General features: G+C 30.6%; 54 protein-coding genes and 1 riboswitch (2 of these 55 only partly in view). Of the genes, 48 read left to right on the top strand and 6 right to left on the bottom strand.

What is annotated here, in order from left to right; translation table 11 throughout:
* From ACFWUA_RS01150 to ACFWUA_RS01065, 18 genes are all read left to right on the top strand, one after another.
* Positions 1-290, top strand: partial view of a helicase-related protein gene (locus ACFWUA_RS01150; RefSeq protein ID WP_416198347.1) — the end only. It extends 1885 nt beyond the left edge of the window; 290 of the gene's 2175 nt are visible here — the last part of the coding sequence; its start codon lies beyond the left edge, outside the window; it ends in the stop codon at positions 288-290.
* Between the two features lie 8 nt (positions 291-298).
* Positions 299-955 carry a DUF4391 domain-containing protein gene (locus ACFWUA_RS01145; protein WP_416198346.1) on the top strand — a complete coding sequence of 219 codons (657 nt, stop codon included), beginning with the start codon at positions 299-301 and terminating at the stop codon, positions 953-955.
* Positions 956-1002: 47 nt separating this feature from the next.
* A complete protein-coding gene (locus ACFWUA_RS01140) occupies positions 1003-1224 on the top strand; it encodes an AbrB/MazE/SpoVT family DNA-binding domain-containing protein (protein ID WP_416198345.1) in 222 nt (73 codons plus the stop codon).
* A 141-nt stretch (positions 1225-1365) separates the two neighbouring features.
* On the top strand, positions 1366-3279 hold the full coding sequence (locus ACFWUA_RS01135; RefSeq protein WP_416198344.1) for a site-specific DNA-methyltransferase: 1914 nt from the start codon (positions 1366-1368) through the stop codon (positions 3277-3279).
* A gap of 11 nt (positions 3280-3290) precedes the next feature.
* Positions 3291-3551: a hypothetical protein gene (locus ACFWUA_RS01130; RefSeq protein WP_416198343.1), complete on the top strand. Its 261-nt coding sequence runs from the start codon at positions 3291-3293 to the stop codon at positions 3549-3551.
* The gene (locus ACFWUA_RS01125; RefSeq protein ID WP_416198342.1) at positions 3536-3667 is read left to right on the top strand and encodes a hypothetical protein; all 132 of its coding nucleotides are present in this window, start codon (positions 3536-3538) and stop codon (positions 3665-3667) included. Before ACFWUA_RS01130 ends, ACFWUA_RS01125 begins: the two co-directional genes overlap by 16 nt.
* 65 nt (positions 3668-3732) lie before the next feature.
* Positions 3733-6333, top strand: a complete 2601-nt coding sequence (locus tag ACFWUA_RS01120; RefSeq protein WP_416198341.1) for a restriction endonuclease subunit R — start codon at positions 3733-3735, stop codon at positions 6331-6333.
* 99 nt (positions 6334-6432) lie between these two features.
* Positions 6433-7785, top strand: coding sequence for a serpin family protein (locus ACFWUA_RS01115; protein ID WP_416198340.1), 1353 nt, complete (start codon positions 6433-6435; stop codon positions 7783-7785).
* Between the two features lie 225 nt (positions 7786-8010).
* Positions 8011-10059 (top strand): DUF262 domain-containing protein, encoded by a 2049-nt coding sequence (locus ACFWUA_RS01110; protein ID WP_416198339.1) that lies wholly within the window; start codon positions 8011-8013, stop codon positions 10057-10059.
* Between the two features lie 435 nt (positions 10060-10494).
* A complete protein-coding gene (locus tag ACFWUA_RS01105; RefSeq protein WP_416198338.1) occupies positions 10495-13686 on the top strand; it encodes a helicase-related protein in 3192 nt (1063 codons plus the stop codon).
* A gap of 3 nt (positions 13687-13689) precedes the next feature.
* Positions 13690-17283, top strand: coding sequence for an Eco57I restriction-modification methylase domain-containing protein (locus ACFWUA_RS01100; RefSeq protein ID WP_416198337.1), 3594 nt, complete (start codon positions 13690-13692; stop codon positions 17281-17283).
* An 83-nt stretch (positions 17284-17366) separates the two neighbouring features.
* Positions 17367-17582 (top strand): YdbC family protein, encoded by a 216-nt coding sequence (locus tag ACFWUA_RS01095; RefSeq protein ID WP_416198336.1) that lies wholly within the window; start codon positions 17367-17369, stop codon positions 17580-17582.
* Between the two features lie 45 nt (positions 17583-17627).
* A complete protein-coding gene (locus ACFWUA_RS01090; protein WP_416198335.1) occupies positions 17628-18401 on the top strand; it encodes a nitroreductase family protein in 774 nt (257 codons plus the stop codon).
* A 29-nt stretch (positions 18402-18430) separates the two neighbouring features.
* Positions 18431-19006: an HD domain-containing protein gene (locus ACFWUA_RS01085; RefSeq protein WP_416198334.1), complete on the top strand. Its 576-nt coding sequence runs from the start codon at positions 18431-18433 to the stop codon at positions 19004-19006.
* Between the two features lie 221 nt (positions 19007-19227).
* Complete coding sequence (locus ACFWUA_RS01080; RefSeq protein ID WP_416198333.1) at positions 19228-20652, top strand: sigma-54 interaction domain-containing protein; 1425 nt, start codon at positions 19228-19230, stop codon at positions 20650-20652.
* A 254-nt stretch (positions 20653-20906) separates the two neighbouring features.
* The gene (locus ACFWUA_RS01075) at positions 20907-21623 is read left to right on the top strand and encodes an isochorismatase family protein (protein WP_416198332.1); all 717 of its coding nucleotides are present in this window, start codon (positions 20907-20909) and stop codon (positions 21621-21623) included.
* A 118-nt stretch (positions 21624-21741) separates the two neighbouring features.
* Positions 21742-22434, top strand: a complete 693-nt coding sequence (locus ACFWUA_RS01070; RefSeq protein WP_416198331.1) for a DUF5058 family protein — start codon at positions 21742-21744, stop codon at positions 22432-22434.
* 20 nt (positions 22435-22454) lie between these two features.
* On the top strand, positions 22455-23138 hold the full coding sequence (locus ACFWUA_RS01065; protein ID WP_416198330.1) for a hypothetical protein: 684 nt from the start codon (positions 22455-22457) through the stop codon (positions 23136-23138).
* An 8-nt stretch (positions 23139-23146) separates the two neighbouring features.
* Here ACFWUA_RS01065 and ACFWUA_RS01060 read toward each other — a convergent pair whose 3' ends face one another.
* On the bottom strand, positions 23147-24016 hold the full coding sequence (locus ACFWUA_RS01060) for a DUF4349 domain-containing protein (protein WP_416198329.1): 870 nt from the start codon (positions 24014-24016) through the stop codon (positions 23147-23149).
* 199 nt (positions 24017-24215) lie between these two features.
* Here ACFWUA_RS01060 and ACFWUA_RS01055 point away from each other — a divergent pair, with 199 nt between their 5' ends.
* From ACFWUA_RS01055 to ACFWUA_RS01025, 7 genes are all read left to right on the top strand, one after another.
* Complete coding sequence (locus tag ACFWUA_RS01055; protein WP_416198328.1) at positions 24216-24722, top strand: nitroreductase family protein; 507 nt, start codon at positions 24216-24218, stop codon at positions 24720-24722.
* A 124-nt stretch (positions 24723-24846) separates the two neighbouring features.
* Positions 24847-25359, top strand: a complete 513-nt coding sequence (locus ACFWUA_RS01050) for a GNAT family N-acetyltransferase (protein ID WP_416198327.1) — start codon at positions 24847-24849, stop codon at positions 25357-25359.
* 26 nt (positions 25360-25385) lie between these two features.
* Positions 25386-25889, top strand: a complete 504-nt coding sequence (locus tag ACFWUA_RS01045; RefSeq protein ID WP_416198326.1) for a GNAT family N-acetyltransferase — start codon at positions 25386-25388, stop codon at positions 25887-25889.
* 46 nt (positions 25890-25935) lie between these two features.
* A complete protein-coding gene (locus tag ACFWUA_RS01040) occupies positions 25936-27069 on the top strand; it encodes an aldo/keto reductase (RefSeq protein WP_416198325.1) in 1134 nt (377 codons plus the stop codon).
* 92 nt (positions 27070-27161) lie between these two features.
* A complete protein-coding gene (locus tag ACFWUA_RS01035; protein ID WP_416198324.1) occupies positions 27162-28331 on the top strand; it encodes an iron-containing alcohol dehydrogenase in 1170 nt (389 codons plus the stop codon).
* 147 nt (positions 28332-28478) lie between these two features.
* On the top strand, positions 28479-29492 hold the full coding sequence (locus ACFWUA_RS01030) for a polysaccharide deacetylase family protein (protein ID WP_416198323.1): 1014 nt from the start codon (positions 28479-28481) through the stop codon (positions 29490-29492).
* Positions 29493-29557: 65 nt separating this feature from the next.
* Positions 29558-29878: a putative heavy metal-binding protein gene (locus ACFWUA_RS01025; protein WP_416198322.1), complete on the top strand. Its 321-nt coding sequence runs from the start codon at positions 29558-29560 to the stop codon at positions 29876-29878.
* Between the two features lie 33 nt (positions 29879-29911).
* Here ACFWUA_RS01025 and ACFWUA_RS01020 read toward each other — a convergent pair whose 3' ends face one another.
* The gene (locus tag ACFWUA_RS01020; protein ID WP_416198321.1) at positions 29912-31195 is read right to left on the bottom strand and encodes a DUF4179 domain-containing protein; all 1284 of its coding nucleotides are present in this window, start codon (positions 31193-31195) and stop codon (positions 29912-29914) included.
* Positions 31188-31709 (bottom strand): RNA polymerase sigma factor, encoded by a 522-nt coding sequence (locus ACFWUA_RS01015; protein ID WP_416198320.1) that lies wholly within the window; start codon positions 31707-31709, stop codon positions 31188-31190. Before ACFWUA_RS01015 ends, ACFWUA_RS01020 begins: the two co-directional genes overlap by 8 nt.
* 147 nt (positions 31710-31856) lie before the next feature.
* Positions 31857-31965, top strand: a riboswitch (TPP riboswitch).
* 67 nt (positions 31966-32032) lie between these two features.
* On the opposite strand from ACFWUA_RS01015, the gene thiE reads away from it, so the two are divergent.
* From thiE to msrA, 9 genes are all read left to right on the top strand, one after another.
* Complete coding sequence (thiE, locus tag ACFWUA_RS01010) at positions 32033-33055, top strand: thiamine phosphate synthase (protein WP_416198319.1); 1023 nt, start codon at positions 32033-32035, stop codon at positions 33053-33055.
* Positions 33056-34369, top strand: coding sequence for a phosphomethylpyrimidine synthase ThiC (thiC, locus tag ACFWUA_RS01005; RefSeq protein WP_416198318.1), 1314 nt, complete (start codon positions 33056-33058; stop codon positions 34367-34369).
* A gap of 19 nt (positions 34370-34388) precedes the next feature.
* On the top strand, positions 34389-34898 hold the full coding sequence (gene thiW / locus ACFWUA_RS01000; protein ID WP_416198317.1) for an energy coupling factor transporter S component ThiW: 510 nt from the start codon (positions 34389-34391) through the stop codon (positions 34896-34898).
* A gap of 1 nt (position 34899) precedes the next feature.
* Positions 34900-35688, top strand: coding sequence for a hydroxyethylthiazole kinase (thiM, locus tag ACFWUA_RS00995; RefSeq protein WP_416198316.1), 789 nt, complete (start codon positions 34900-34902; stop codon positions 35686-35688).
* A 90-nt stretch (positions 35689-35778) separates the two neighbouring features.
* The gene (locus tag ACFWUA_RS00990) at positions 35779-36156 is read left to right on the top strand and encodes a CidA/LrgA family protein (RefSeq protein WP_416198315.1); all 378 of its coding nucleotides are present in this window, start codon (positions 35779-35781) and stop codon (positions 36154-36156) included.
* Complete coding sequence (locus ACFWUA_RS00985; RefSeq protein ID WP_416198314.1) at positions 36149-36841, top strand: LrgB family protein; 693 nt, start codon at positions 36149-36151, stop codon at positions 36839-36841. Before ACFWUA_RS00990 ends, ACFWUA_RS00985 begins: the two co-directional genes overlap by 8 nt.
* A 119-nt stretch (positions 36842-36960) precedes the next feature.
* Positions 36961-38325, top strand: coding sequence for an MATE family efflux transporter (locus tag ACFWUA_RS00980; protein ID WP_416198313.1), 1365 nt, complete (start codon positions 36961-36963; stop codon positions 38323-38325).
* A gap of 176 nt (positions 38326-38501) precedes the next feature.
* On the top strand, positions 38502-39335 hold the full coding sequence (locus ACFWUA_RS00975) for a DegV family protein (protein ID WP_416198312.1): 834 nt from the start codon (positions 38502-38504) through the stop codon (positions 39333-39335).
* Positions 39336-39353: 18 nt separating this feature from the next.
* A complete protein-coding gene (gene msrA / locus ACFWUA_RS00970; protein ID WP_416198311.1) occupies positions 39354-39830 on the top strand; it encodes a peptide-methionine (S)-S-oxide reductase MsrA in 477 nt (158 codons plus the stop codon).
* A gap of 31 nt (positions 39831-39861) precedes the next feature.
* Here msrA and ACFWUA_RS00965 read toward each other — a convergent pair whose 3' ends face one another.
* Positions 39862-40539, bottom strand: coding sequence for a fructose-6-phosphate aldolase (locus ACFWUA_RS00965; RefSeq protein WP_416198310.1), 678 nt, complete (start codon positions 40537-40539; stop codon positions 39862-39864).
* A 187-nt stretch (positions 40540-40726) separates the two neighbouring features.
* Between ACFWUA_RS00965 and ACFWUA_RS00960 the strand changes: the two genes are divergently transcribed.
* The 4 genes from ACFWUA_RS00960 to ACFWUA_RS00945 all read left to right on the top strand — a co-directional run bounded on the left by ACFWUA_RS00960 (position 40727) and on the right by ACFWUA_RS00945 (position 45422).
* Entirely contained in the window at positions 40727-43048 is a 2322-nt protein-coding gene (locus tag ACFWUA_RS00960) for an anaerobic ribonucleoside triphosphate reductase (RefSeq protein ID WP_416198309.1), read from the top strand.
* Positions 43049-43059: 11 nt separating this feature from the next.
* Complete coding sequence (gene nrdG, locus ACFWUA_RS00955) at positions 43060-43566, top strand: anaerobic ribonucleoside-triphosphate reductase activating protein (protein ID WP_416198308.1); 507 nt, start codon at positions 43060-43062, stop codon at positions 43564-43566.
* 131 nt (positions 43567-43697) lie between these two features.
* Positions 43698-44909: a glycosyltransferase family 4 protein gene (locus ACFWUA_RS00950; protein ID WP_416198307.1), complete on the top strand. Its 1212-nt coding sequence runs from the start codon at positions 43698-43700 to the stop codon at positions 44907-44909.
* 12 nt (positions 44910-44921) lie between these two features.
* Positions 44922-45422 (top strand): GAF domain-containing protein, encoded by a 501-nt coding sequence (locus tag ACFWUA_RS00945; protein ID WP_416198306.1) that lies wholly within the window; start codon positions 44922-44924, stop codon positions 45420-45422.
* Positions 45423-45584: 162 nt separating this feature from the next.
* Here the strand turns inward: ACFWUA_RS00945 and ACFWUA_RS00940 are convergent, their stop codons facing one another.
* Positions 45585-46937, bottom strand: a complete 1353-nt coding sequence (locus ACFWUA_RS00940; RefSeq protein WP_416198305.1) for a transglutaminase-like domain-containing protein — start codon at positions 46935-46937, stop codon at positions 45585-45587.
* Positions 46938-47093: 156 nt separating this feature from the next.
* Between ACFWUA_RS00940 and ACFWUA_RS00935 the strand changes: the two genes are divergently transcribed.
* From ACFWUA_RS00935 to ACFWUA_RS00900, 8 genes are all read left to right on the top strand, one after another.
* Positions 47094-48455: a DNA methyltransferase gene (locus ACFWUA_RS00935; RefSeq protein ID WP_416198304.1), complete on the top strand. Its 1362-nt coding sequence runs from the start codon at positions 47094-47096 to the stop codon at positions 48453-48455.
* A gap of 30 nt (positions 48456-48485) precedes the next feature.
* Entirely contained in the window at positions 48486-49940 is a 1455-nt protein-coding gene (locus ACFWUA_RS00930; protein WP_416198303.1) for an aminoacyl-histidine dipeptidase, read from the top strand.
* Positions 49941-50026: 86 nt separating this feature from the next.
* Positions 50027-50392: a DUF1292 domain-containing protein gene (locus ACFWUA_RS00925; RefSeq protein ID WP_416198302.1), complete on the top strand. Its 366-nt coding sequence runs from the start codon at positions 50027-50029 to the stop codon at positions 50390-50392.
* A gap of 129 nt (positions 50393-50521) precedes the next feature.
* On the top strand, positions 50522-51823 hold the full coding sequence (locus tag ACFWUA_RS00920; protein ID WP_416198301.1) for a M18 family aminopeptidase: 1302 nt from the start codon (positions 50522-50524) through the stop codon (positions 51821-51823).
* Between the two features lie 65 nt (positions 51824-51888).
* Complete coding sequence (locus tag ACFWUA_RS00915; protein ID WP_416198300.1) at positions 51889-52725, top strand: Cof-type HAD-IIB family hydrolase; 837 nt, start codon at positions 51889-51891, stop codon at positions 52723-52725.
* A 16-nt stretch (positions 52726-52741) separates the two neighbouring features.
* Positions 52742-54817: a M1 family metallopeptidase gene (locus ACFWUA_RS00910; protein ID WP_416198299.1), complete on the top strand. Its 2076-nt coding sequence runs from the start codon at positions 52742-52744 to the stop codon at positions 54815-54817.
* A 26-nt stretch (positions 54818-54843) separates the two neighbouring features.
* Positions 54844-55812: a TIGR01212 family radical SAM protein gene (locus ACFWUA_RS00905; RefSeq protein WP_416198298.1), complete on the top strand. Its 969-nt coding sequence runs from the start codon at positions 54844-54846 to the stop codon at positions 55810-55812.
* Between the two features lie 78 nt (positions 55813-55890).
* On the top strand, positions 55891-56316 hold the full coding sequence (locus ACFWUA_RS00900; protein WP_416198297.1) for a hypothetical protein: 426 nt from the start codon (positions 55891-55893) through the stop codon (positions 56314-56316).
* Positions 56317-56337: 21 nt separating this feature from the next.
* Here the strand turns inward: ACFWUA_RS00900 and ACFWUA_RS00895 are convergent, their stop codons facing one another.
* Positions 56338-56514, bottom strand: a complete 177-nt coding sequence (locus ACFWUA_RS00895) for a DUF1540 domain-containing protein (protein WP_072743948.1) — start codon at positions 56512-56514, stop codon at positions 56338-56340.
* Between the two features lie 134 nt (positions 56515-56648).
* On the opposite strand from ACFWUA_RS00895, the gene ACFWUA_RS00890 reads away from it, so the two are divergent.
* Both ACFWUA_RS00890 and ACFWUA_RS00885 read left to right on the top strand, forming a co-directional pair.
* Entirely contained in the window at positions 56649-57371 is a 723-nt protein-coding gene (locus tag ACFWUA_RS00890; protein WP_072743949.1) for a pseudouridine synthase, read from the top strand.
* 91 nt (positions 57372-57462) lie between these two features.
* Positions 57463-57671: the start of a DUF6648 family protein gene (locus ACFWUA_RS00885; RefSeq protein ID WP_072743950.1), read on the top strand. The gene runs 343 nt beyond the window's last position; 209 of the gene's 552 nt are visible here — the first part of the coding sequence; it begins with the start codon at positions 57463-57465; its stop codon lies off the right edge, out of view.

Below are 57671 nucleotides of genomic sequence, written 5' to 3'. Positions count from 1 at the left end.
TAGTAAATCATCTAAAAGTTAAGAAGGTATTAGATGCATTAAGAATTGGATGCAAAGGAAAGAACGAGCCTATTAAAGAAGCTTATGAAGAATTTAATAAGGAAACTAGGGACGGAAAGAAGATGGACAAGTATTCTAAATTGCTTGAAGATGCCATAATGTCCATAATTAATGTAAATAAAGAATCTGATATAGATAGCCTCTTTAGTTCAGGAGGTACTACTGCATTGTTAGAATCTGTAAAAGGATTAGATGATTTTGAATTAATATCTTTTGTGGTTATAAGGTAGGTGAAATTATGCTTAATATACCAGATAGGGCCTTACTAAATAGGCGGATACCTAAAGTGAAGTTTTATGAACAAATAGAAGTAGATAAAAAACTAGAAAGAAAATTTATAGATGAAATAGATACTGTAAATTGGAAGTACAAATTATCTGAAGAAACTATAAATTTGGAGTCTACAAAGAAAGTAGAGGAAATCCAAGTATTTGAGATAGTTTTAAAAGAAAAATATATTTCTGAACAAATACTTGAAAATATAGATAGAGTAATACCTTACCCAATACTTTATATTTTAAAATATGAGGATAATATAAAATTAGCCATAGCCTATAAAGAAAGAAATAAGATAGATGAAAATAAAATGGTAGTTCAATCCTATTATCAATCAGAATGGATGAAGGAACAAGAACTAGATATAGATATACTTAAAGGGTTAAGTTTAGAAGATGTATATGACAATATTATAAGACAATTAATCTCCATAGAAAACACATCAGAAGATGATATAGAAAAACTAATAGAATTAGATGAAAAGCGAAAAAGGCTAGAGAGAGAAATTGTAAAACTAGAAAGCAAAATCAAGAGAGAAAAGCAATTTAATAAAAAAGTAGATATGAATATAAAACTTCAAAAAAAGAAAAAAGAATTGGAAGAAATTTCAATGAATTAATGTATTTTATAATTGGAACAGTATATACTGGAATTAGAGGTGATATTATGTATACAACAATACAAAAATGGGGAAATAGCCAAGGAATTAGGCTTCCTAAGGCAATACTTGAAATGGTTAATCTAAATGAAAATGATACGGTGAAATTAAAAGTTGAAGATGGAAAAGCAAAAAATCATATAAGCTTAAAAGAAAGAATAGCAGAATATGGGGGAGACTATCAACCCCAGGAATGGGATACAGGTTATTCTGTTGGGAAAGAGGTGTAATAGGTGGGCTATATACCAGAACAAGGAGATATTATAGCAAGAGAAAGTTCATTTCTAGAAAAATCCCCTCAAGATATATTAGATGAGGTTATTGATATTTTTATTGGATTTATTGAATAAATGCTTTAAGGAGGAAAGATAATGGACAAGCTAAAAATGAAATCCAAAGATTTGACAAAGGAAAACATAGAAAAAATAGAAGAACTTTTTCCCAATGTAATCACAGAAACAAAAGATGAAAATGGGAATATAACTAAAGCTATAGATTTTGAACTATTACAACAAGAATTATCAAATGAAATAGTGGAAGGAAGCAAAGAAAGGTATCAACTAACTTGGCCTGGGAAAAAAGAAGCTATAGTTACAGCTAATACTCCTATAGATAAAACTTTAAGACCAGTAAAAGAAGATAGTCTAAACTGGGAGGATACAGAGAACCTATATATAGAAGGAGATAATCTAGAAGTATTAAAACTACTTCAAGAATCCTATTTAGGCAAAATAAAATGCATATATATAGATCCACCATACAATACTGGAAATGATTTTATTTATAGAGACAATTTTGCTCAAGATAGAGATGAATATGCAGAAGAATCAGGACAAGTAGATGAAGAAGGCAATAGACTATTCCAAAACACTGAATACAATGGAAGATATCACAGTGACTGGCTAAGTATGATGTATCCAAGATTAAAGTTGGCAAGAAATTTACTTAGTGAAGATGGAGTAATATTTATATCCATAGATGACCATGAAGTACATAATTTGAGGAAGATTTGTGATGAGATATTTGGGGAGAGAAATTTTGTAACTATTATGACATGGGTAAAGAAAAAGAAAGGTAGCCACCTATCAAAGACGATAAGAAGTATGACAGAATACATTCTAGTTTATGGTAAAAATTATGATGATGTAGAATTATTTGGGGAGGAGGCATATTCAGATAAGTGGCAACCACTTGCTAAACGAACAAATGCTCATAAGAATTTATCTATTGATGAAAATGTTATTTTAACAACTTTAGCTGATGGAATTTATCAAAAAGGATTTTACGGGAAGGGAAGTTCAGCAATAGAGTTTTTGAATGATTTTGCGGTAAAAGATGGGATTATTACTAATGATATTATTGTTAAAGGACCTTTTGTATGGACACAAGAAAAACTAAATTATGAATTAAAAATTGGCACAAAGATATCATTATCATCTAAGTTTGGTTTTAATGTATTTAGATCAAATCAAGAAGAAAAAATTAAAAGGCCAACAACAATTTTAGATCATAAGTTAAAAATTGGGACTAATGAAGACGCATATAGTGAATTGAAAGATATTTTTAAGCAAGAAAAAATTTTGGATTATCCAAAGCCGATATCATTAATAAAATATATCATTTACACTTTGGGATTTTTTGACAAGGATATGTTAACTCTCGACTTTTTTTCAGGTTCTGCTACCACCGCTCACGCAGTCATGGACCTAAATGCCGAAGATGGAGGAAATAGAAAATATATCATGGTTCAACTCCCAGAACCATGTGACGAAAAATCAGAAGCCTATAAATCAGGATATAAAAACATATGTGAAATAGGAAAAGAACGTATCCGCAGAGCAGGAAAGAAGATTAAAGAAGAAACTGGTGCAGATATAGATTATGGATTTAGAGTTTATAAAGTAGATTCTACAAATATGAAAGATGTATATTATAGGCCAGATGAATTAGATCAAGACTTAATAGAACAATTAGAATCAAATATAAAAGAGGATAGAACTGGATTGGATTTACTTACTCAGGTAATGTTAGAAACTGGTTTAGAATTATCTTTACCTATGGAAACTAGGGAAATTAGAGGGAAAGAAGTTTATTTTGTAGCAGGAAATTCTCTAGTAGCTTGTTTTGATGAGGATGTAGACGAAGGATTAATTAAAGAAATAGCAAAGAACGAACCTTTAAAAGTAGTGTTTAGAGATAACTCTTTTAAATCTTGCCCTGAGAAGATAAATTTAGAAGAAATATTTAAAGGGATTTCTCCTAATACAGATATTAGGGTTTTGTAAGAGGTGATTAGATGAAAATTAAATTTAAAGAACAGAAATTTCAATTAGAAGCAGTCCAAGCTGTAGTAGATTGCTTTAAGGGACAGATAAATGAAACTTCTAAATTTACGTTAGATAGAGGTAGGACTAAGGCTGATTTAAAAGGGCAAACATTTTTTCTTTATGAAGAAGGTTTTAAAAACAAATCAATATCATTTGACCAAAAAAGTGATATTGAAAATATAACTATACTTGTAAAAGCATCAAAAAAGTTCAATTGCGAAATGGTTTAAAACCATCAGATAAATTAGAAGGAAAATATAACTTAACCATTGAAATGGAGACGGGAACAGGAAAGACATATACATATATAAGAACTATGCCTATGGCTGGAGCAAATATATCATAGTAGTTCCTTCTATTGCTATTAGAGAAGGTGTATACAAATCTTTCCAGATGACAGAAGAACATTTTATGGATTTGTATGGTACTAAAATCAGATATTTTATATACAATTCTACTCAACTTCATAAAATAGATCAATTTGCTTCAAACTCAGGTATCAATGTAATGATTATAAATTCTCAAGCTTTTAATGCAAGAGGAAAAGATGCCAGAAGAATATATATGGAATTAGATGATTTTGCATCAAGACGCCCTATAGATGTAATAGCTCAGACTAGTCCTATACTCATAATAGACGAACCTCAATCCGTAGAAGGTAAAAAGACTAAAGAAGCATTGAAAGCATTTAATCCATTATTTACTCTAAGGTATTCTGCTACTCACAAAGAAGACTACAATAAAATTTATAGGTTAGATGCACTAGATGCTTACAATAAAAAGCTAGTAAAGAAGATCAAAGTAAAAGGAATTTCAGTAAAAGGTACTACTGGCACCAATGAGTATATTTATTTTGAAGGAATAAATTTAAGCAATAAAAATAAACCTACGGCAAGAATAGAATTTGAAATAAAAGAGAAATCAGGAATAAAAAGAACGATTAGAAATGTAGATGAAGGATATGACTTATATACGTATTCTAATTTTATGGAACAATATAAAGGGTATAAAGTAGCTGAAATAAATGGTTACAAAAATACCATATCTTTTATTAATGGAGTTACTCTATATGTAGGAGATGTTCAAGGTGATGTGAGCGAGATAAATTTTAGAAGAATACAAATTCGTGAAGCAATCAAATCCCATTTTGAAAGAGAAAGGGAATTATATGATAAAGGCATAAAGGTATTGTCTCTATTTTTCATAGATGAAGTAGCAAAATATAGACAATATGATGAGGAAGGCAATCAAGTCAATGGAATATATGGAGAGATATTTGAAGAAGAATATATGAACATTTTAAATGAATATATAACTTTATTTGATGATTCTTATGTAAGGTATTTAAAAAGCATAGATGTAAAAGAAACTCATAATGGATATTTTTCTATAGATAAAGAAGGTAGATTAGTTGATCCAAAGACTAAGGGCAAAGAAAAAATATCTGATGATGAGTCTGCCTATGATTTAATAATGAAAGACAAAGAGAGATTGTTGAGTTTTGAAGAGCCTACTAGATTTATATTTTCCCACTCTGCCTTAAGGGAAGGTTGGGACAATCCCAATGTATTTCAAATATGTACATTAAAACATAGTGACTCTACTATGAGAAAAAGGCAAGAAGTGGGAAGAGGTTTAAGGCTTTGCGTAAATCAAAATGGAGAAAGAATAGATGGAGAAACTCCAGGGGTAGATGTTCATGATATAAATGTATTAACAGTCATAGCCAGTGAGTCCTATGAAACTTTTGCAAAAGAACTACAATCACAAATTGCTGAAACATTATCAGATAGACCACAAAAGGCTAATGTAGAATTTTTCTTAAACAATGTAGTTAAAAATGCTAGGGGAGAAGAATTATATATAGATGAAACCTTAGCCAATACTCTACATCGTTCTTTTATTAGAAATAGATATGTAGATGATGATGACAACTTGTCAGAAAAATATTATAAGGATTTAGAAGAAGGAAAATTAAAGGTGCCAGAAGAATTTCAAAATTTCAAAGAAGGGGTAATTCAATTAGTAGGGAAAATTTATGTAGAAGGTACTACTCCATTAGTAGAAAACGCAAGGGATGAAAATATAAAAAATTTAGAGGTAAATGAAAATTTTGAGAAAAAAGAATTTAAAGAATTATGGGAAAAGATAAATGTGAAAACAGCTTATTATGTAGATTTCGATACAGATGAATTGATTAGAAATTGTATTGTTGCATTAGACAAGGATTTAAAAGTATCAGATTTGACTTACCATGTAAAAACAGGAGAGATGGAATCTATATCCTCTAAAGAAGAATTAGAAAAGGGAGAGGCCTTTAAAGTAAAGGAAACAGAAACGAATAAGGATTATTCTAAGATTACTGCTACTTTAAGGTATGATTTAGTTGGAAAATTAGTAGATGAAACCAAATTGACTAGAAAGGCCATAGTATATATCTTAAAGGGAATAAAACCAAATACATTTTATTTGTTTAGAAAGAATCCAGAAGAATTTATTTTAAAAGTAGCAAAGATTATAAATGAGCAAAAAGCTAGTATGATTATAGAACATATTACCTATAATCTAATAGATGAAAGATTTGATGCTAATATATTCACAGACAATACATTAAAGGGAACTTTAGGCAAAGATACTATAGAGGTTAAAAAACATATTTATGATTATGTAAGATATGACTCCTATACAGAAAGAAAATTTGCTGAAGCATTGGATACTAGTAAAGAAGTAGTTGTATATGCTAAATTACCAAGGGGATTTTTCATACCAACTCCTGTGGGTAACTACAATCCAGACTGGGCCATAGTATTTGATGAAGGAAAAGTAAGACATATATATTTCATAGCAGAAACTAAAGGAAAATTAGAATCTCTTGAATTTGACGTTAGAGGTGTAGAAAGGGCAAAAATTCATTGTGCAAAAGAACATTTCAAAAAAATAAGCAATGGCACTGTGAAATACGAAGCTGTGGATAGTTATGAGATGTTGATGAAAGAAGTAATGGGGAGATAGGTGGCAAGGGGGTGGCAAGGGGACGTTTTGTTTGCCACCTATAAATAATATATATAATATAAGTATAAAATATTTTTGAATAAGTGGGGGAGGGAAGATATGATTAAGTCTCATGTAAATAAAAAAAGGCCCAAAAGTGTTTTTAAATTTGTTGCAATAATGGCAGCTATAATAATGGTTATATCTAGTTTCTTTATTAAGAGCAATAGGGTGAATACCTATGCCATAGCAGAACCAGCATATCCAACAAAAATTAAATTTGATGATTTAGATGAAAAGATAAATAGAAGAGAAGATATAGATGAAAAATTTTTAAAAAACCTTAAGGATTTTTCAATTAAATCCTCTTCATTAGTACTAAGGGAAACAGATAAAGATATAAACAGTCTTTATTCTCCAATAAGTTTATATATGGCTTTATCTATGGTTTCTGAAACAGCTAATGAAGATACTCAAAAAGAGATTTTAGAAGCATTGAATATGGATAATATTGAAATGGTAAGAAGCGAAACGGGGAAATTGTTTAGAAGACTTTATTATCATAATGAAATAGGGAAACTAAGCATTGGAAATTCGTTATGGCTAAATAATGGTGTTGAGTTTAATGGTGATTTGCTGGATTTATTGGCAAAAGAATATTATGCTAGTTCTTTTAGTCTTGATTTTAATGATAAAGAAAGCCCTAAAAGAATTAGTAAATGGGTTTCAGAACAAACAGGTGGAAAACTTGGAAAGGACCTTGATAAATTTTCCTTTAATTCAGATGATGTAATGATATTGATAAATAATATATATTTTTATGATGAATGGGTAGATAGTTTTAACGTGGAAAATACAAATGAAGATGAATTTTATCTTGCAGATGGAAGCACAGTTAAATCTGATTTTATGAATATGACTTATGGTAGCCATAGCTTTGTAGGTGCTGACGGATATACTGTTTCTCATCTTGCTTTAAAGAATGGTGGGAGAATGATATTTGTTTTACCTGATGAAGGAGTATCTCCATATGACATAATGTCAGACCCAGAATTGTTGGATGAAGCTCTGAATTCATTATCAACGGATAAGGAACAGATGGGAAAAGTTATATTTAAAATTCCTAAATTTAATTTTTCTTCAAATCTTGAGCTAAAAGATATTTGTAAAATGTTAGGAATGGAAAATGCTTTTGAAATAACAGCAGATTTCACTAATCTTTCTAATACTAAACCTTTATTTATTTCAGGTATTAAACAAAATTCAGCCATATCAATTGATGAGAAAGGTGTAGAGGCTACAGCTTTTACCCAAATAGATTATTGTGGGGCAGCACAGCCAGTTGGAAAGGCTGAAATGATACTAAACAGACCTTTTATATTTGCAATAACAGGAATAGATGGATCGCCTCTATTTATTGGAATCATTAATAATCCCAAAATAGGTGGCATGGGTACGATAGTTGAGCAATGATAGTGGCAAGGGGACGTTTTGTTTGCCACCTTTTTATTATTTATTTATGATATACCAATTTTGGTATTAGTATATATATTTTAGTTTACATATATTGAATTGATATGTAGAAGGAAAAAGCAAGTTTTTGTAGAAGTATATAATATTATACAATAATGGCGGCATAGGGATGTTTTGATTGTCACTTATATGATAGTTATTATTTTAAAAAAGAGGGGGATTAGGATGCAAGCAGGTCCAATGAAATTATTAGCGTTACTAAAAGAAAATAAAAGTACATTTAATATTCCAGTATATCAAAGAAATTATGAATGGAGTAAGGAGCAGGTAGAACAATTTTTTAGAGATATTGAAGGGATAATAAGAGATGATTTTAATAATGGACACTTTTTAGGAACTATTGTTTTTGTTTCTAATGAGAGGCAAGGGCTAATGATGGAAAGGATAATTATTGATGGACAGCAGAGGATTACCACCACTGTATTATTATTAAAAGCTATACATGATTCATTAGATGAAAATGACAATGAAGAAATGAGTCTCAAAGAGGAAATTTATGAGACATATATTATAAATAAATATGTAGATGAAAAATATAAATTAAAATTAAAACCAGTAGAGGAAGATATGAAAGCTTATATAGATTTAATTGAATCTAATCTTAGTAATGAGAACTCTAAGATATATACAAATTATCAGATATTAATGAATTTAATATCTAATTCAGATTATACAACGCGACAGATTTATGATGCATTGTCATTAGTACAAATAGTATATATATCATTAGATAAAAATTCCAGGGCGGAAAATCCACAGTTAATTTTTGAAAGTTTAAACTCTACTGGTCTATCGTTAACTGAAGCTGATCTTATAAGGAACTTTATACTCATGGGGTTGGAATATGAGGAGCAAATAGAATTTTATAGAAAATATTGGCTTAATATAGAGAAACTTTTACCTAATGCAAGAATTTCCGAATTTGTACGAGACTTTTTAACAATGAAAACAAGCTATACTCCCAATAAAAATAAAGTGTATGCAACATTTAAAAAATACTATATTAGAAATAACTATACTAGTGAAGAAATATTAAAGGACTTATTGAGATATTCCCAATATTATCATTGGTTTATTAATTCTGAATCTGGAACCAATGATATAGATGAATGGTTATGGGAACTAGAATATATGAAATCTACTGTAGTATATCCATATTTATTAGAATTATTTGATGATTATTTTGAAAAGAAAATTATTTCTAAGGATGAACTACTAGGAACAATGAGTATTATAAATTCATATCTCTATAGGAGAACTATTTGCAATATTCCTACTAATGCATTAAATAAAGTTTTTGCTTCTATGGCTAAAAGTGTAGATGATTTAAGAAAGCAGGGAAAATCTCATATTGAAGCTGTTACAGATTTTTTAATGAGCAAGGCTGGGAGTTCAATTTTTCCAAGAGATGCTCAATTCAAAAAAAGTTTTGTTGAGCTAGATATATATAACAGGGGAAATAAATTAGCGTTATTTACTTTATATAATATTGAAAAACATCAGCATAAAGAAATTGTAGAATTTGATCAATTAACAGTAGAACATATTATGCCTCAAACTTTAACCCCTAAATGGAATATTGATTTAGGAAGGGATGGAGTTGAGGTCCATAAATTATATAAGGATACTATTGGAAATTTAACAATTACAAAATATAATTCGGAAATATCAAACAAAAGTTTTGAGGACAAAAAAGATATTTATTCGGATTCAAACATTAAATTGACAAGAGATATTACAAATTTTGAAAAATGGAATAAAAATAGCATTATAGGTAGAGCAAATAGTTTATTTGAAAGAGCAAATGAAATTTGGGAACTTCCAGTAGACGATTATGTAAATGTAACACAGGAAAATTTAATTCCAGGTGAAGAGTATTCAATAATGGATAATGTAGATGTTACAGGATATAAGCCTACAGCATTGATTATAGATAATGATAGAATTCCAATTTCATCATGGAAGGACATGTTAATTGAAATGTGTGATTTTTTATTAAATTTTGATAGGGAATTATTTTATTCTTTATTAGATAATAAAAACTTTAGGAAATTAATTTCTAGGAATGCTAATGATATAAGGAAAGAAGAACAGTTGGCAGAAGGCTTGTATTTAGAAACAAATTTAAATGCAAATGATATTTTAAATTATGTCAGACTGTTAACTACAGAATTTGATATGGAAGAATTCATTGATTTTACTGTAAGATACTAATGTATTGTAGGATCATTTTTTAGTTACACTATTAGAATCATGAAAGGGCTTAATGAATTCAGAAAAACAAAGACAACAAAAATTGTTAATGATATAATAAAGGTTAAAGAGGACCATTTGAGGGGATGTGATGGTAATATATGCTAGAATATACTTCTGTATTGTAGGGTGGCATGGGGACGTTTTGTTTGCCACCTTTTTATTATTTATTTATGATATACCAATTTTGGTATTAGTATATATATTTTAGTTTACATATATTGAATTGATATGTAGGAGGGAAAAGCAAGTTTTTGTAGAAGTATATAATATTATACAATCACAAAATATTTTTTATATTATATATAGAGGAAAACTATGACTCATGAAGAAAATCACATAGTATTATATAACAAAATTAATTTTTAATAGCATATATTTAGATTGGAGGTCAGTATGTTGGCTTTGCATAATGATTTAACTTTTTTTACAAATGAACCTGAAAGAAATCTATATGATAGATTTAACAAGGTATTGCAATCAAATACTGAATTTTTTGATATTTTGGTAGGATATTTTAGGACAAGCGGTTTTTATCTTATGTATCCAGCAATGGAAGATATAGAAAAGATTAGGATACTTGTTGGATTAAATGTAGATGAAAAAACGGTACAAATAATACAAAGTGCTAAAAATGAACAAATGTCATTTGATATGTCTCATAAAGAGGTTAAGCAGGAGTTTACTGATGATATTGTTGAAGAAATGAAAAATTCAGAAGATAGCTATAGAGTAGAACAAGGAGTAAAGACCTTTATAAAATGGCTACAAAATGGGAAATTAGAAATGCGGATATATCCAGATGCTCCTATACATGCAAAAGTGTATATTATGCGAAAAAATATGGATAAGGTGCCTGACCAATATGGTTCTGTAATTACAGGTTCAAGCAATTTTTCGAAATCTGGGCTTGTAAATAATTTGGAATTTAATGTCGAACTGAAAGACAGTAGAGATGTAGAGTTTGCATTGGAAAAGTTTGAAGAACTTTGGGATATGTCAGTAGATATTACAGATGAATATATAGAAACAATTAATGAAAAAACTTGGATAAGAGAAGACATTACACCATATGAACTGTTTTTGAAAACTCTATATGAATATTTTAAGGAAGAAATAAATGAAGATAAGAATGAAACATGGGAGGAAATGCTCCCAGACGGATTTATGAGATTGCAATACCAAACTGATGCCGTTGTACAAGCTAAAAAGATACTAAATGCATATGGTGGAGTATTTATTTCTGATGTAGTGGGGCTAGGAAAAACTTTTATATGTGCTATGTTAGCTAGAAATTTAAAAGGACGTAAATTAGTTATTTGTCCACCTGTACTTAAAGAGTATTGGGAAAGAACTCTTGAACAATTTGAGGTATCGGCTAGGGTAGAGTCTTTAGGAAAACTTGATAGTATTCTAGAAGATGAAGATTTAATGAAAAATACAAAATATGTATTTATTGATGAAGCTCATAGATTTAGAAATGAAAAAACAGAAAGCTTTCAGAAATTACATCAAATTTGTTATAACAAGAAAGTTATTTTAGTTACCGCAACACCCCAAAACAATTATTCCAGCGATATAGCAAATCAAATTTATTTATTCCAGCCAAAAAACAATAGTACTATCATACCAAACAACAAGAACTTGGAAGGGTTTTTTAATAGATTAGATGGGAAGTTAAAAAAATTGGACAAAGGTACTCAGGAATATACAGATACATTGAGAGCTAACTCTGAAATTATTAGAGATCAAGTTTTAAGAAATGTAATGATAAGAAGAACTCGAAATGAGATTGCAGAGTATTATAAGGAAGATTTGGAAAATCAAGGTCTTAAATTTCCTGAGTTAAGTGATCCGGAAAAAATTGTATATACCTTTAATAATGAAATAGAAGTTGTATTTAATAATACAATAGAAAGTATTAAAAATTTAACCTATGCTAGATATAAACCACTTACTTATTTAAAAAATATTTCAAAAGAAGTAGCTTCACTTATGGTATCGCAAAAAAATATGTCAGGATTTATGAAGTCTATATTAGTTAAAAGGCTTGAAAGTAGTTTTGAAGCTTTTAAAAAGACACTTAATAGATTTAAAAAATCCTATAAAAGATTTATTGATATGTGCGAAAATGGGGAGGTTTATATAAGTAAGAAGGTTGATGTCTATGATTTGCTAGATAGTGGAGATGATGACAAATTAATGGAACTTGTCGAAGAAGAAATTGTTCAACACTATCCGATAAGTGCATTTAAAGAAGATTTAATTCCTTCACTTAAACAAGATTTAAGGATTTTAGAAGAGCTTCAAAACGAGTGGGAAGAAATCACAGATGATCCTAAAAAAGATCAGTTTTTATTAGAATTAAAAGAAAGAAAAGAGTTAAGAGATAGCAAAATCATTATATTTACAGAATCAAAAGAAACGGCAGAATATGTGGGAGAATATTTAGAACTTTATTATCCCGAACAAGTATTGGTATATAGTGGACAGAGTTCTCGTTCTGCAAGGCAAGAAATAGAAGCAAACTTTAATCCGGACTACGTTTATGAAAAGAAAGACAATATTAGATTTTTAGTGACGACAGATGTACTTGCGGAAGGAATAAATCTTCATAGAAGCAATGTAATTATAAATTATGATCTTCCATGGAATCCGACAAAAATAATGCAAAGGGTAGGGCGTATAAATAGAGTAGGAACGGAGTATGACCGAATATATGTGTTTAATTTTTTCCCGACAGCCCAAACTAATGCACAATTACCTCTAGAAGAAAATATAATGTTGAAAATGCAAGCTTTTCATGACACATTAGGAGAAGATTTTAAATATCTATCTGAAGATGAAGAGATATCATCTTATAATCTATACCACAAAATAAATAGTAGGGAAAGTTTAGAAGCAGAAGAAAATGAAGAACTATCAGAGCTTAAATATTTAAATATCATTAGAAAGATAAGAGATAATGATGAGAAATTTTATGAAAAAATAAAGAAATTACCTCAAAAATCAAAAAGTGGAAGGATATACCATGGCTCCAAGGAAGATAAAACTGTAACATTTTTGAGAAAAGGAGGGCTTAAAAAGTTCTTTATTTCAGATGGAGAGGATTCAGAAGAGATTCCTTTTTTATGGGCCATGAAATATTTAGAGGCTCCTCCTGAAACAAAGAAAATAAAAGTACCTAAAGCATATTTTGAACATCTGGAATTGAATAAATTAGCATTTGAAATAGTATTTTCGGAAGAAGAGGAACTTATTACGGAAAAGGCTACTAAAACAGGTAATGATGCTAAAATAATAAAAGTATTAAAGGCTATTTCAAAATGCAAAACTTTTACGGATGATCAAGATGAAATGATTAAAAAAATGAAAAAAGCTTGGGAAGATGGAAATATACCAGCAAGTATTTCAAAAGAGGTTATAAAACAGACAAAGGGTATGACAGATCCAATTAAAATATTTTATGAAATATTAGATATTGTACCTGAAAAATATTTTGAAGAGAGAAAAGGAAAGAAGAAAGTAAATACTTCAGGAGAAATGAAAGTTATTCTTTCTTCATATCTAAAGAAGGGGGAAAACTAGAAAATGAATGCCGTAAAGTTAAAAATTTTGGATGAAACATTTAAGAATAGGTTTGATATTGAAAGATTTAAAAAATTCACAAGAGAATTTTTTAATGAGCCAGAAGTGTTACCCGAAACTAGGCATACAGGTATATGGAGAGAGTATGAAGAACATATTGCAGCATATTATACAATTGCAAAATATACTGATAGTGAAGATAATGGCATGATAATAATGGCTGTAGAATTGAAAAAAGATAAAAGTGTTGAACGTGCAAGGAGTATGCAGAGAAATTTTATATCTAAAGTACTTGATGAAAACGAATTAGAAGCTGCTATGGTTGCGTTTTATTCTGAAGATGAACCAAGCTGGAGATTATCATTTGTAAGACTCGATTACTCTTTGACAGACAAGGGAATAGATCTCGATTTGACTCCAGCTAGAAGATATTCATATTTAGTTGGTGAGAATGAACCTAATCATACAGCCCAAGCTCAATTATTGACAATATTTGAAGATGATAAAAACAATCCTACCCTTGATCAGATAGAAGAAGCTTTCAGTATTGAAAAAGTAACAAAAGATTTCTTTAATCTTTACAAAGATAAATATTTAGATTTAAAAGAGCATTTAGAAAAAAATGAATCATTCATATCTGAAACGGGAAAATTAGGTTTTGAGGTAGATAAATTCGCTGAACAGTTTGCAAAGAAACTGATGGGACAACTAGCTTTTCTTTATTTTCTTCAGAAAAAAGGTTGGCTTGGTGTAAGGATTATGCCTGAGGATCATTCTTTTACAGCTGAAGAATTTAAGGAAATCTATTCAAATCAGGATGAAGTTCATAAAAATATATTGGAGAAAGTTTTCAAAAAAAACATAGACGGAAATATGAAAATGTCCTCTCAAGGATTGTTTAATCTAAGTGAACACGAGGCAGAACTATTATCAGATTGCTTTGTGGGAACCAAATATGATATGCCTTGGGGAAGTGGAGATAGAACATTTATAAGGGGACTTTTTAATTTTTGCATAGAAAATACAAATAAGAATTTTTTCAATGATTATTTGGAGCCTTTCTTCTATGAGGCATTGAACAAAAAAAGGAAACATCACTATTATAAAAGATTTAATTGCAAGATACCATTTTTAAATGGAGGACTATTTGAACCAATAGAAGGTTATCATTGGATGGATGTTGACTTTGAAATTCCAAATGATATCTTTTCTAATGAAAAAGAAAAAGGAAGAGATGCAGATGGAATTTTAGATATTTTTGATAGATTCAACTTCACTATGAATGAAGCTGAACCACTAGAAAAAGAAGTAGCTGTTGACCCTGAAATGCTAGGTAAGATATTTGAGAATCTATTAGATGTTAGTGATAGAAAATCTAAAGGAGCATTTTATACACCAAGAGAAATCGTTCATTATATGTGTCAAGAAAGTCTTATAAATTATCTTGTAAATGAGGTAAATGTCCCATATGATGATATGAAAGAATTCATTTTATATGGGGAAATTATAAGAGATGCTGATAATAGAAAAAACGTTGGGTATAGTAAAGGATTTACTATAAAGCAATCAATATTTGATAACATTGTAAAAATAGATAAAGCTTTAGAAGATGTAAAATTAGCAGATCCAGCAGTAGGCTCTGGAGCGTTTCCTTTAGGAATGTTAAATGAAATTGTTAGAGCTAGGAACAATATCACTGAATATATCATAAGAAAAGATAGCGAAGGTTTTTTTGGTAGAAGATATGGAGAAGAATTTATAAGAAAAAGGCGTTCGCCATATAAAATGAAAATGAAAACAATTAAAAATTCTATTTTTGCAGTAGATATTGAACCTAGTGCAGTAGATATAGCAAAGTTAAGACTATGGCTTTCAGTAGTAGTAGATCAAGAAATAGATGAAGTAAATCCAGAGCCACATCCATTACCAAATTTGGATTGTAATATAATGGTTGGAAATAGTTTGATAGATGAGTTTGAAGGCATACAATTATTTGATAAAACTATTTTAACTAGAGAAAATGATAAAAAAGAAGGTTTAGATTATATAATAGATAAATCTATGCAGATGAGTATGTTGATTGATCATACAGATGAAATGCTAAAAGAAATGTTTGAATTGCAAGATAGATATTTTGAAGAAGACAATGAAGAAAATAAAAGAGAACTAAAAAGGAAAATAGATGATATAAGAGATGATCTCATTAGATATAAGTTACAAAAAGATGGCAATACAGAAGGACTTAAACGATATGAAGAATCCCTAAAGAATAAAACAAGGCCATATTTCATATGGGAACTAGAATTTGCTAAGGTATTTAAGGATAATGGTGGATTTGATATAGTTATAGGAAATCCTCCGTATGTAAACAATGAGGCTATGACAACAGAAGAAAAAGAATATTACAATGGTAAGTATATGGTGTTATCAGGACATTATGATTTATATGTAGTTTTTTATGAAAAAGGTTTTAGCCTTTTGAAAAATAAAGGAATATTGTCATATATAACTTCTAATAAGTGGTTTGCACAAAAATATGGATATGGGATAAGAAGATTATTTTTAGCTAATAGAATTATAAAAATATTAGATTTTGGTAATACTAAAATATTTAGTACTGCAACTGTTGATACAGAGATAACAGTTGTTCAGAAGATGACAACTTATAAAGAAATCAATAATTACAAAAAACTACCAATTCATGAGTATGACTTTTTGGGATATAGTTATAAAAATGGTATAGGGAAACCAGTAATAGATAATGTTAATTTTAAATTAATAAATACAAAATTATTTACATATAACACTAGTTTAAACTTTATTATTGATATTGATGAAGAAGATATTACTATTATTGAAAAGGTTAATAATAATACAATATTAATGGAAAAAATTTATTATATAACACTTGGTGCTGTAATTCATTGTAAGGCTAGCCAAAATACTAAAAAAGAATTTTTATCAAATGAACCTATAAATGGATACAAAAAATATTTTGAAGGGAAAGATATAGATAAATGGATTATGAAAGATTGTAGATTGTATTTAAAATACATGCCAGAAATGCATAGGGAACCTCGATTTAAAGAGCTATTTGAGAATAAAAAAATTGTTGCTATTAGGATGTCAACAAGAAAGAACCCACATAGATTTGCAATTGATGAAGGAGGTTATATAGCTGATTCTGCGATAATAGCAATTAATTATAATAAAATAAAGCATATAGATAACATATTTATAGATAGAAAAATCATAGAAGAAAGGGCGGAGGATTCTCAACATTTTCAAGAAGAATATGTTTTAGCTATATTAAATTCAAATTTGCTAATATGGTATTTTTTTAAACTTTTTAGCGATGGATTACATTTTTATCCTTCTCATCTAAAACAGTTTCCAATTAAAAAATGCGAAGATAAAACATTAATAAATGAAATAGTTAGTCTGGTTAATAAAATAGTATATTGTAAATTAGAGCAAAAAGATAAAGAAATAAGCAATTTGGAAAATGATTTAAATAGGATTATTTATGATTTATATAATTTAAATTCAAAGGAAATAGAGTGTATAGAAAAATTCATAAAGGATTTAAGAAATTAAAGGTGGCAAGGGTGGTGGCAAGGGGACGTTTTGTTTGCCACCTAAAGGATATTGATAATATTACAATCAAAGGAGGAATTGAAATGGCAGAATTTAAATATGAAATTGTTGAAAGAATAGCAATTCTCTCGGAAAATGGGAAGTGGACAAAGGAATTAAATAAAGTAAGTTGGAATGGAAGAACTGCAAAATATGATCTTAGAGATTGGAATCATGAAGATGAAAAAATTGGGAAAGGAATAACTTTAACTGATGAAGAGATTCAAGTATTAAAAGAAACATTAGATAAGATATTTTAAGGTTACATAATAGATTCAAAAAAATTGTCTAGGGGGCTATTTAGTATGAATGATGTCATTAGGATTTTGGAGGAAAGAGTATCACTTAGAAAATATAAAGATTTGCCTATCAAAGAAGAGGACTTGGATATTATCATTAAAAGTGCCACTAAAGCACCTACTGCAGGAAATATGCAGCTCTATTCTATAATTGTCATAAAAGATGAAGAGACAAAGAAAAAACTGAGTATTACTTGTGATAATCAAGGTTTTATTTCAAAAGCACCAGTACAGTTGTTGTTTTTAGCTGATATGCAAAGATGGTTCGACTATTATGATTATTGCAATGTGAAAGAAATATGTAAAGAGAAAAACATAGAGTATAATGGTCCAGAAGAGGCTGATTTGTTTTTAGCTTGTTGTGATGCTTTAATTGCTGCTCAGAATGCTGTTGTAGCTGCTGAATCCTTGGGTATAGGCTCTTGTTATATTGGAGATATAATGGAAAATTATGAGGTTCATAGGGAAATGTTTAATTTACCAAAATGGACTTTTCCAGTAGCACTTTTAGCAATGGGATATTACCCAGATGATTTTGAAAGGATTCATAGAGAGAGATTTGATAAAAAGTATATAGTATTTAATGAAAAGTATAGAAGACTTGAAAATCAAGAATTTGAAGAAATGTTCAAAAATAGAGGGAATATGGATTATGAAAAACTTGGGGTAGAGAATTTTGGACAGTTTATGTATTTAAAAAAAACAGGAGCAGATTTTTCTGTGGAAATGGCAAGATCCGTTAAAAAAGCATTAGAAAACTGGAAAGGCGAAAATATATAAATTATAAATTTTAGTTGGGAGATGATTTTATGCCAAGTAGAGAAGAAGCTTATGAACTGTTCAAAAAGTACAATAAAAGTGAGAGTTTGATAAAACATGGTTTAGCTGTTGAGGCAGTGATGCTACATTTTGCAGAAATCTTTGGAGAAGAAGATAAAGAAAAATGGGGAATTATTGGTTTGATACATGATTTAGACTATGAAATGTATCCTGAAGAACATTGCAAAAAGACAAGGGAGATATTGACTGAAGAGAACTGGCCAGAAGATTATATACATGGAATAGTAAGTCATGGTTGGAAGATTTGTTCTGATGAAGAACCTAAAGAGATAATGGAAAAGGTATTGTATACTATTGATGAATTGACAGGGCTCATAACTGCTGTAGCATTAGTTCGTCCAAGTAAGAGCGTACTTGATATGAAAGTGAAATCTGTAAAGAAAAAGTGGAAAGATAAAAGTTTTGCAGCAGGAGTTAACAGACAAGTCATTGAGGAAGGAGCGGAAATGCTTGGTATGAGTTTAGATGAAATCATTGAAGAGACAATAAAGGGAATGCAAAACGTAGCAGAAGAAATAGGATTAGGTGGCATGGTGACGCTTTGAAACTAATTCAATATGAAAAGAGAAAAGACCTTAACTTTAAAGAGTTAGGGTCTTTTTTGTGAAATACATATAAGAAACACAGTGAATACATAATGTTTTTATTTAATATAAATATTTGTTATAATATAGACAAGTGATATAGTTTAAACGACAAGTATAAAATTTTGCAATATATACAAATTAGAATTTATAGTGAACGCAATATATGAAGGGGGAATTTCATGGTATCTTTAGCAAGAGACGATGGGGTCAACGAATCTAAGAGAAAAGATATGCTTATAGCGGCATTAGAAGCTTCTTCTGATGGAATTTTAGTTTCTGATAATTGTGGAAATGTAGTATATGTAAATCATTCTTATGAAACTACTACTGGCTTAAAAAGAGAGGATATGGTAGGTAGGAATCTTAAAACACTATTAGAGAATAAAGTTTTTAATGCAGCTGCATCTTTATCAGTATTAGAAAAACAAGAGCCTTTATCTCTTATTCATAAATATGTCACTGGCAAATCTGCTTTGACCACTGCCAATCCAATATATGACAATGATGGAAAACTTATTGGAGTTGTATGCAATACAAGGAATATTACAGAGCTTATGAACTTAAGAAAAGAATTGGAAGAAACAAAGGTACTGACTCAAAAATATTCTGATGAATTGCAACAACTTCGTCAGGAACAGTTAAAATGTGAAGGATTAGTCTACAAGAGTCAAGCTATGGGAGATATGCTAAAGTTTGCTTCAAAGTTAGCACCTTTTGATAGTACTGTGCTTATCACTGGAGAATCTGGAACTGGTAAAGAGGTATTGGCAAAATTTATTCATCAGCATAGTCCAAGAAAGGATGGACCTTTTATAAAGGTAAATTGTTCAGCTATACCAGGAGAGCTATTTGAATCTGAATTGTTTGGGTATGTTCCAGGTTCTTTTACAGGAGCTTCTTCTCAAGGAAAAATAGGGATGTTTGAATTAGCCAATGGAGGGACTATTCTACTAGATGAAATAGGTGAATTAGACTTATCTGTACAGCCTAAATTGTTGAGGGTGTTACAGGAAATGGAGGTACATCCTGTTGGGGCCGAAAAGACTGTAAAAGTTGATGTAAGGGTTTTAGCTGCTACAAATGTAAATTTAGCCGAAGCTGTTAAAGAGGGAAATTTTAGAGAAGATCTTTTTTTTAGATTAAGTGTATTGCCTGTCAAGATTCCGCCTCTTAGAGAAAGGAAAGAAGATATTCCTGAAATTGCTTCATATTTTTTAGAACAATTAAATAGAAAATACAAAAAAAATATAACTTTTACTTCTGAAGTAGAAGAAATATTGACTAATTATTCTTGGCCAGGCAATGTAAGAGAATTGGAGAATTTGGTTGAATATCTATTCATTGTAAACCCTAATGATGAAATCAGTATTGAACAGCTTCCAAGCTGGGTGTTGACAGAACATGTCATGGAAGAAAGCGTTTGCGAAAATGGTGATTGTATTCCAAGATTAAATTATATTTTAGGTATGTATGAAAAAAATATTATTAGAGTTGCATTAAGTAAGCACAATTCTATAAGAGAAACTGCTGAAACTTTGGATATTCACCCATCTACTTTATGTAGAAAGATAAAAAAATATAATATAAAGGTTGATTTTGATTAGGAAATATAAGGTGGTGTTGCAATTCTGCAATTAATATGAAGGGGTTTGCAAATTTACAAAGGCTAATAAATACAGGGTTTTGAAGGATATATGAAATTTTTGCTGCAAAATTGCAATGCTTTTTTAAGTTTAAAGAAGCGTGTTTGGCTAAATCTTCACCTTTTAAGAGTTGGCACGGAACTTGCTATATATAAAGACAAGAAGTTCAATACTAAATAAAGTATTGAAAATAAAAACAAAGGGAGGATTTATAAATGTCAAACAATGATTTTAAAGATAATGGTGGAACATACGAATTTGATACAGAATTGTTAGAAAAGGCTTTTGATGAAGCAAGAAAGATTTATAGAGAAAGAGGATTTCAAACTAGAATGGGTTATGGAAAAGCACCTGCTGTTACAACAGTAGATATGGCAAAAGCTTGGATGTCAGATGGTCATCCATTTACATGCAACAACAATGAAGAGGTTTGTGCCAATGCTTTAAAAGTATTGGAAGCTGCAAGAAAATCTGGAGTACCTATTTTCCATACAACTACTGGATACGTAGGAAAAGAACAATGGGATTTACCAAGATGGGACGAAAAAATTCCTATGCATACATTAGATATTAATTCAGAATGGATGGAAATAGATCCAAAGTTGAAACCAAGACCAGAAGAACCAGTTATTCACAAAAAATATGCAAGTAATTTCTTTGGTACACATTTAGCTCAAACTTTGTATAAATTAGGAGTTGACACTGTAATAGTAATGGGAGCTACTTCATGTGCATGTGTTAGACATACAGTAATGGATTCAACAGGATATGGATTCAAGACTATAGTTCCTGAAGGAACAATAGGTGATAGAGTACCTGGAGTTATTGCATGGAATCTATTTGATATGGATGCTAAATTTGCTGATGTTGAACCACTAGAAAATGTAGTTAAATACTTAGAAGGAATAGATAGTAGCGTATACAATAGATAATTTCAAAGTGAATATATATCTAGTTTAAATTCATGGGGACACTAAATTAGCAGCAAAGCTTAAAAGGTGTCCCCTAAATATAAATTTTACTAATTTTAAAGTTAGAAAGGAGAATAACATGAAAGATTATTTGGAAATTGCAAATGATCCGATATTATGGATAATGGCAATACCGGCAGTTGCAATGGTCGGTATTCAAGCTTATTTGTTTTCTAAAAGAGCAATTAAAGCCTCTGAAACAACAAGCTTAACAAAAGAACAGTGTAAAAAGGCTTTTAAAGTTGGAGCAGTATCTGCTATAGGCCCTTCACTTTCAGTATTTGTTGTCATGCTTGGAATGATGGCAGTTATTGGTGGGCCAATTACATGGTTGAGATTGTCTTTTATAGGTGCAGCACCAACGGAATTAACAGCTTCAACTATAGGTGCTAAGGCTATGGGCGTTGAATTTGGTTCTCCTGAATATGATGTTACTGCATTTGCTTCATCAGTATGGACTATGACGTTAAATGGGTGTGGATGGCTTTTATTCTGCGGATTATTTACAAATAAATTAGATAAATTGCAAGATAAAATAGCAGGTGGAGATACAGCCTTAATGGGGCAAATTTGTGGTGCTGCCATATTAGGAACGGCATCTTATTTAGTAATGAGTAATTCAAAAGCAGGGATAGATAGGTTTGTGGCGGCTTTAGTATCTGCAATTGTAATGGTTATACTTGATAAGGTATCGGATAAAGCTCCTAAACTTAAAGAATATAATTTAGGAATATCAATGATAATTGGTATGTTTATAGCCGTTTTAGTTTAATGATTGAAGGAGGGGGAAATTTGGAAAAAAATAATTTAAATTCATATGAAGAAGTATTTACGAAGAAAATAATAAAAACAGGCCGCTGGACATTGTTGGGAGCAATTCCATTGTGTATGCTACCTGGAATATACCTTTGGATTAGATATGGGGCAATTCCACCGGTAAAGACAATATTTACTGCTTGGTTTATGATTGCTTCCATATATGGAGTTGAATATTTCGCTACTCCAATTTCATATTTTCCAATTCTAGGTATGTCTGGAACGTATATGTCTTTTTTATCTGGCAACATTGCTAATGTAAGGGTACCTTGTGCTGTAGTTGCTCAAGAAGTTATTGGTGCAGAACCAGGAACCAATGAAGGTGAGTTGGTTGCTACATTGGGTATAGCAGGTTCTATAATAACAAATTTAATAGTAGTAACAATTGCTGCTTTGGCAGGTAATGTATTAATTTCATATTTTCCACCTGTAGTAATAAAGGCTTTTGATTATGTATTGCCCGCAATATTTGGTGCATTGTTTTCTTTATTTGCTGTAAAGTATCCAAAGTATGGGATATTTGGCATGGCGATTTCTGGATTTTTAGTTATAGTCATAGGAGTTTTGCCAACATGGCTTGTTGTGCCTCTATGTTCATTTAGTACTATTGGATTTGCAATATATTCATACAAACATAAAAAGGTAGAAAGTGTACGTTAAGGAGAGAATTACCTCTCCTTATTTTTTCTTTTTATTATAAGTTTAATTACAAAATATGCTATTATTCCAATGACTACTGCGAAAGGAAGTATATAGACTATTGAGATTACAAATGTTTCTAATGCTTTTCTAAAAGAAAACAAGGAATTCTTAAAGGCATTAGCTAGTTTCTTTCCAAAGCTGGTATCTGTAGTTTGTTGATTGGTTAATCTTTCTACTTCTTTAATATTGATTTCAAAGGTACTAAAATCTACTTTATCATCAATATTCATGAGATTAGTCTTAAGTTTTTCTTTTTCATATATGGTTTCACTGAGCTCATTTTCTAACTTAATTATATCTTCCATTTTTTCTGCTTTAGATAGTAGGGCTAAAATTCTTTCTTCTTTGACTTCAAGAACTTTCAATCTGGATTCAGTATCTCTATATTCACTGGTTACATCTTGTTTATTGGTACTTTCACTGATTATATTGCCAACACCATTAAGGCCAGATTTAAAAGAAGATATTTTATCTTTTGGAACTCTAATTAGATAAAAGCCATTTCTATAGCTTTTATTGTTGTAATATTGGTTATAATCTATTTGAGAGTTTTCTACATAAGCATTGTGTTTAGATATTAAGGCATTCAAGTCTTTATTAGCTTTTTCAAATTCAGTAGTTTCAAGTTGTATATAAACGTTGGTGATGACTTTTTCAGGTTCTAGAGGACTAGCTTCATCGTTATTGTCACGTTCTTCTTTGCTTTCAGTAGGAGCTAAACTCATTTTATTAGAAACACTTTGCTGACTTGATTTTTTGGAACCACAGCCTGTCAATGATGAAAGGATTAAAAATAATATAAGACCTAGTATTAAATATTTTTGAAATTTTCTCACTATTTTCACCTCCTACAATCATTATATAAGGAAAACTAGGAATTTTAAATTACAAAATAGTTACAGATTTTTAGATATTTTAAATATATTATATAGTTGAGACATCTAAAAAGAGGAAATATGATATATTTGTAGAAATATATATTTTAAGAATAGTTTGGTATTGCAAAAGGGTATAAACTGTAAAGGAGGAATTTTAATGGATGTTTTATCTGCAATACAAGGAAGAAGAAGTATAAGAAAGTATAGCAACAAACCGATAGAAGATGAAAAATTGTTAAAGGTTTTAGAGGCTGCAAGACTTTCTCCATCTGCAAGGAATATACAGGAATGGAAGTTTATCGTTGTAAAGAATCCAGAAGTAAAAGAAAAGCTTGTCAAAGCAGCTGATCAACCATTTATTGGAGAGGCTCCAATAATTTTAGTTTGTTGTGGGAAGAATACAAGTGGAGTTATGAAATGTGGACAGCCACGTTATACCATTGATGTATCTATTGCAACTGCATATATGGTATTGGAAGCATATGAGCAGGGATTAGGTACTTGTTGGCTTGGAAGTTTTGATGAAGATATGGTGAAAAAGGCCTTGGATATTCCTGAAGATGTAAGGGTAGTAGCAATGACTCCACTAGGATATCCTCTAGAATCTCCATCTCAAAGACCAAGAAAAGAACTTAAAGAAATCATTAGCTATGACAAATATTAATTGGTCAAACTTTAAAAATGATGAGAATTCTATATTGTTTTATAATGTTCAAAAAAGATTTTCAATTGGAGATGAAAATTGGGAAATAAGACATGGGACTCATTATACGACGAGGAGGATTGCAATGAATAAAGAAAATGTGTATTCAACTTCCATAGAAGGTTTCACTATAAGATTTGCAACTATAGATGACACTAAATTGATTCTTCAATTCATAAAGGATTTGGCTGAATATGAAAAGCTTTTAGATGAGGTCACTGCTACTGAGGAAATTCTTAAAAAATCTATATTTGAAAAAGGACAAGCTGAAGTTGTTATTGGAGAGTATAATGGAGAAGCAGTGGGATTTGCATTGTTCTTTCACAATTTTTCAACTTTTTTGGGCAAAGCAAATTTGTATTTAGAGGATCTTTTTGTTAAGCCTGAAATGAGAGGAAAAGGATTTGGAAAAGTGCTTCTATCTTTTTTAGGTAAAATTGCAATAGATAGGGATTGTGGCAGACTTGACTGGTGGTGCCTTGATTGGAATACTTCATCTATTGAATTTTACAAGGAAATGGGTGCAAAGCCAATGTCAGATTGGACTGTATATAGAGTAGAAGGCCTAAAACTTAAAGAACTGGCTGACAAGCTTTGATAAATTTAGATTAGAGGTGAATTTACTTGCTCATAGAAAAGGCTAAAAAAGAAGATACCATGTCTATTCATAGTATTTCAAAAGAACTCAATATAAAGTATATAAAGAATAGGGAAAATGGAGTTTTGTTGAGGATAATACCCAAAGAATTTATAGAGGACAATATTGAAAATTTTATAGTTGCCAGGATTAATAGAGATGTTGTAGGATTTTTGTGGTTTAGTACTGAATATCCCAAGGATATGCTTGAGTATACTGAATTGAAGGAAAATATAGATGGTTGTATATATAGTGAACAGATAGGTGTTAAGAGGGAATTTCAAGGACAACATATTGGAAAAGAATTGTATAGATTTTTAAAAAACAATTATAATGATAAGGGAATATTGGTATTTGTAAATACAGCTCCAGAAAAAAATATAGCTTCATTGTCTTTTCATGATAGCCTAGGATTTAAAACAGTTGGAGAGTTTTATAGAGAGGATTTTTGTGGATTTAAAGATTATAAAGCCAATTTGTTAAAGCTATAGAAAGGACATGCTTATATACAAAAATAAATTTTGGGAGGGGTTTTTTATGCAATATAGAAATTTTACTAAGGATAATCTAAAGGTGTCAGCTCTTGGTTTTGGATGTATGCGTTTTCCAATACTAGATAATGATTCTAGCAAAATAGATGAAGAAAAAGCTATAGAAATGATTAGATATGCTATAAATAATGGAGTCAACTACATTGATACAGCTTACCCTTATCATCAAGGGAATAGTGAGTATGTAGTAGGTAAAGCTCTTAAAGATGGATATAGGGAAAAAATACATTTGGCAACGAAACTTCCTGTTTGGTTGACTAATAGCTATGAAGATTTTAACAAATATTTAGATGAACAACTATGCAAACTTGATACAGATTATATTGATTTTTATTTGTTGCATAGTTTAGATAAAGGATCTTGGAATAAGATCAAGAGTCTAGATGTTTTGAAATTTTTAGATGAAGCCAAGAAAAGTGGAAAAATTAAATATGCAGGTTTTTCTTTTCATGATGAATTAGATGTATTTAAAGATATTGTTGATTCCTATGACTGGGATTTTTGTCAGATACAATTGAATTATTTGGACAGAGACTATCAAGCTGGAGAAGAAGGACTTAGATATGCTCATGAAAAAGGTTTGTCTGTAGTTATAATGGAGCCTGTGAAAGGTGGAAAATTGTCAAATCCATCAGATGAAATTAAAGCTATATGGGATTTAAATGATATAAAAAGAACTCCTTCTGAATGGGCTATTAGATGGGTATTGAATCATGAGGAAGTATCAGTTATGTTGAGTGGTATGTCTACTATGGAACAGGTAAAAGAAAATATACAAACTGTTTCCAGTGCTCTACCAAATTCTTTAGAGACAAAAGAGCTTCAATTGATAGATAAAGTTACAGATATTTATAGGGAAAAGATTAAAGTTGGTTGTACTGGTTGTGAGTACTGTCTTCCTTGTCCACAAAATGTGAGTATTCCAGATATTTTTGAAATATACAACAATGTATTTGTCTTTGGAGCGGAAGAAAACTCTAAAAAAATATATAAATCTTATATAGAAAAGGAAATGGATGCTTCTAGATGTGTAGAATGTGGAAAGTGTGAAGCTATTTGCCCTCAAAATATTGAAATAAGAAAACATCTTAAAGCGGCTCACAACATTTTAAGTGAATAGATTCATGCTTTTATGTTTTTTTTAAATCTATGGTGAGAATAATTTTTTGGGGGTAATATATTATCGAACGAGAATGTAAAGGAGTTGATATATTGTTAAATTTCAATTATTCTATACCTACAAAAATTTTTTTTGGGAAAGGTCAAATTGAAGTATTAGGAAAGCAAATAAAAGAATACTCATCTAAGGTGCTTTTGACTTATGGAGGTGGAAGTATCAAGAGAAACGGTATTTATGATGATGTTGTGAGAGTATTAAAAAGCGAAGGTATTGAGTTTCATGAATTAGGAGGAATAGATCCAAATCCAAGAATAGATAGTGTGAGAGAAGGCATTAAAATATGTAGGGAAGAAGGAATAGATTTTATTTTAGCTGTAGGTGGAGGAAGTACCATTGATTGTTCTAAAGTAATAGCTGCTGGATATTATTATGATGAGGATCCATGGGATTTAGTCATAGGTAAAGCTAAAATAGAAAAATCTCTTCCAATAGGTGCGGTACTTACTTTAGCTGCTACAGGTTCAGAAATGGATTCAGTAGCAGTCATAACTAATATGGAGACCAAACAAAAACTAGGGGTAGGTCATCCATCTATGGCACCTAAAATTTCTATATTAGATCCAACTTATACTTTTACAGTACCTAAAAGTCAGACAGCAGCTGGGGTTGCTGATATTATGAGTCATACTTTTGAAAATTATTTCACTTTAAACGATGGTGCTTATTTACAAAATAGATTGGCAGAAGCAGTTTTGAAAACTTGTATCAATTATGGGAAATTAGCTATTGAGGAACCAGAAAACTATGAAGCAAGAGCTAATATCATGTGGGCTTCAAGTCTTGCTATAAATGGTCTTTTATCTTATGGGAAAAAAGCAGTATGGAGTGTCCATGCTATGGAACATGAGTTGTCTGCATATTATGATATAACTCATGGAGTAGGGTTAGCGATACTTACTCCACATTGGATGGAGTATGTTTTAGATGATGAAAGAGTAGATAAATTTGTTGAATATGGTGTTAATGTATGGGGAATTGACAAAGATAAGGACAAATATGCTATAGCCCATGAGGCCATAGATAAAACAAAAGAATTCTTTATTTCTTTGGGAATACCAATGAGTTTAAGAGAAGTTGGTATAGGAGAAGAAAATCTAGAAAAAATGGCCAGAGCAGCTGTATACCATAAGGGTGGAACGGTAGGAAATTTCAAACCATTAGTTTATGAGGATGTACTAAAAATATATAAAGCTGCTCTATAAAAAATAGTTTTGCATAAAAGATGGAGTGAGTATTGATTCTCACTCCATCTTTTTCCATGGAAGATGTAACTTCTTTGTAACCCAATCATGTGACAAAAATAGTATCCTATATATAGAATGACAAAACAAGACATGAGGTGACATAGTATGAGAAATTCAAGAGGATATAAAATTAAACAAAGAAAGAGACAGAGGAAAAAAAGAAGATTTTTAGTGTTTACGTTTTTAATTGCATTTATTCTATTTATAGGAATAGGTATTGATATAGGAAACAAACTAGTGATGAAATCTGCTGAAGCAGAAGAAGTGGAGCTAAAAAAGGAAGAAGTAAAAGAGGGAAAAGAGGAATTAAAGATTCCTGCCGAAAAAAAAATAGCATTGAAGGAAGTAAAAAAAGAGGACAAGCCCAAAGATAAGCCTAGAGAAAAAACTGAAGTGAAAGAACAGACGACTACGGTCAATACAAATCAAAACAATATTAAAGAAGAGGAAAAAAATTCCAAAGAAGAAAATGAGAAAAAAGAAGATGTAGTCGAAGAAGCTCCAGTTGAAGAGAAAATCAATGAAAATAAAAAAATAGCTTATTTAACTTTTGATGATGGACCTTCAAAAAATGTCACCCCTCAGATATTAGATATATTGGATAAATACAATATCAAGGCAACTTTTTTCACCATTGGCTATTTAGCAGAACAAAATCCAGAACTGGTAAAAAGAGAGTATGAAAGTGGACATGCTATTGGAAATCATACTTATTCTCACAATTATAAATATGTATATAAAAGTACTGACAATTTTATTGCAGACTTGGACAAGGCGGAAAAGGTTCTAAAAAGTATATTGGGAGAAGATTTCAAGACAAATGTCATTAGATTTCCGGGAGGATCTCACGGAGACAAGAAAAAACCTTTTGTAAAAGCTGTAGAAGCTAAGGGAATTTCATATGTTGATTGGAATGCACTAAATGGAGATGCAGAAGGACACAATATACCAAAAGATAAACTAGTCCAAAGATTTAAAAGTACTGCAAAAGGAAAAAATAAGCTTATAATACTCATGCATGATGCAGCTGCTAAAAAGACTACAGTTGCTGCACTTCCTGAAATTTTAGATTATTTGATAAGTCAAGGATATGAGTTTAGAATATTTGATGGAAAGTGAAAAATTGAATGGTAAATTAGTTATATTATAGGGTATAATTAAATAAAATATATAGAGGTGATTATATGATAATAACTACAACACCGAGTATTGAAGGCAAGAAAATAGTAGAATATAAGGGAATTGTATTTGGAGAAGTGGTTTCTGGTGTCAATTTTTTAAAGGATTTTGCAGCTGGGCTTAGCAATTTCTTTGGTGGAAGATCTAGTTCTTATGAGGGCGAATTGATAGAAGCTAGAGAAGCAGCTATAAGAGAGATGGAAAATAGAGCTGCTCAAATAGGAGCCAATGCAGTAGTTGGAGTTGATATAGACTATGAAGTATTAGGTCAAGGTGGAGATATGCTCATGGTGACAGCTTCAGGAACAGCGGTAATAGTTGAATAAATAAAAAATCAGACAAGATTTATTGTCTGATTTTTATTTGTCATAGGAGTATATAATGTCATTATAATATTTTTTATATTTGATTTTTTCAATATTAAGCTTTAAGTCTTCTCCAGTTCCTTGAAATTTAAGGGTTCTAGTATGATTTTCTGATTTCTCCGGTATAGTTTCAACAAGTTCTACTTTTTTTCCATCCATATATAAATATACTTTGCTTAATGATGTGTTTTTATCTGTGGTAATAGTTATATAGGTATTGCCTTCTTTTTCGTATATATTGTTTATCTCAATATCTTGACCAAGAATTTTTATATCTTTAGAAGTATTTTTAATTAGATGAATGTTTTCATGTACATCATATTCTCCAGAAAAAGATATAAGTTTTAATTGCAAATTTTTAGTATCTGTTGGTATCGCATCAAATCTAGCATCAAAGTTGATTCCTTTGATATCTGTAGATATTCCAGAGCCTTCCCATGCAACTTCTTTCCCATCGGCTATCAATGCCATTTCAATATCATTTGGCATAATCCTATTTTTATTTATATGATCTAAACCTAGTTCTATGATATTTTGGATTTGTCCTTTAACAATTGTAGTAGTAGGTGAGGCTATTAAAGATTTCACTTTTATGTGTCTTTGATCTAATTTAATTTTTTTATTTAATGATATTTTTAAGCTTTTTCCTACAGCTTGATTTCTATCTATTTTAAATTTAATGTCTCCATATTCTATATCTCCATTTTCATGGGTGTAGCTTAAATTTATTTTCATGGTTTTCTCAGAGAGTTTAGGAGCTTCATGAGTTGAAATAACCCATTTCATCTCTGTATTGTTTTTATTTGCATCTCCAGAACCACCATAAGTAAATAATTTGTCCTGCATATTAGTTATGCTAATATGCGTATTTGAATCAACATCCATTACATTTCCATCAGGAGAATATAAAGTATAAAACATGACCATAGTGTTATCATCAAGCATTATGGAATCTAAAGTAAATTTTACACCATTAGAAAAAGTATGAGATTTGTCTATTGTTTGCCCTTTTCCCAATTGATTTAATTCTTTAAGGGTACCATTCATTACATTTTCATATCCAATCAACTTCTTGCTATAAAAGGCCAATGTGTCCATATTATATCCTAAAAGCAAAACTGCCAATATCAAGGCAGCGACTCTACCTTTAATATTTTTTTTCTTTTTATTTGGAATACTTTCTAAAGCAGAGTGTAGTGCTGATTCTATATCTGTAGGTATTTCCAAATCATCTATTTCTTTTTTTCCTTCATACAAAAGTTTTTCAACATCATTCAATCGAATCACCTCCAATGGATTCTCTCAATTTTTCTATTCCAATGCTAATTCTTGATTTGACAGTTCCTATAGGAATTTTAAGTATTTCAGATATAGTTTTATAATCTAAATCAAGAAAATATTTAAGCCTAATTACTTCTTGTTGTTTTTCACTTAGTTTAGAAAGATGTTTTTCTAATACTATTTGATTTTCAGATTTGTCATAGGTTTCATATTGGGCTTCGGCTTTTATTTCATCTAAAGGGATTACTTTGTTATTTTTTTTTAATTTGTTTTTACATAAATTGACCAATATGGTTTTACTCCAACTATAGAAGGATTCTTCTTTTTTTAGTTTTGACATGTTTTCATACAGTATAACAATCATGTCTTGCATAGCATCTAATGCATCATCTTTGTTTTTCATATATACATAAGCTAATTTATAATAATCAGCTTCATGTGCCATAACAAGTTGCAACAGGGCTTCTTTATCCCCTTTTTTTGCTTTTTTAATTAACAATTCTGTTTCCATTTTCTCACCTACCTATATATAAGAGTATTATATACTACAAAATGTTCATTTTATATTTTTAAAAATAAATATAGTTGCAATATTGTTAAAATATATTTTACATATTAAGTGTTAAGTGATATGATGAAGATGTAAATAAAAATTGAATAATCAATCAAGGGGTGCTTATAGTGATAGGCTGAGATAGGAATGTTATTCCTGACCCTATGAACCTGATTTGGGTAATTCCAACGGAGGGATATGTTTTTTTATGCTTATTTTGAATAAAAACTGTATGCATCTGTTGGCGTACAGTTTTTTATTTTTTGAAAGGAGGGTTGAAGATGGAAGTATATAGGATAATTGATGCAAATATAAACAGGGTTTCAGAAGGAATTAGAGTCATAGAAGATATAGAAAGATTTGTATTTGAAAATAGAGAAATTTCCAAAGAACTTAGAGATATTCGCCATTTGGTCAGAAAAAGTTTTAAAAGTCCTGAACTTTTAAGAAATAGAAGTTCAAATACAGACATAGGATTTCAAATATCTCAAAAGAGTACATTGGACAAAAAGGAGGATATTGAAACTTTACTTATATCAAATTTTAAAAGAGTAGAAGAAGGAATTAGAAGTATTGAAGAATGTTTGAAAATTTTAGGGCATTATGAAGAATCAAAGATATATGAACAAATTAGATTTAAAGTATATGGTTTGGAAAAACGTGTTTTTTCTAATACATTGCCTGATACATGCATCTATGGAATCACAGGAGAAGAATTTTCGAAAGGAAAGAAAAGTATTGAAATAGTAAGAGAAATGATTGAATCAGGTATAAAAATTATTCAGTATAGGGAAAAAGACAAATCAAAAAAAGAGAAATATAAAGAATGCAAAATTATACGAGAGATGACAAAAAAAGCAAATGTTACTTTTATTGTCAATGATGATGTGGATATAGCTATGCTAGTTCAAGCTGATGGTATACATGTGGGACAAGATGATATACCTATTGAGGAGATAAAGAAGATTGCTCCAAATATGATTGTAGGTGTTTCAACTCACAACAAAGAACAAGCTATAGAAGCAGTGGAAAAAGGTGCAGATTATATAGGAGTTGGACCAATATTTGATACTTTTACAAAGAAAAATGTAGAGAAATCGGAAGGACTTAAGTATTTAAAATGGGTTTCAGAAAACATAAGTATTCCCTATGTAGCTATTGGAGGAATAAAAAAAGAAAATATATTAGATGTAAAAGCTCATGGAGGAAAGTGTTTTGCAATGATATCAGAACTAGTTGGTTCTATAAATATGAATGAAATGGTTTTATCCATAAAAAAAATATTGAATGAGGAGGAATTTTAAATGAATTATACAACACAAATGGATGCTGCAAAAAAAGGTATCATCACAAAAGAAATGGATATAGTAGCTAAAAAAGAAAATATGGATGTTGAACTTTTAAAAAAGGGCATAGCTAAAGGCAAAATAGTTATACCAGCTAATAAAAATCACAAATCTTTAAATCCAGAGGGAATAGGAGAGGGGCTTAAGACTAAGATAAATGTCAATTTAGGTATTTCTAGAGATTGTCCAAATGTAGATAAGGAACTTGAAAAGGTAAAAGTAGCAATTGATATGAATGTAGAAGCTATAATGGATTTAAGTTCCTTTGGAAAGACTGAAGAGTTTAGAAGAAGGTTGATTGCTCTTTCTCCAGCTATGATAGGTACTGTGCCTGTATATGATGCAGTTGGATTTTATGACAAGGAACTAAAAGATATAACATCTAAAGAATTTTTAGATGTAGCTAGAAAACATGCTGAAGATGGGGTGGATTTTGTCACGGTTCATGCAGGCATAAATAGAAAGACTGCTGAAGTTTTCAAGAAAAATAAAAGAGTCACAAATATAGTATCTAGAGGAGGGTCATTGCTTTATGCATGGATGGAACTAAATGACAAGGAAAATCCTTTTTATGAATATTTTGATGAACTTTTAGATATATGTGAAGAGTATGATTTGACATTGAGTTTGGGAGATTCTTTGAGACCAGGAAGCATAGCAGATGGAACTGATGCTTCACAGATAGAAGAACTTATTGTACTTGGAGAATTGACTAAAAGGGCTTGGGAAAGAAATGTACAAGTCATGATAGAAGGACCGGGTCATATAGCTATAAATGAAATAGAGGCCAATGTTTTATTGGAAAAGAAATTGTGCTATGGGGCTCCATTTTATGTCTTGGGACCAATAGTTACAGATATAGCACCGGGATATGACCATATCACCAGTGCTATTGGAGGAGCAATAGCTGCAAGTGCTGGAGCAGATTTTTTGTGTTATGTAACTCCAGCTGAACATTTGAGACTTCCAGATTTAGAAGATATGAAGGAAGGAATCATTGCTACAAAGATAGCTGCTCATTCAGGAGATATAGGGAAGGGTATTTCTAATGCAAGAGAATGGGATTTAAAGATGAGTTATGCAAGAAGAAAATTGGATTGGGAAGAAATGTTTGAATTGGCGATAGATGATGAAAAACCAAGAAAGTATAGAAAAGAGTCTACTCCAGAATTTAAAGATAGTTGTACTATGTGTGGAAAGATGTGTTCAGTCAGAAATATGAATAGGATAATGGAAGGGAAAGATATAAATATTTTGAGAAGTGATGACTAATTTATAGGGGGAATTTTGTATGGAGATGAAAAAAACTAAAAAATTAACTATGGCTGCAATGTTTGTAGCTATAGGAGTTGTGCTTGGGAATATAATATATATTCCTGTTGGAGTATCAAAATGTTTTCCAATACAACATGCTATAAATGTGTTAGCAGCTACTATTTTAGGACCTGCATATAGTGTGATGATAGCTTTTTCGATATCTCTATTGAGAAATATATTGGGAACAGGAAGTCTTTTAGCTTTTCCCGGAAGCATGATAGGTGCACTATTGGCAGGAATGGTATATAAATATACTAAAAATATCTACAAGGCTTCTATAGGGGAAGTATTTGGGACAGGAGTCATTGGAGGAATGATGGCATTTCCAGTAGCAAAATATTTTATGGGCAAAGAAGTAGCTACCTTCTTTTTTGTATATCCTTTTATCTTAAGCAGTGTTGGTGGGAGTATAATAGCTGTTCTTTTGATAAAGGTTTTAGATAAATATATAAATACTCAAATAAGCACAAATGAGGAGAAATAAAATGGATATTGATACTATTGGAGAGTTGTCAAATAAAATAAAACAAGAAAAGCCTTTAGTTCATCTCATTAGCAATAGTGTCACGAGTAATGATTGTGCCAATATAGTTTTAGCCATGGGTGCCTCTCCTATTATGGCAATGGATTCTAGAGAAGTAGAAGAGGTGGTTTCTAAGGCTAAAGCATTGGTATTAAATATTGGTACTATAGAAAAGGATGTAGCTAGATCAATGATATTAGCCGGAAAAAAAGCAAATAGCTTAAATATTCCTGTTGTACTAGATCCAGTAGGAGTGGGAATATCAGAATTAAGACAAAATGTTGCAAGAGAAATCCTTGAAAATGTTCACATATCCATTATAAAAGGAAATCAAGCAGAAATAAAGATATTGTATGGTCTCAGGGCAAATTTCAAAGGAGTAGACTCTGAAGACAATGACAGTATAGAATTTATGGCAGAAATATCTCAAGATCTATCTAAGAAAACCAATTCTGTAGTAGCCGTAACGGGAAAAGTTGATGTAATAAGTTCACTAGATGAAACTATATACTTATACGATGGACATGAGATGTTAAGAAGTATAACAGGAACTGGTTGTATGGGGACTGCTTTAGTTGGAGCATTTTCAAGTGTGACAGATAATATGTTAAATGCAGCAGTGGCAGGGATTTATTCTTTAAATAGAGCAGGAGAAATAGCTTATGAAAAAACTAAAAGTTTTGGCGGAGGCAGTGGAAGCTTTAAAGTACATTTATTTGATGCAATTTATAAAGTATGTGAAAAGCAGTAGATTGAATTCTACTGCTTTACTTGTGTTCACAAAAAAATTTGATATAATAAAAATATATTTTTCAAATTGATATTGAAGAGAGGTGTTTTTTTGAAGATTTTAAGGCAAATGGGAATAATATTTGGTATTTTATTTGGTAGCCATGTATTGCAAAAGTCTTTGGGATTACCTATTCCAAGCACAGTCATAGGAATGATTGCATTGCTTATAGGTCTTCTTTCTGGAGTGATAAAACTTGAAATGATAGATGAGGTAAGTAAATTTTTGCTAGATCATTTGATTTTCTTTTTTATACCTGCGGGTGTTGGAATAATGACTTCAGTAGATATGATAAGAGATAAGTGGTTATCTATATTGATAGTCATTGTTTTATCTACAATAATAACCATGGTTGTCACTGGACTTACTGTACAAGTTTTAGCTAAAAAAAGCAAGAAAAAGTTAAGGGAGGGGAATGTGAATGATTAAATTTTTAGATACTCCTCTTTTTGGAATTCTGATATCAATTCTTGCTTTTGAAATTGGGATTTTTATAAATAAAAAGACAAGGTTATCAATTTTAAATCCAATTGTTATTGCGGAAGTTTTAATAATAGTTTTTATGATTGTATTTAATATTGACTATGAAGCATACAATAAAGGCGGCAGTATAATTTCTTTCTTTTTAGGACCAGCTACAGTAGTTCTTGCAGTGCCTCTGTATAAGCAAATTGAAAAATTGAAAGCAAATGGGCTACCTATAATTGTTGGTATAACAGTAGGTTGTATAACTGCAATACTGAGTGTATGTTTTTTAAGCAAATTGTTTTCTTTGGATGAAGTGATTATAATGTCATTGCTGCCTAAATCAGTAACAGCTGCTATTTCAATGGAAGTTTCAAGCCAAATAGGTGGCATTCCAGCTTTGACAGTTGCTGCAACAGTTGTTACTGGTATAGTGGGAAATGTTTTATGGCCTTATATATCGAAACTTTTTAAAATAGAAAATGATGTGGCTTCTGGTATTAGTTTGGGAACATCTGCTCATGCATTGGGTACTGCAAAAGCCATGGAGATTGGGGAAGTAGAAGGAGGAATGGCTTCATTAGCCATAGGGGTAGCAGGACTTGTCACTGTACTTTTAGCACCTATACTAGCACAATTATTATTTTAGATATTAAAATTTAGAGCCTATTTCGGGACTCTAAATTTTTTTTGAAAAATTGACACAATGAGAAATTTTTATGATAGAATAATGAATGATATTATTGCTTTAAGGAAGGAGTTATATGAATGAGTTTCAAAAAAACTAAGGACAAAGATTTTTATAAGGCTATGTTTGCTATTGCACTTCCTATTACATTGCAAAATCTAATTGCCTCATCTGTAAATATGGTGGATACCCTCATGATTACGAGCCTTGGAAAAGAAAGCCTTGCTGCAGTAGGACTTGCAAATCAAGTATTTTTCTTTTATTCAGTAATAGTATTTGGAGTGGCTACTGGTTCGGCTATATTTATAGCTCAATTTTGGGGCAAAAAGGACATTTTAAATATAAGAAAGATATTGGGATTATCTCTTTTGATTAGTTGCATTATAGGACTTGTATTTACAATTAGTGCATTTTTTGCACCTAGTAGTATCATGAAAATATTTACTAAAGAAGTGGAAGTAGTTAATTTGGGAAGGGACTATTTGAAAATAGTATCTTTAAGTTATATCATAACTGCCATAAGTTTTTCTTTTAGTGTAGCTTCAAGAAGTATAGGTGATGCAAAGATGCCTATGGTTGTAAGCATTATATCTTTTTTGACTAATACGCTTTTTAATTATCTACTCATTTTTGGGAAATTTGGTTTTCCGCAGTTGGGAGTTAAAGGGGCAGCTTATGGAACCCTTATAGCTAGAATGGTTGAAGTGGTTCTCATTTTGTATGCGGTGTATTCAAGTCATGGGCCTTTGGCAGGAAATTTTTCTGAATTATCTAGTTGGGATAAGAATTATGTCAAGAAGTATTTTAAAACTGCTTATCCAGTTATTTTAAATGAAACATTTTGGTCTTTGGGCAATGTCATGTATTCTATTGCCTATGCAAAGATTGGCACAGAAGCTACGGCTGCTGTTCAAATTACAAGTACGGTGCAAAATATATTTTTAGTTTTTTCTCGAGGTCTTGCCAATTCTTGTACTGTAATGGTTGGAAATAAAATAGGTGAAGGAAACGAAGAAGAAGCAGTAGACTATGCCAATAAATTTTTGAAAATAGCAGTTATATTGGGAACTTTTCTTGGCGTTATATTATTTTTTACAACGGATTTGGCTCTTATGTTATTTAGAAATTTACCTGAGGATTTGTATGAAGCCTCTAAAAGCATGATTATAGTATTGGCTATTTTCTTACCTATAAAAATGTTTAATGGAAATTTGATAGTAGGAGTTTTTAGAGGCGGTGGAGATACAAAATTCTCTATGATGGTTGAAATGGGAGCAGTTTGGGCTGTTGGAGTACCTTTAGCATTTTTAGGTGCAACAGTATTTAAACTTCCAGTTTATTTAGTGTCTGTACTTGTAAATATGGAAGAAGTAGTGAAAGCTATAATTGGAGTTCCAAGGGTTTTGTCTAATAAATGGGTACAAAATGTAGTTGAGAATATGTAATAAAAAATGCTGATTTTATCAGCGTTTTTGTCTATTTTTATTGAAAAAATTTGTTAAATATATTGTTGTAATTCAAATGAATAGGTGATAATATGAATATACATAAATTCTTGATTGTGGAGTAAAGTTATATATAAATATAATTTAGTTTATCAGAAATATAGTGAGGTGAAAAAATGGAATATAGAATAGTTGCGGATAGTAGTTGTGACTTAAATGATGAGTTGAAACAAAAAATGGATATTGCTTTAGTTCCACTAAAAATAGATACAGAAAATAGGAGTTTCATAGATGATGAAAATTTAGACATTCATGAGCTTTTAGTTGCTATGAAGGAGAGTGAAGAAGGAGTAAAAACTTCATGTCCTTCTCCTAATGAATTTTTAAAAGAGTATGAGAAATCAGATGTTACTTTTGTAGTGACATTGTCTTCTAAGTTGAGTGGTACCTATAATAGTGCAGTTCTTGCTAAAAATATAATGTCTGAAGACAATGATAAGTTTATTCATGTATTTGATTCTAAAAGTGCTTCAATAGGAGAAACATTAGTTAGTATGAAAATATTTGAATTAATGCAAAAACAATATGACAAGATTGATATTGTAAGTAAAGTAGAAAAATATATTGATGAAATGAAAACTTTTTTTGTATTGGACAATTTAGACAATTTAATTAAAGGTGGAAGATTGACTAAAATTGCAGCTCATATAGCTTCTTTTCTATCAATAAAGCCTATTTTAGGTTCAGATGGAAATGGAGATATTAAACTATTCGATAAGGTAAGAGGTAGCAGAAAAGTTTTAAGGAGATTTGTTGAAGTAGTAGGAGAAGAAGGAAGTAATCTTGAAAACAAGATTCTTGGAATAGCTCATTGCAATGCACCAGAAGTAGCAAGTGAACTTAAAGAACAGTTTCAAGAAAAATACCATTTTAAAGATATAATAGTGGTTGAAATGGCAGGACTTAGTACTGTCTATGCCAATGACGGTGGAATAGTCATAGCATTTTAAATATGGGGGGATGTTTATATGAAGGAAATAGTTTTGGCAGGTGGATGTTTTTGGGGTGTTGAAGAGTATATGTCAAGAATAGATGGAGTAGTGGAAACAAAAGTTGGATATGCCAATGGCATGAAAGAAAATCCTACTTATGAGGAGGTTTGTACGGGGCTTACGGGTCACGCAGAAGCTTGCTATATAAAATATGATGAAAATATTATATCTTTAAATGAGTTGTTGAATAGATTTTGGAGAATAATTGACCCTACTTCGTTGAATAAGCAAGGAGGAGATTTAGGTCATCAATATCGAACAGGAATATACTATATAGATGAAGAGGATTTAGATACAATTGAAAAGAGTTTTAAGGAAATAGAGAAAAAATATGAAAAAGCTATTGTGACTGAAGTTAAACCTTTGAGCTGTTTTTATATTGCAGAAGAGTATCATCAGAAATATTTAAAGAAAAACCCAAATGGATACTGTCATATAAATCTTGATGCATAGAAAATGCCTATGGAAATTTCCATAGGCATTTTTAAATATGATTTATCCTTTTATTTTTTCCATATACATTTTCCCAATCATCTATAAATTTATCTACACTTTTGTTGGTCAATGGATGGTAAAGCATATCTTCAATTAAATTAAAAGGTACAGTGGCGGCATGACTGCCAGCAAGACTTGCGTTGTAAACTTGTTCAACATTTTTAAAACTTGCAGCAAGTATTTTTGTGTTTAAATTGTGTATTTTAAAGAGTTCTGATATATCAGAAACTACTTTTATTCCATTTCCAGAGATATTGTCCAATCTGTTTACATATGGAGCTACAAAGAAAGCTCCAGATTTAGCTGCCATGAGAGCTTGAAGAGGAGTGAATACTGCAGTGGCAGTAATATTTATTTTTTTATCTGAAAGTATTTTCATAGCCTTTATTCCTTCTGTTATAACGGGAATTTTTATATAGAGATTTCCACCTATTTTGTCATTTATGTATAGTGCTTCTTCTATTATATCTTCTGCCTTGGTTCCAAGAGCTTGAACGTGAAGAGCTTTGTCTTTTCCTATGATTTCGCGTATTTCTTTTAAAAGTGGCAAGAAATCTTTATTTTCTTTAGATATAATACTTGGATTAGTAGTTACGCCATCAATTGGGTAGTATTCTATTCCTTTTTTTATGTGCTCAATATTTGCTGTATCTAATAGTATAAGCATTTTATACACTCCTTATAGTTTTTAAAAATATATTTTAAAACAATCTCAGAAAAGATTGACACAATATGTTGCGTTTTGGTATTATGGATATACAATATGTTGTTCGAATTACCTTTATGTCCAATTATATATTGTATCACAAAAAATAAAAAATGATAGGCTTAATTTATGTAAGGGGGAATTGAAATTGATAACTAAGATTAAAAAAAGGGATGGGAGAGAAGTACCATTTAATATTGAAAAAATAGCGAATGCTATTTTTAAGGCAGCACAAGCTGCTGGAGGACAGGATTATAATACTGCGCTAGATCTGGCAGAAGAAGTGACTAGATATCTTGAAGAAAGTTATAGTGGGAAAGTACCTGAAGTTGAAGAGATTCAAGATGCTGTTGAAAAGGTACTTATAGAATCAGGTCATGCAAGGACTGCTAAAGAATATATTTTATACAGAGCTGAAAGAACAAGGGCTAGAGAAATGAATACTAGACTTATGAAAGTTTATGGAGATTTAACTTTTAAAGATGCAAAAGACAATGATTTGAAAAGAGAAAATGCCAATATAGATGGGGATACTGCTATGGGAACTATGCTCAAATATGGTTCTGAAGGAGCAAAGCAATTTTATGATTTGTTTATATTAAATCCAGAACATTCAAAAGCTCACAAGGATGGAGATATACATATTCACGATTTGGATTTTCTTACATTAACCACGACTTGCTGTCAAATAGATATAGTTAATTTATTTAAAGGTGGATTTAGCACAGGTCATGGATATTTGAGAGAACCTAAAGATATACAAAGCTACTCTGCACTGGCTTGTATAGCTATACAGTCAAATCAAAACGATCAACACGGTGGTCAAAGTATTCCAAATTTCGATTATGGAATGGCTCCTGGAGTTAGAAAGACATATATTAAAACTTATAGACAAGATTTGTTGAAAGCTATAGAGTTTATGTCATCAGATGAAACTATTAAAGATAGGGTAATGGAAATTTTTGAAAATATAGAAAAAAATCATGGATTGGTTCCTACACTAGATGACAATGACGAATATTTAGAAATTGAAGGAGATTATTTGTATGAACTTTTGAAGGACAGAGAAATGGTATCTAAAGTGCAAAAATTTACAGTGAAGAACGCATATCTTGAAACTGATAGAAAGACTTATCAGGCTATGGAAGCTCTTATACACAATTTAAATACTATGCACAGTAGAGCTGGAGCTCAAATTCCTTTTAGTTCTATAAACTATGGAACAGATACATCTAGTGAGGGAAGAATGGCTATGAGAAATCTTCTATTAGCTACGGAGGCAGGTCTTGGAAATGGAGAAACGCCTATATTTCCTATACAAATATTTAAAGTGAAAGAGGGAGTAAACTACAATACAGGAGATCCAAATTATGATTTATTTAAACTTGCTTGTAGAGTTAGTGCAAAAAGACTATTTCCTAATTTTTCTTTCATAGATGCCCCATATAATTTACAGTACTATAAACCAGGCCATCCTGAAACAGAAATAGCTTATATGGGATGTAGGACTAGAGTAGCAGCTAATGTATATGATCCTTCAAGGGAGATTATTTATGGAAGGGGAAATTTAAGTTTTACTACTATAAATCTTCCACGACTTGGATTGAAAAGTGGTGGAGATATAAAAGTATTCTATGAAGAACTAGACAAGACTATAGATATTGTCATAAGTCAATTATTGGAAAGGTTTGAAATACAGGCAAGGAAAAAAGTGAAAAACTATCCATTCCTCATGGGCCAAGGCGTATGGATTGATTCGGATAAATTAGATAGGGAAGATGAAGTGAGGGAAGTGCTAAAACATGGTACTCTTACAACTGGATTTATTGGACTTGCTGAATGTTTAAAGGCCCTTACAGGAAAGCATCATGGAGAATCGGAAGAATCTCAAAAATTAGGCCTTGAAATAATAGGGCATATGAGAGAAAGAATGGATGAGGCTAGCAAGAAGTATCATATGAATTTTTCTCTTATAGCTACACCAGCAGAAGGTACATCAGGAAGATTTGTTGGAATGGACAGAAAATTGTTTGGAAATATAGAGGGAGTTACAGATAGGGAATACTATACAAATAGTTTTCATGTGCCAGTATACTATGAAATAAGTGCTTATGACAAGATAAGATTAGAAGCTCCTTATCATGCACTTACCAATGGAGGTCATATTACTTATGTAGAGGTTGATGGAGATCCAACCCAAAATTTAGAAGCCTTTGAAAAAATAATAAGAGCCATGAAGGAATTGGGTGTTGGCTATGGTTCTATAAATCATCCAGTAGATAGAGATCCAGTCTGTGGGTATACAGGAATCATAGGAGATACTTGTCCTAAATGTGGTAGGGAAGAGGGAGATATAAAGTTTGAAAGAATTCGTCGTATCACAGGATATCTTGTAGGAACTTTAGATAGATTTAACGATGCGAAAAGGGCAGAAGAAAGAGATAGAGTTAAACATTTTTCTTGCAAATAAGAGGTGGTAAAATGAGTACTTATTTGAGAATTGCTGGTATTGAAAAGGAGTCCATTGTGGATGGTCCAGGGATTAGATTGACTGTATTCAGTCAAGGATGTAAGCATCATTGTCTTGGGTGCCATAACCCACAAACTCATTCTTTTGAAGGTGGACAGCTGATAGATATTGAAGATATTTTAGATATGATAAAGAAAAACCCATTGCTAGATGGTATTACTTTTAGTGGGGGAGACCCTTTTGAACAGGCCAAAAGTTTTGCAGTACTTGGAGAAAAAGTTAAGGCTATGGGGTTAAATATCATGACTTATACAGGGTATACTTATGAAGAAATACTAAAATATATGGATACAAGGCCTGGATGGAAAGAACTTTTGTATGTAACGGATATACTGGTTGATGGACCTTTTGATATAAATAGGAAAAGCATGATGTTGAAGTTTAAAGGTTCATCCAATCAGAGAATAATTGATGTGAAAGAATCATTAAAGAACAATGAAGTGGTTATTTTTGATTAATTTAAATAGTAAAAAGCATCTACAAAAGTAGATGCTTTTCTATTATCTTGTGGTATTATAAAATAAGGACAAGGCTGAAATTCTTAAGTTTTATTTGAAGAAAGTATTTAGTTAAAATCAGAGGTGGTTTTGTGAAGAAAATATTGCATATAATATCACAGTATCCAGGAAAAACAGGAAGTGGAGTGTATTTAAGAGCTCTTATGAATGAAGCTAGCAAGAAAGGGTATAGTCAAGGTCTTATAGCAGGTATATCAAAAGACGATGATTTAGTTTTAGATAATATAGATGAAAAATATTTTTATCCTGTGGTATTTAATACTGAAACTCTTCCATTTCCCATAGTGGGAATGAGTGATGTTATGCCTTATGAAAGTACTAGATATAAAGATATGACCGATGAAATGTTTCAAAAATGGGAAAAGGCTTTTAGTACAAGCATAAGGAAGGCTTTAAATGACTTTAAGCCAGACATTATTATATCCCATCATCTATGGATACTTACTTCTCTTGTGAGGAAGCTTACACAAGATATCCCATTGGTTTCTATATGCCATGGTACGGATATAAGACAGTTTGAAATGTGTTCTAAATATAGGGAATATGTTTTAGAAGGATGTAGTGGTATTGACAATGTATTTGCACTAAATGAATTTCAAAAGGAAAAAATAGTTGATATTTACGGAATAGATAGGGAAAAGATTTCTGTTATAGGTGGTGGATTTGACTCAGATATATTTTATCCATCAAGAAAAAAATTTGTTGAAGATAGAATTAGACTTATATACGCAGGGAAAATAAGCTATTCTAAAGGTGTACTATCTTTAATTAGAGCTTATGACAGCTTAGATACATTGGAAGATATGGAACTATATATTGTAGGTTCTGGAAGTGGGAAAGAAGCAAAAGTTATAAAAAGTGCTGGAGAAAAATCTAAGAATAAAATTGTATTTACTGGAGAAGTATCTCAAGCTACTCTTGGAGATTTATTTCGGGAAAGCCAAATATTTGTACTTCCATCTTTTTATGAGGGGCTTTCCTTGGTGACAATTGAAGCTCTTGCCTGTGGGCTTAGAGTTGTTGCAACAGATATACCTGGGCTTAGGAATTTTTTGGGATACAATATAAATAGTAGTGGTATTGTAAAATATGTGAAACTTCCCAGTATGATAGATGCAGATACACCAGATATTAGTGAGATTAATATATTTGAGGAAAGGCTAAGAAACGCAATGAAGATGCAAATAGATGAGTTTAAAAAATGTGGATATGTAGAAGATGAAGAAGTTTTTCAAGATATAAAGAATATGTCTTGGGAAAATATTTTTAAAAGAATAATTTGAGGGGGAATACAAATGTTTAAATTAGAGCCTTTAAAAAATATGACAGATGAGGAAAAATATAAGTATATGCTTATACTTTTGAAAGGACAATTGAGTTCGGAACAAGATGAAATTGCCAATCTTTCTAATGCTTCTGCTATAGTTATGGCTTGTGTAGATAAGTTGAATTGGGCAGGATTTTATATATTGAGAGATAAAGAATTGGTTCTTGGACCTTTTCAAGGACTTCCAGCTTGTAATAGAATTCAAATGGGAAAAGGAGTGTGTGGTACTAGCTTAGCCAATAGAATTATACAGAGAATTGAAGATGTTCATGCTTTTCCAGGCCATATAGCTTGTGATGAAGCTTCTAGATCAGAATTGGTCGTACCTATTGTCAAAGATGATGTGCCTTATGGAGTTCTTGATTTAGATAGTCCTTATGTAGGAAGGTTTACTGAACTAGAGGAAAAATATTTGATTAAATTTGTTGAAATATTAAATAAATACATAAACTGGAAGAATATATTGTAAGCATGGTCAAATACTTGGAAATAAATACTTATTTATATTGATATAAATAAATTTGAGTGGCAAAAAAGAGTGGAAGTATGGTGGAAATTTAGCTAGATTAGTTTTTATAAAAAGTAATTAATGAGTAAAATAGCGTGGCATTTGTCACGCTATTTTACTCATTTAAATTTCATGAGCATCTATTATTTTAAGTATAGTTTCATATTCTTGTGATTCTAAAAATCTATCATTGTATTCTATTTCGCCTACTTGATTGTCGCAGAAATCTTGTCTGAAATGTTTTTTAGCTGGCAAGAATTCATAGTTTACCTCAGAATTAGCTACCATTCTAAATGGATCAAGATTTCCAAAGTAGAAATTCCATCTTGCCTCATTTTTATTTCTAAGAGCTCCTCCTCCAAAGGATGGATCAGCAAAAATCCAACCATAAGGTTCTATATAAAATTCAGCCCAGTCATGACATCCTATATAATATGGATTTACATATAATCCAGATTGCCATCTTGAAGGAATTCCAACAATTCTGCATAAAGTTATAAATAATAGAGCTTGTACACCACAATCGCCTTTTAAGTTGTAAGCACAGTACTCAGGAACATTTATTATAGTTGCATATTGAGGCATATAGGAATATTTGATATTTTGCGTTATATAGTCATATATTTTTCTTGCTTTTAATAGTGGATTAGTTTCATTTTCTACAATTTTATTAGCCAATTGAACCAAAAATGGTGTAAATCTTATATGAGGAAGCCTTTCTTCAGTATAGAAATTTGGTTGTTCTTTTGAAACTATATTTGGGTCAAATTTTGTATATTTCACATGATTTTCATAAGTATATTCTACAGTAAATATTTCTTCTCCTGTTACTTCTTTTTCAAAATATATAGTTCTTTGAGGATAATTTTCTGGTGAAATATATCTTGGTTCATGAGAAGTATTGAGTATTTTTATATTTTTTATTTGTTGTGCATTTTGAGGTATAGGAATGTGTACCCTTACAGTTTCTCCAATGCGTGCGTATTCTCCATTTAATTTGATGCCTGTTTTTAAATGGAAGAAATATTTTTTTTCTTTTCCATCCATCATTTCTTCTACAGTTTTTGAAAGTATTTGGCTATCACTATTTTCGTTGTCTTTTTCAATGAGTCTTTCTTTAAGACTTGTATTGACTTTTATCATATTGTCTAAAAAAGAGTGGATGAATTTAACTTCTCCATTGATGTAAATCCATTCAGCATAGCCTTGGTCTTTCATCATTTCTAGCTCATCTTTTGAAAAGTTACTTATTTTTTTTGAAGCTAGTTCTAGTGCTTCATCATAGCTATAGATATAGTCTTCTTTTAGTCTTCGAATTCTGTCTTTTTCATATGTAAGTCTATTTTTAAGAACAATAGGAATATTTCTATTCATGTAGAGTTCTATTAAATGTAGTGCTTTGTTAAAATCTCCATGATATTCGGCTTTTTTTACATCTTCAGGAAGATCAACTACTAAAGATTTTAATATTTCCATCATTTCACCCCCGAAATAATATATTAATTGAATTATATATTAAATCAAGGACAAATAAAAGGTACAAATTTAAGAAATAATAATATTTCATATCTTGAAGGTATTTGTTAAAACGTGTAGAATACAGATAAGACAAAGATTTTAGGAGGAAGGGATTTGCTTAAGGAAATTGTTGATATTATAAGTCAAGGGAAAAGAGAAGTTGAGGATTTGTTAAAAGAAGATGTGAAAAAAGTTGAAACAGTAGAAATAGTCGGGGAATACAATGAAGAAAAATTGACTAACAGATTTATATCTGGAGATAATATATACATAATGAATGCCCTACTAAAAGGAAATGGTTGTCAATCTATGAGAGGAAAGCTTGATCTTATATATATTGATCCACCTTTTTTATCAAAAGCTAATTACAATTCAAAGATAATATTGCCTTTAGATGATGAATTGGTGACTATTGAGAATTTTGCTTATTCAGATACATGGAATGAAGGTAGTATTTCATATCTTAAGATGTTATATAAAAGACTGTTACTTATGAGAGAACTTTTGAGTGACAGGGGAAGCATTTATCTCCATTTGGACTGGCATGTAGTGCACTATGCAAAAGTACTAATGGATGAAATATTTGGAGAAGATATGTTTTTAAACGAAATAATTTGGAGTTATAAATCAGGAGGAGTCAGTAAAAAATATTTTTCAAGGAAACATGATACTATTCTACTATATTCAAAGACTAAAGATTATATATTTAATGCGCAAAAAGAAAAATCGTACAATAGGGGTTTTAAGCCTTATAGATTTAAAGGAGTAAGTGAATATGAAGATGAAATGGGATGGTACACTTTGGTCAATATGAAAGATGTTTGGAATATTGATATGGTAGGTAGAACATCTAGTGAAAGAATGGGATATGGGACTCAAAAACCTGAGAAACTGCTTGAAAGAATTGTATTGGCTTCTTCAAATGAAGATTCAGTAGTTGCAGATTTCTTCGCGGGCAGTGGTACTACAGCAGTTGTGGCAGAGAGATACAATAGAAAATGGATATTATCTGATTTAGGCTACGCTTCTTTACAAGCAACTAAAAAAAGACTTATGGATATAAAATCTAAGGGATTTATTCATGAAAAAATTGAAGGGTTTTATATACCTAAGGGTGGAAGATTGAAAATACATTCAATAGACAAAAAAAGTTTTGAATTTGACACGAAAATTATTAGCATTAATTTGGAAGGATATGAAATAGATATAGATAATATTCCCATTGAAGAAAAGTATAAGGACATTTTATATAAAGTTATGCTCAAGGATTCTCTTGCTCTTATAGATATCATAAGCATAGATACAGATTATGATGGGAAAATCTTCAGAAGTAGATGGCAAAGTAAAAGAGATAAAGAAAGCTATAAAATTCCTGACAAAATTGAATTGAAATTGCTAAAAAAGGCAAAGAGAAGTATTGGAATAAAAATTGTAGATGTATTTGGATTTGAAAGTGAGTATATTATAGAAGTATAAATGTTTAACTTTATGAAGGAGGGTTTTTTTATGAGAGTTTTAGAAAATTTAAAACCAGAAAGAGTATTTTATTATTTTGAAGAATTAACTAAAATACCTCACTGTTCTGGAGAGGAAAAAGAAATAAGTGATTATTTAGCGAATTTTGCCAAAGAGCACAATTTTGATTTTATTCAAGATGAAGCATTAAATGTGATAATTAAAAAGCCTGGTACAAAGGGATATGAAAATTCACCTACAGTAGTTTTGCAAGGACATATGGATATGGTATGTGAAAAAGATGTAAATGTTTGTCATGATTTTTCAAGAGATCCACTTGAATTAAATGTAGATGGAGATTTTATTAGTGCAAAAAACACTACACTTGGGGCGGACAATGGAATAGCTGTAGCTATGTGTTTGGCAATTCTTGAATCGGAAGATATTCCTCATCCTCCATTGGAAGTTCTTGCGACTACCTCAGAAGAAACAGGAATGAATGGGGCAAATGGGTTGGACCCCCAAAACATCCAAGGCAAAATATTAATAAATATAGATTCAGAAGAAGAAGGAAAGCTATTGGTAAGCTGTGCTGGAGGAGAAAGAGATAGAATAGAAATACCAATACTTTGGGAAAATAGAAAAGAAAATACATCCGTTTATGCTTTGAAGATAACAGGACTTAAAGGTGGACACTCAGGTATGGAAATAAATGAAGGCAGAGGGAATGCCAACAAACTTATGGGTAGGCTACTTTATGAAATAAAGAAACAAATAGATATTAGACTTCTCAATGTCGAAGGTGGGGCAAAGACTAATGCCATTCCAAGAAGTGCAGAATCAGTACTTGCAATGGATAGTGCAGAAGAAAGTGTTTTAAAAGAAATTGTAAGTAAAGTTGCTAGTGAGTTTAAAAATGAATTAAAATCGTCTGATGCCAATGTAAGTCTAGATTTTGAAAAAGTAGATACAGAAGCTGTAAAAGTATTTTCTAAAGAGACTACAGATAAGGTCATTGCAACTCTTATGCTGGTTCCAAATGGAGTTCAAACAATGAGCAAAGAAATTGAGGGATTGGTAGAGTCTTCAAACAATTTAGGCGTGGTTAAGACTTTAGAGGAAAGTATTACTTTTGAAAGTTCTATTAGAAGTTCTGTAAGAAGTTTGAGAGAAAAAATATCAAATGAAATGGCTATTATAGCTGAAATATTGGGAGGAAAATGGGAAAGCTATTCTGCTTATCCTGAGTGGGAATATAAAGAAAATTCATATATAAGAGAAGTTTTTCAAAAGGTATATAGAGAGCAATTTGGCAAAGAGCTAGAAATAGCAGCAATTCATGCTGGACTTGAATGTGGACTATTCAATGAAAAATTTGAGAATATGGATATGGTTTCCTTTGGACCAAATATGTATGGAGTTCATACACCAGATGAGAAGCTCAGTATATCTTCAACAGAAAGAACTTGGAATTTGCTTGTTGAAGTTTTGAAAGAAATAAAATAAATTATGAATTTCTATATACTTCTAGTTTAAAATAGGGTATTATAAGCATATATTAATTATTAAATAAATTGTAAAGGAGAATGAAGATGACAAATAAACATGATGATCATAATTGCTGTAACCATTTTGATGATGCTTGTGATTGTGGATGTGACCATGAAGAGGAAATGGATATAATAACTCTTACTTTGGAAGATGACAGTGAAATGGAATGTGCTATATTAGGAGTTTTTGAAGTAGAAGATAAATCATATATTGCATTGCTTCCATTAGAGGATGAACAAGTGCTATTGTATGAATATATTGAAGCTGAAGATGGATTTGAATTAGGGCAAATTGAAGATGATGAAGAATTTGAAATAGTTTCAGAAGCTTTTTATGCACTATTTATGGATGATGATGAAGATTTTGAAGATGAAGACGAAGATGAAGATGAAGATGAAGATGAATAATCATCAATATATTTTTTAGTGAATATTAAAACGTATTATCCTGTGGAGATGGTAGTTATTTATGTCAATGAAACAGGATATTTTCGTTTTAAGAAAATTTTTACAAAAAAATATGAAAGGGTGGTTGATTTGACTGTAGAACTAAAATTTGCTGAAGAATTGGTGGATTTTATTGACAGAAGTCCTAGTCCTTTTCATGCAGTAGAAAACGTTAAAAATGAACTTTTAAAAAATGGTTTTGTTGAATTAAATTTAAAAGAAAGATGGAATGTTGAAAAGGAAGGCAAATATTTTACTGTTAAAAACGATTCAGCTCTTATAGCTTTTGTTGTAGGTAAGGGAGATATTGAAAAATATGGATTTAAATTGATTGGAGCTCATACTGATTCTCCTACTTTTAGAATTAAACCAAATCCTGAGATGGTGGAAGAAGGAGCATATTTAAGGTTGAATACTGAAGTATATGGAGGCCCTATTATAAATACTTGGCTCGATAGACCACTATCTATTGCAGGAAGAGTAGCTGTAAAAGGCAAAGATATATTTAGTCCAGAAGTGAAGCTTATAAATATAGACAAGCCTCTAATGATAATACCAAATTTAGCTATACATATGAATAGAAAAGTAAATGAGGGTGTAAAATTAAATACCCAAAAAGAGACTTTGCCTCTTGTTGGAATGATAAGTGATGAATTTGAAAAGAAAGATTTTTTAATAAAGTTATTAGCTGAAGAATTAAATATTTCTCACGAAGACATAGTGGATTTTGATTTATATCTTTATGAATATGAAAAAGGCTCTATTGTAGGTTTTAATAATGAATTTATATCTTGTGGGAAGCAAGATGATTTGGCTATGGCTCATGCTGGAATAAGAGCTCTTATAGATGGGAAAGTTGGAAATGCTACAAATGTTGTGGTTTTGTTTGACAATGAAGAAGTAGGTAGTACTACAAAACAAGGAGCAGCTAGTCCTATGCTTAGAACTGTTCTTGAAAGAATTTGTATATCTCTTGGAAAGGATAGAGAGGATTTTTATAGGAGTTTATACAATTCATTTTTGATTTCGGCAGATATGGCTCATGCTGTTCATCCAAATTATGCTGAAAAACAAGATCCAACCAATAGACCCGTATTAAATGGAGGACCTTGTATAAAGATAAGTGCCAACCAGTCTTATACTACAGATAGTTTATCACTTACAGTATATGAAAGTGTATGTAAATCTGCAGGAATTCCTGTTCAAAAATTCTTGAATAGATCAGATGAAAGGGGAGGTTCAACTATTGGACCTATTTCATCTACTCAAATTGATATTTCTTCTGTAGATATAGGTAATCCACTACTTGGTATGCATTCTATAAGGGAATTGGGTGGAGTAAAAGACCATTATTATATATACAAATCTTTTGTCGAATATTTTAAATACTAGGGATTAGGTTCGGGTTTTCCGAACCTAATTTTCAAATATTGTACTAAAAAATTTAGGGTGATAATATGAAGTATAAACTTATTGCTATTGATTTAGATGGGACACTTCTTACAGATGATAAAAGGATAACTGCTGAAAGTATATCTGTTTTAAAGGAGATAATTAAAAGAGGATATGAAATTGTCATTGCTACTGGTAGAAGATATTGGTCGGCTAAAAAATTTGTTGAAAGCATAGATGAGAATATATGTATATTAGCTAACAATGGCAATATAGTTAGAAATATGAAAGATGACAAAATTTTAATAAAGAAATATTTAAATGTAGAAGATTTCAATGTGTTAATTAAAGAAGGAAAAAAAGAAGGATTAGATCCAATCATTCATGTGGACAACTATGAAGATGGATATGATATGGTCATAGAGCTTGATAGAAACAATTCTAAATATTCTAGCTATCTATCAGACAATGTAGACAGATTTAGAAGAGTGGATGATTTACTTAAAATGGATAATCCCAAAGTATTGACTGTTGTATATATAGGGGATAAGGAAAAACTTGAATTTTTCAACAACAAGATACTAGAAAACTATCCATATAAATATAGTTCTCACATGATGGAAAATATGACTATAGCAGGGGCTTTACTTGAAGTGATGAACCCACTAGGTTCTAAATGGCTCAGCCTTGAGGAGTATGGAAAAGTTAAAGACATAAAAGATTATGAAATGATTGCTATTGGAGATGACAACAATGATATTGAGATGATAAAAAAGGCTGGTCTTGGAATAGCTATGAAAAATGGGACTCCAAAGGTAAAGAAAGCAGCAGACATTGTTACGACTAAAAGCAACAATGAAAATGGTGTTACCAGTATATTAAAAGAGGTGCTTAATATATAAAAAAGGGGGAGTTTTTGTGAAAGTTAAGTCTAGAATATTATCTTTGTTTTTGGCGATTTTCATCATATTTAGCTTTATACCCATATCATTTGCAGAAAATGTAGGAGATATAAACGAGTACAAAATAGATATAAAATTAAATTACAATGAAAAGACAATAAGTGGAAAAGAAACTTTAATTTTTAAAAATAACTACAATAGAGAATTGAAAGAAATAGTATTTCACCTTTATCCAGATTCCTATAATGATATAAAGACCATGCCTGCATTATCTTTTTTGGGCATTGAAGGAGAAGTTAAATTAGCTAAAGAAGAATTGGGAGACATACATATTGAAAAAGTTTTCGCAAACAATAAAAACATAAAATATACTCAAGATAAAGAAGTGCTTAAGATTTCATTAGATAAACCATTAAAGCGTGGAGAAAAATTAGATATAAGTATGGATTTTGTGCTTAAAATACCTTTTGGCAGGAATAGACTGGGATTTTATGAAGATGTTTATTCTTTGACAAATTGGTATCCTATACTATCTATATATGATGAGAAAACTGGCAAATGGGATGAAAATCCTTATCATCCTGTAGGAGAATCTAATTATAGCGATGTGGCAAATTATGATGTGCATTTGACTGTACCTAAAGATATGGTAGTAGCTCCAACAGGCAGCATAATTGATGAAAAAATAGAAGGATTAAATAAAATCCTTCATATAAAAGCAGAAAATGTAAGAGATTTTGTATTTATGATGAGCCCTAAATATAAAGTACTAACAAAACAAGTAGATGGAGTAAAATTGTACAATTATTATTTACCTAGGGATGGAAAACAAAAGGATGCTCAAATTTTGTTAGATGAGGCAGGTAAGGTGGTTTTATTCCTCAACCAAAAAATAGGGAAGTATCCTTATGATGAACTTAGAATTGCTGAAACAGGACTTCTTGGAGGAGCTATGGAATACCCTCAAGTTGTACAAATGGGATTTTATCAGTCTATTGATGGATATGAAGAGGAGTATATTCCATCAATTTTAGAAATGGTAGTTCATGAAGTTATACATCAATGGTGGTATGTAGGAGTTGGGAACAATGAATACAAAGAACCTTTTTTAGATGAGTCTTTAACTGTTTTTACTACAGCATATTATTTTGAAAATGAATACGGCAAATACAACAATCGTGGTGTGAATGTGAAAATAAGAGGAAGTGTATATGAAAGTGAAACTCCAGCACTTAACTCAAGTGTAGATGATTTTAAAGATTTTGACAGCTATGTATATGCTATATATACAAAAGGTCCGCAATTTTTTGAAGATTTGAGACAAAGGGTAGGAGAACAAAAATTCACCAAAATACTTCAAAAATATTACAAGAAATTTTTGTTTAAAAATGCTACTATAATTGATTTATTGGATACAATCGAGGAAATAGCAGGAAAAGATATACGAAAGACAATGGAAGTTGCAGTTTCAAAGCCTAACTATTTTCCTGAAAATATACAGTTTACACAAGAAGAATATAGGATTATGGAAATTGAAAACAAGAAGAAATATTTAAATAAGAAAGAAAAAGAAAGTGGTTTAGTTATTGGAAGTGTGATTTTGAGATGTTTAAATGGAGAAGAAACAATATTTGTAAAGCCAAATTATTTATCTGAAATTGATTCTAGATTGGTGAACTATTTCATTGAAAATATGTCAGAAGAATTGCAACAAATTTATGGACTAAATATAAAAGTAGTAGAAGAAAATAAATTGACTGCAAAAGACAAACTTAAAAATTTGATTGTATTTGGATATCCTAAAAATAGTAGCATTATGAAGGAAATAGGGTCTAAACTTCCTATCAATCTAAATAGCGATGAAATAGTTATAAATAATATAAAGATAAAAAATGAAAATGTTTCAGGAATGTTTATAGCTGAAAATCCTTACAATAAAAAGAAACTTAGTCTCATAATATTTTTAGATGAGAGCAATACCCAAGATGACAGTTTTATGTTTAATTACAATCCACTTTACAATGATAGTATTCAATTTATTTTAGATGTAAATGGCAAAAAAAATGTGCAGATAAAGGGTATGTATAAATAATCCTTTAATTTAGATGAGGTGAGAATTTGGAAGATATAGAAGTGTATAATGTCTATTCAAAATATTTAAAAGAAAGATTTAAGGAAAAGGTATATAAACTTCCTATAAACCTTCCTATTACATGTCCCAATAGAGACGGATGTGTGGGTGTTGGGGGATGTATATTTTGTGGAGAAGAAGGAGGTTCTTTTGAAAATCTTTTAAATACTATATCTATAAGAGAACAAATCCTACAAAATAAAGAGTATATACAAAAAAAATATAAGGCTACTAAATTTATTAGCTATTTTCAAAATTTCACCAATACTTATATGCCAATAGAAGAATTTAAGACTTCAATAGAAGAGGCAATATTAGAGGATGTAGTAGGTATTTCTATATCTACTCGTCCTGATTGTATTAGTGATGAGTATTTAGAGTATTTAGCTTTTATTAAAGAAAAGTATGATTTAGATATAACAATAGAGCTAGGACTTCAAACAGTAAATTATCATACATTGTACAAGATAAACAGAGGTCATACTTTAGGAGAATTCATAGACGGAGTTCTTAGAAACAAGAAATATGGTATAAGGACTTGTGCTCATCTTATTTTAAATTTACCTTGGGATGAAGAAATAGATGTTGTTGAAAATGCAAAAATACTTTCAGCTCTTCAAGTAGAAGAAGTAAAACTCCATGCACTATATATACTAGATGGAACTACTATTGGTGAAATGTACAAGAATGGAGAAATATCAATTATTTCAAAAGATGAATATGTAGAAAGAGTGATTACATTTTTAGAGTATTTAGATGAAAATATAGTTATTCAGAGGCTAATAGGAAGAGCTCCAGAAGAAAATTCTCTTTTTGTCAATTGGAATGAAAGCTGGTGGAAAATAAGAGATGAGATAGTAAGTGAAATGGTTAAGAGAAACACATACCAAGGTATAAAATGCAATTATTTAAATGGAAAGGCTTTAAAAAGATTTAAAAAATTTAAAAAATATTGAAAAAGATAAAGGATAAAAGGTTTTTTTGTAGAATACAATTAAGTAAGTAAAAAAATATAAGGTTGGAGGGTGGTAGAAATGATAAAATTACTATGTGGAACTAAAGGTAGTGGCAAAACAAAGCGTTTAATAGATATGGCTAATTCTGAGATGAAATCTGGAAACGGTAACATTGCATTTGTTGATGTAGATGACAACCATATATTTAGTCTTGATTATTCTGTAAGACTTATAAATGCCATGGAGTTCAATATAAATAATATTGAATCGTTCTATGGCTTTTTGTGTGGGATTATAGGCATGAATTATGATGTGGAGAAGATTTATGTAGATGGCATATATAATTTGATTGACATAAAGATTGAAAATTTAGAAAGCTTGGTAAAATCTCTAGAAACCATAAGTAAAAAGTTTAATACAGATTTTTATATTGGATTAGATTATACAGTAGAAGAAATTCCAACAAGTTTAAAATCTATAGTTGAAGAAGTTGCAGAAGAATAAGGCAGGATATCCTGCCTTTTTCTATCCTTTCATATTTGGAGAAAATGTGGCACAATCTGTTTCATCTGTAGAAGTAGCATTTCTAGGTTGAATTTCTATACTGGAAGCAGTACAGTAATCTCCTGAAACATGATATTGACAAGTGTTTACAACACATTTTACGCCATTTAATGGTTTATCAGATTTTTCTACTCTCATACTATATCTCCTTTCTTTTGTTTTTAGACACTATAATTATTTTTTCATATTATGTTTAAATTATTCTTTATTTATAGCTATAATTTCTTAAACAAAATAGTATATAATAATATAGGAAAGGAAGAGGAAATGTGATGGGCAAAAAAGAACGAGTTGATAAAATTCTTTCCAATATGGGATATGGTAGCAGGAAAGAAATAAAAAGCTGTGCAAGAGAAGGCAGGATAGAAGTCAATGGAGAAAGAATATCAGATAGTTCTATAAAAGTAGATCCTCAAATAGACGATATTGTTTTTGATGGAGAAAAAGTGATATACAGAGAATATATTTATATTATGATGAATAAACCTGATGGAGTAGTTTCATCTACAGATGATCCTATAAATAGAACAGTATTGGATTTGTTAGATGACAAATATTTGGTTTTTAATCCCCATCCGGTTGGACGTCTTGACAAAGATACAGAAGGGTTGTTACTTTTGACAAATGATGGGAAGCTTTCTCATGAACTTCTATCTCCAAGAAAACACGTAGATAAAACTTATTATGTAGAAGTAGATGGATATGTAGAAGAAAGACATGTGAAAATATTTGAATCTGGAATAATACTCGATGATGGCTATAAAACTATGCCTTCAGTTTTGAAAATATTAGAGTCTGGATATGTTTCTAAAGTACATTTGACGATAAAAGAAGGGAAATATCATCAAGTAAAGCGAATGTTTGAAGCTTTAGACATGAAAGTACTATATTTAAAGAGGATTTCCATAGGAAATTTGACTCTTGATGAAAATCTTTCAGAAGGAGAATATAGAGAATTGAGTGAAAGTGAACTTTTAGCATTATTAAATAGTTAAATTCAAATGTTTAGCTTTGTTAGATTCTATATTAATGGTATAATGTATTTGAGACTAATTGCAAATATGATATTAGATAGGGTGTTTTAAATTGGCTTATAATAGTAGAAGGGGTTTATTTGATACCTTTTTTGACCACAGAAATTCTCTTATTATCCAGTACAAGAATGGAGATATAAGTAAAAGAGAGTTTCTAGAAGGAAATTTTGATTTTGTCCAAGAAATGCATGTGAAACCTTTTTCGAAAGTTGATAGCTATGAGAAAGGAATGTACAATTATCAGTATTATAATGTACTGGC

The organism is Sporanaerobacter sp., assembly GCF_047830725.1.
Lineage (GTDB): Bacteria > Bacillota > Clostridia > Tissierellales > Sporanaerobacteraceae > Sporanaerobacter.
This window is presented reverse-complemented; position numbering and strand designations above follow the sequence as displayed.

Bases quoted from the DNA above. Each gene is read 5' to 3' on its own strand.
- nrdG (WP_416198308.1), top strand. From the start codon at position 43,060: ATGAGTACTTATTTGAGAATTGCTGGTATTGAAAAGGAGTCCATTGTG.
- ACFWUA_RS01105 (WP_416198338.1), top strand. From the start codon at position 10,495: ATGTTGGCTTTGCATAATGATTTAACTTTTTTTACAAATGAACCTGAA.
- ACFWUA_RS00980 (WP_416198313.1), top strand. From the start codon at position 36,961: ATGAGTTTCAAAAAAACTAAGGACAAAGATTTTTATAAGGCTATGTTT.
- ACFWUA_RS01085 (WP_416198334.1), top strand. From the start codon at position 18,431: ATGCCAAGTAGAGAAGAAGCTTATGAACTGTTCAAAAAGTACAATAAA.
- ACFWUA_RS01030 (WP_416198323.1), top strand. From the start codon at position 28,479: ATGAGAAATTCAAGAGGATATAAAATTAAACAAAGAAAGAGACAGAGG.
- ACFWUA_RS01100 (WP_416198337.1), top strand. From the start codon at position 13,690: ATGAATGCCGTAAAGTTAAAAATTTTGGATGAAACATTTAAGAATAGG.
- ACFWUA_RS01135 (WP_416198344.1), top strand. From the start codon at position 1,366: ATGGACAAGCTAAAAATGAAATCCAAAGATTTGACAAAGGAAAACATA.
- ACFWUA_RS01145 (WP_416198346.1), top strand. From the start codon at position 299: ATGCTTAATATACCAGATAGGGCCTTACTAAATAGGCGGATACCTAAA.
- ACFWUA_RS01080 (WP_416198333.1), top strand. From the start codon at position 19,228: ATGGTATCTTTAGCAAGAGACGATGGGGTCAACGAATCTAAGAGAAAA.
- ACFWUA_RS00915 (WP_416198300.1), top strand. From the start codon at position 51,889: ATGAAGTATAAACTTATTGCTATTGATTTAGATGGGACACTTCTTACA.
- ACFWUA_RS01095 (WP_416198336.1), top strand. From the start codon at position 17,367: ATGGCAGAATTTAAATATGAAATTGTTGAAAGAATAGCAATTCTCTCG.
- msrA (WP_416198311.1), top strand. From the start codon at position 39,354: ATGAAGGAAATAGTTTTGGCAGGTGGATGTTTTTGGGGTGTTGAAGAG.
- thiE (WP_416198319.1), top strand. From the start codon at position 32,033: ATGGAAGTATATAGGATAATTGATGCAAATATAAACAGGGTTTCAGAA.
- ACFWUA_RS01115 (WP_416198340.1), top strand. From the start codon at position 6,433: ATGATTAAGTCTCATGTAAATAAAAAAAGGCCCAAAAGTGTTTTTAAA.
- ACFWUA_RS01075 (WP_416198332.1), top strand. From the start codon at position 20,907: ATGTCAAACAATGATTTTAAAGATAATGGTGGAACATACGAATTTGAT.
- ACFWUA_RS00940 (WP_416198305.1), bottom strand. From the start codon at position 46,937: ATGGAAATATTAAAATCTTTAGTAGTTGATCTTCCTGAAGATGTAAAA.
- ACFWUA_RS00895 (WP_072743948.1), bottom strand. From the start codon at position 56,514: ATGAGAGTAGAAAAATCTGATAAACCATTAAATGGCGTAAAATGTGTT.
- ACFWUA_RS00900 (WP_416198297.1), top strand. From the start codon at position 55,891: ATGATAAAATTACTATGTGGAACTAAAGGTAGTGGCAAAACAAAGCGT.
- ACFWUA_RS00945 (WP_416198306.1), top strand. From the start codon at position 44,922: ATGTTTAAATTAGAGCCTTTAAAAAATATGACAGATGAGGAAAAATAT.
- ACFWUA_RS01040 (WP_416198325.1), top strand. From the start codon at position 25,936: ATGCAATATAGAAATTTTACTAAGGATAATCTAAAGGTGTCAGCTCTT.
- ACFWUA_RS00925 (WP_416198302.1), top strand. From the start codon at position 50,027: ATGACAAATAAACATGATGATCATAATTGCTGTAACCATTTTGATGAT.
- ACFWUA_RS01025 (WP_416198322.1), top strand. From the start codon at position 29,558: ATGATAATAACTACAACACCGAGTATTGAAGGCAAGAAAATAGTAGAA.
- thiC (WP_416198318.1), top strand. From the start codon at position 33,056: ATGAATTATACAACACAAATGGATGCTGCAAAAAAAGGTATCATCACA.
- ACFWUA_RS01050 (WP_416198327.1), top strand. From the start codon at position 24,847: ATGAATAAAGAAAATGTGTATTCAACTTCCATAGAAGGTTTCACTATA.
- thiM (WP_416198316.1), top strand. From the start codon at position 34,900: ATGGATATTGATACTATTGGAGAGTTGTCAAATAAAATAAAACAAGAA.
- ACFWUA_RS00890 (WP_072743949.1), top strand. From the start codon at position 56,649: ATGGGCAAAAAAGAACGAGTTGATAAAATTCTTTCCAATATGGGATAT.
- ACFWUA_RS00975 (WP_416198312.1), top strand. From the start codon at position 38,502: ATGGAATATAGAATAGTTGCGGATAGTAGTTGTGACTTAAATGATGAG.
- ACFWUA_RS01090 (WP_416198335.1), top strand. From the start codon at position 17,628: ATGAATGATGTCATTAGGATTTTGGAGGAAAGAGTATCACTTAGAAAA.
- ACFWUA_RS01070 (WP_416198331.1), top strand. From the start codon at position 21,742: ATGAAAGATTATTTGGAAATTGCAAATGATCCGATATTATGGATAATG.
- ACFWUA_RS01110 (WP_416198339.1), top strand. From the start codon at position 8,011: ATGCAAGCAGGTCCAATGAAATTATTAGCGTTACTAAAAGAAAATAAA.
- ACFWUA_RS00985 (WP_416198314.1), top strand. From the start codon at position 36,149: ATGATTAAATTTTTAGATACTCCTCTTTTTGGAATTCTGATATCAATT.
- ACFWUA_RS00965 (WP_416198310.1), bottom strand. From the start codon at position 40,539: ATGCTTATACTATTAGATACAGCAAATATTGAGCACATAAAAAAAGGA.
- ACFWUA_RS01140 (WP_416198345.1), top strand. From the start codon at position 1,003: ATGTATACAACAATACAAAAATGGGGAAATAGCCAAGGAATTAGGCTT.
- thiW (WP_416198317.1), top strand. From the start codon at position 34,389: ATGGAGATGAAAAAAACTAAAAAATTAACTATGGCTGCAATGTTTGTA.
- ACFWUA_RS01055 (WP_416198328.1), top strand. From the start codon at position 24,216: ATGGATGTTTTATCTGCAATACAAGGAAGAAGAAGTATAAGAAAGTAT.
- ACFWUA_RS00930 (WP_416198303.1), top strand. From the start codon at position 48,486: ATGAGAGTTTTAGAAAATTTAAAACCAGAAAGAGTATTTTATTATTTT.
- ACFWUA_RS01120 (WP_416198341.1), top strand. From the start codon at position 3,733: ATGGATTTGTATGGTACTAAAATCAGATATTTTATATACAATTCTACT.
- ACFWUA_RS01015 (WP_416198320.1), bottom strand. From the start codon at position 31,709: ATGGAAACAGAATTGTTAATTAAAAAAGCAAAAAAAGGGGATAAAGAA.
- ACFWUA_RS01130 (WP_416198343.1), top strand. From the start codon at position 3,291: ATGAAAATTAAATTTAAAGAACAGAAATTTCAATTAGAAGCAGTCCAA.